Origin of the sequence: Crossiella sp. SN42 (assembly GCF_023897065.1) — a bacterium.
GTDB lineage: Bacteria > Actinomycetota > Actinomycetes > Mycobacteriales > Pseudonocardiaceae > Crossiella.
This window is the reverse complement of sequence record NZ_JAMHIV010000025.1, coordinates 113265-167244: the sequence shown is the minus strand read 5'-3', so window position 1 is coordinate 167244 and position 53980 is coordinate 113265. Positions and strand designations below refer to the sequence as shown.

Below are 53980 nucleotides of genomic sequence, written 5' to 3'. Positions count from 1 at the left end.
CACAGTCAGTTGTACTGCTCGCGGTTGATCAAATCGTCCCAGAACTCGCGCAGTTCGGCGTAGCGTTCGGCGACCTCTTCGGCGTCGCCCGCCTCCAGGGCCGCGATCACCGCTTGGACGTCCTGGGCCGAGGTGTCGGCGAGCAGGGTGTCGTCGTCGATGAGCTGGACCAGGCCGCCGTAGTCGAGCTCGACCACCGAGCGGGGGTGGAAGTGGGCCAGCCAGCGGCCGGTGTCGCGCAGCACCCTGGCCGGGCTCTCCTCACCGAGGGCGTTGTGCACCACGGTGAAGGCGTGCGAGACGCGGCTGCGGGCGTCGGTCATGCTGACCCGCCAGCAGCACATCCGCTCCGGGTCGTCCGGGGCGGCCAGCACCAGGTGCCGCGCCTCCGGCTCGACCATGGCGAACCAGGGCAGCGGCACGCTCCAGGTGGCCGAGATGACGTGGGCGGCGCCGCCGGGCATCTCGGCCAGGGCGGCGGCCGCGCGGGCCTTCACCACGTCGGCAGGCTGCTGGAGCGCGGCGTCCAGCAGGGGCAGGGTGGCGGTGCCGACGAAGCCGACCAGGCCGGCCGCGCTGCGCGCCTTGATGTCCAAGGGGCACACCAGGGGGCCGGGGCCGATCTCCGCGCCCTCGGCCAGCGGCACCTCGGCCGGGTCCAGGACGAGCACGTCCAGCGGTTGCGCGCCGACCGTGTCAGCAGGTAGGAGCCGGGGCGGGGCGGCCAACTGTGATCGAAGCCACAGTTCGCGTTCCCGGTCACCGACGGCACCACGCGCCGTCCCGCCGACCCCAAGAGCCTGCTCCACTTGGGCGCGTAACGGCTGATCCAGCACGGACAGTGGTTCGTACACCCGCAGGTAGGCGACGAACGGACGTGGCACGCCGGAATCGTGCCACGCGGCCAGAGCAGTGCCGCACCCCGGTCGGCGGAGGTGGTGTGACGCACGCCTGGGCAGGCGTGGCCACGTCGCGATCGGGGGCACTGACACGGTACTGTGGCGGCCAGGAAAATACCGTTGAGACGAGCGGGGCCGCCGTTCCCCCGGCCGCCCCCGTCCCTGTGCGAGGGGGTCGAGCCATGGGGCGCGGCCGTGCGAAGGCCAAGCAGGCGAAGGTGGCCCGGGAGCTCAAGTACAGCACCCGGTCCACGGACTTCGACGCCTTGCAGCGCGAGCTGTCGGGTGGCAAGTCCGATGGCGATCGGTCCGATGAGGACCGCGTCGACGACTCGTACGACGACGGATACGACGACCGGCGTTGAATGACGCGCACTAGGCGGTGGCTGATCTTTCGGCCACCGCCTAGTGCGCGCCTTCATGCGTTGGGCGCGTTTCCGGCGTCCCGAGTGGGCTCCCCGCAGGCGGGTGATTGGCGTGCCCGGCTACGGTTCCGGACCGCGCCGGTGATCTTCGAGCGGTTCGGGCCTGCCGCGCCGAATGGCCCGGACCCGCCAACGGGTCAACAATCAGCGCATGGGTGATCTGTTGCTCCGGCGCTGGTGGCTGGTGGTCGTGCGCGGCGTGGCCGCGATCCTCTTCGGTGTGCTCAGCCTGGTCTGGCCGGGCCTGACCCTGCTCGTGCTGGTGGTGCTGTTCGCGGTGTACGCGCTGCTGGACGGCATCGCGGCGATCGCGGGCGCGGCGGCGGACAAGCTCGCGCCGCCCGCGGACCGCTGGCTGGTCGGCCTGCTCGGCGCCTTCGGCGTGCTGGCCGGTCTGGTGGCCCTGCTGATGCCCGGCATCACCGCGCTGGTGCTGCTGTTCCTGATCGGCGCCTGGGCCGTGGTCACCGGCGTGCTGGAGATCATGACCGGCTGGCAGCTGCGCAAGGTGATCACCGGCGAGTGGCTGCTGTTCGTCAGCGGCGCGCTGTCGGTGGTGCTGGGCGGCCTGCTGTTCGCCTTCCCCGGTGAGGGCGCGGTGGCGCTGGTCGTGACCATCGCGATGTTCGCGATCCTGTGGGGGATCGTGCTGGTGCTGCTGGGCATCCGGCTGCGCAAGCTGGGCCGGGACCTGGCTTCGACCTAGCTCAGCCCAGGTAGCGGAGCTGCCTCGCCTTCTCGGTGGCCGCGGCCTGGTGGGCGGTGGTGATCTCGGTGCGGTGCGCGGTCTCCGGGATGCCGACCTCCCACCAGGCGCCCGCCTCGGTCCAGGAGGACGGGTGGGTGCGGATGACCACCACGGCGGGGCGGTGTTCGGTGCGCGCGGTCTGCTTGGCCTGGCGGTAGGCCTCGGCCAGGGCGGTGAGGCTGTCCACCGCGGTGACCGCGCAGCCCAGGCTGGCCGCGTGCGCGGCGAAGTCGACCCTGGGCTTGCCGCCGGTGCCGGAGCGGCAGTGCTCGTACATGTTGTTGAAGCCGGCGCCACCCTGGCCCTGTTGCAGGCGGTTGATCACCGCGTAGCCGTCGTTGTCGCAGACCACCGCGACGAAGCCATGGCCGGCGAAGGCGGCGGAGAACAGCTCGGCGTTGAGCATCAGGTAGGAGCCGTCGCCGAGCAGGGTGGTGACCACGCCCTCGGGGTGGCTGGCCGACCTCGCCATGGCCGCGCCCCAGGCGCCGGATAGCTCGTAGCCCATGCAGGAGAAGCCGTACTCCACGTCCATGGTCTGCGCGCCCTTGGCCCGCCAGCCGCCGATCAGCTCGCCGGGCAGGCCACCGGAGGCGGTCATCACGTAGTCGTGCTTGCCGGACTCCTCGTTGACCACGCCCACCACCTGGGCGTAGGTGGGCAGATCGGCCGGGGTGGTGCGCAGGGACTCGATGTGCGCGTCCCAGCGGGCGCGTTCGGTTTCCGCGGTGGCGGTCCAGCCGGCCGGGGCCTGCCAGGAGCCCAGGGCCTGGCCGAGCTCGCGGATGCCTTCCTGGGCGTCGGCGACCAACTCCTGGGCGGCGTGCTTGACCGCGTCGAAGCGGGCGGTGTTGAGGCTGATGATGCGGACGGTCGGCGCGAACACGGTCCAGGAGGCGGTGGTGAAGTCCTGCAGGCGGGTGCCGATGGCCAGCACCACGTCGGCCTGCCCGGCCAGGGTGTTGGCCGAGGTGGAGCCGGTGACGCCGAGCGGGCCGGCGTGCAGCCGGTGCTCGTGCGGGACCAGGGTGCGGCCGGCGGTGGTCTCGGTGACCGGGATGCCGTGCTGCTGGGCGAAGTGGAGCACCTTGCTGCCCGCGCCGGAGTAGCGCACGCCGCCGCCGAGCACGATCAGCGGGCGTTGCGCCGAGCGGAGGGTCTCCGCGGCGGCGGCCAGCTGGCGGGTGTCCGGGCGGGGGCGGGGCACGGTGTGCAGCACCGGTTCGAACAGCGCGGCCGGGAACTCGTAGGACTCGGCCTGGATGTCCTGCGGCAGGGCCAGGGTGACCGGGCCGCAGTCGGCCGGGTCGGTGAGCACCCGGGCCACCTGCGGCAGGGTGGACATCAGCTGCTCGGGGCGGGTGATCCGGTCGAAGTAGCGGCTGACCGCGCGGAAGGCGTCGTTGACCGTGCCGGTCGGGTCGCCGAAGTGCTCGACCTGCTGGAGCACCGGGTCGGGGGCGCGGCCGGCGAAGGTGTCGCCGGGCAGCAGGAGCAGCGGCAGCCGGTTGGCGTGCGCCACCCCGGCCGCGGTGACCATGTTCAGCGCGCCGGGCCCGACCGAGCTGGTGGCCACCATGACCTGGCGGCGGTGGGTGGCCTTGGCGTAGCCGACCGCGGCCAGCGCCATGCCCTGCTCGTTCTGCCCGCGCCAGACCGGCAGCTCGTCCCGGTGCTCCTCAAGGGCGTTGCCCAGGCCGAGCACGTTGCCGTGGCCGAAGATGGCGAACACGCCGGGGAACAGCGGGGCCTGCTCGCCGGTGAGCAGCTCGGTCCGCTGGGCGATCAGCCAGCGCACCAGGGCCTGGGCGGTGGTCAGCTTCACGGTGGACACCACGGTGCTCCTCAGCGGTCGGTGCGGCCTGCGGCGGTGGTCACCGGGCAGCGCGGGTCGGTCTGCTGATCGGCCCAGGAGTCCCGGATCCAGGTGTGCGCCGGGTCGTCGCAGAAGGCCATCGAACGCTCCTCGGCCGGTCCGGCCAGCACGTTCAAGTAGTACATGGGATAGCCGGGCGCGGCCACGCACGGGCCGTGGTATCCGCGCGGCACCAGGAAGACGTCGCCGTCCCGGACGGTCACGTCCTCCTCGATCTCACCGTCGGAGGTGTAGGTGCGGTGGAAGCCGAAGCCCTCGCGGGAGGGGGTGACCTGGTCGCGGGCGGCGATCCGGAAGTAGTAGATCTCCTCGTTGACCACCTCGCACTCGGTGGCCTCGTCGTGCTTGTGCGGCGGGTAGGAGGACCAGTTGCCGTCCGGGGTGATCAGCTCGCAGGCGTTGAGCTTGTCCGCGTGCTCCCAGACGCCTGGCACGCCGAAGTTGTTGACCTGCCTGGTCGCGTTGCCCGCGCCCCTGGTCTCGGCAGGCACGTCCTCGGCCGGGCCGTACTTCGGGGTGAGGCGGCGGGCGCAGCGGGCCATCGGCAGCGCGAGCTCCGCACCGTGCGCGGAGGTCAGCGTGACGGTGGCATCCCTTGGCACGTAAGCGAAATCGGTGACGCGGGTGAACACCGAGTCGCGGCCGGTGAGCTCGAAGCGCTCGCCGTCCACCTCCACCACGCAGCCGCCGGAGAGCGGCAGCACGAACGCCTCGAACTCGCCGGTCTCCACCACTCTCGGCGTGTTCGGGTGCAGCACCAGCACGCGCAGCCCGGTGTAGGTCCAGCCCGCCTCGGCCGGGGTCAGCCGGACCGCGTCCTCGCCGTCGCTGATGGTGCCCAGTGGCCGGTGCAGGTTCACGCCGGGATCTCCTTCAGCAGTTGGGCGGCCTTGCCGACCGCGGTGGCCACGTCGCCGTCCGGCGGGTAGAGCAGGGTGCGGCCGACGACCAGGCCGCGCACCGCGGGGTGCCGCAGCGGCGGACCCCACTTCTCCAGGTCGGCGTCCGGGTTCCCGGACGGCACGCCGCCGAGCAGCAGGATGGGCAGGGTGGTGGCGTCCAGCACGGCCAGGTCGCGGACCGCGGGCAGCTTGAGCCAGGTGTGCGCGGAGGTGGTGCCCAGCGCCGAGGCCACGGTGACCGCGCGGGCCAGCGACAGCGTGTCCTGGCGCAGCACCAGCTTGTCCTGCTCGTCACGGGCATACGGCAGCGGTTCGACCATGGCCATCAGGCCGTGCCCGGCCAGCTCGGACACCGCCCGCGCGCAGGACTCCAGGGTGGGGATGGTGCCGGGGTCCTCGTCCACCAGGCGCAGCAGCATCTTGCCGCCGTCCAGCCGGTTGTCCACAATGGACTGCGCGTCATAGCCGGTGAAGCGGTCGTCGATCTCCCAGTCCGCGCCGGCCAGGCCGCCGCGGTTCATCGAGCCGATGACCACCCGGTCGTGCAAGCCGTCCAGCAGCAGCAGTTCCTCGATGATGTCCGGACTGCCCAGCACGCCGTCCACCGCGGGATCGGCCAGCGCGGTGAGCAGCCGGTCCAGCAGCTGCCGCCGGTTGGCCATGGCCAGCGGGTCGCCGCCGACGCCGAGCGCGCCGCGGGCCGGGTGGTCCGCGGCGACCAGGAACAGCGTCTCGCCCTGGAAGGGGTCGGCGCGGACCCGGCGCTCGGCGTAGGCCCTGCCGACCGCCTCGGGATCCCTTGCCCTGGTGCGCAACAACTCGGCCCAGCGGGAATCGGTGATCACACTCGCTCCAGCAGTTCGTCGATCTCGGCCGGGGTGGGCATGGCGTCCGCGCAGGCCAGCCGCGCGGCCACCAGCGCACCGGCGGCGTTGGCGTACTCGGCGATGCGCACCGGCGGCCAGCCCGCGAGCAGGCCGTGCGCCAGCGCGCCGCCGAAGGCATCGCCCGCGCCCAGGCCGCACACGACCTCGACCGGACACGGCGGCACGGTCCAGGAACCTTCTTGAGTGGCAACGAGAACGCCCTCAGCGCCCTTCTTCACCACGGCCAGGGACAGGCCGCGGTCGAGCAGCCGGGCGGCGGCCTCCTCCGGGTCGGCGGTGCCCACCGCGACCTCGACCTCGGTGCGGTTGCCGACCGCGACCGTGACGTGGTCCAGCAGCCGGCCGATCTCCCGCCGCGCACTGTCCACATCGGACCAGAACATCGGGCGGTAGTCCAGGTCCAGCACGGTGTGCGTGCGACGGCCCCTGCGCGCCAGCATCGCGCGCTGGGTCGAGCGGGCCGGTTCGGCGCTCACCCCGGTGCCGGTGACCCACAGCAGCGGGACCTGCTCGACCAGCTCCCACGGCACGTCGGACTCGGTGAGGGTGAGGTCGGGCGCGGTGGGCAGCCGGTAGAACAGCAGCGGCGGGTCCGCGGGCGGGTCCAGCGCGCAGAACACCACCGGGGTGAGCAGATCCGCGGCCGTGCCAACGTGGTCCGGAGACACGCCGAAGCCGGTGAGGGCCTGCCGGACGTAGTCGCCGAAGCCGTCCGGGCCGACCTTGGTGAGCACCGCGCTGCGGCGGCCCAGCCGGGCCGCCGCCACCGCGACGTTGGTGGCCGTGCCGCCGAGGGACTTGGCGAAGGTCTGGACCTGCGCCAGCGGCACGCCGGACTGCTCGGGGTACAGGTCCACGCCCACCCGGCCGACGGTGAGGATCTCCAGCGAGGTCACGACCCGGCACCCCGCAGCTCGTGCTCCAGCGCCTCCAGCTCGGCGCCACCGGCCATCTGCCTGGTCAGCTCGGCCAGGCTGATCTCCGCCTTGTCGAAGCTGCCCAGGCTGCGGCCCCGCTTGAGCAGCAGGAACCGGTCGGCCACCGGGTAGGCGTGGTGCGGGTTGTGCGTGATCAGCACGACCCCGAGCCCCCGGTCCCTGGCCTGGGCGACGTAGCGCAGCACCACCCCGGCCTGCTTCACGCCGAGCGCGGCGGTCGGCTCGTCCAGGATCAACACCTTGGCGCCGAAGTGCACCGCGCGGGCGATGGCCACGCACTGCCGCTCGCCGCCGGAGAGGGTGCCCACCGGCTGTTCCACATCGCGCAGGTCGATGCCCATGTCCGCCAGCGCTTTCCGGGTGGTCTCCCGGGCGGCGCGGCGGTCCAGGCGGCGCAGCGGGCCCCAGCCGGTGGTGGGCTCGGAGCCGAGGAAGAAGTTGCGCCACACCGACATCAGCGGCACCACGGACAGGTCCTGGAACACGGTGGCGATGCCCCGGTCCAGTGCCTCCCTCGGCGAGGCCAGCCTGGTGGGCACGCCGTCGAGCAGGAACTCGCCCTCGTCGTGCTGGTGCGCGCCGGCCAGGATCTTGATCAGCGTGGACTTGCCGGCGCCGTTGTCGCCCAGCACGCAGGTGACCTCGCCGGCGCCGACCACGGTGGAGACGTCCTGCAACGCGATCACGCTGCCGAACCGCTTGCCGACCCCGCGTACCTCCAGCAGTGGTGTGCTCATTTCCGCACCCTCTCCGCGCGCCGCCGGAACGTGTTGTTGACCAGCACCGCGGCCAGCAGCATCACGCCGAGGAACAGCTGGAACCAGTCGCTGTCCCAGCGGGCGAAGACGATGCCCTGCCGGGCCATGCCGAAGATCAGCGCGCCGATCGCGGCCCCGATGGCCGAGCCGAAGCCGCCGGTGAGCAGGCAGCCGCCGATCACCGCGGCGATGATGAACTGGAACTCCAGGCCGATGCCCTGGTTGGCCTGCACGGTGGTGAAGCGCAGGATGTTGATCGTGCCCACCAGCCAGGCGGCGAACGCGGTGGTCATGAACAGCAGGATCTTGGTGCGCATGACCGGCACGCCCACCGCGCGGGCGCTGGGCGCGGCCCCGCCCACGGCGAAGATCCAGTTGCCGAAGCGGGTGCGCATGAGCAGCCAGCTGGCCACCGCGGCCGCGCCGATCCACCACACGATGGAGATCTGGAACGAGGTGCCGCCGATGTCCACAGTGGACGCGAACACGAATCCCGCTGACTCGTAGCCGTCCGCGGCGCGCATGCCGGAGACCTGCACGCTGCCGGTGACCAGGCGGGTGACGCCGAGGTTGAGCCCTTGCAGGGCGAGGAAGGTGCCCAGGGTGACGATGAAGCTGGGCAGGCCGGTGCGCATCACCAGCCATCCGTTGAGCGCGCCCACCGCCAGCGCGAACACCAGCGAGGCCAGCACGGCCAGCCAGGTGTTCCAGCCGAGCTTGGTGGCCAGGATCGCGGTGACCAGCGCGGTGGAGGCGGTCAGCACGCCCGCGGAGAGGTCGAACTCGCCGCCGATCATGAGCAGCGCCACCGCGACCGCCATGATGCCCAGCGTGGCCGAGTCGTCCAGCCAGGTGGCCACCCCGAGCGGGGTGAGGAACTGGTCGGTGAGCACGGAGAAGAACAGCAGCACCACCACGGCGCCGAGCACCGAGCCCAGCTCGGGCCTGGCCACCAACCGGTCCGCGAGGCCTTTGCGGCCAACGCGTTCGTCCAGCGTCGCGGTCGTCACCTGGTCCCCCTCTCCGCGTACTTGCCGACAGTGTCCACAGTGGACTTGTCCACCAGGTTGGGTCCGGTGAGCACGGGCCTGCCGCCGCCCACCACGTTCGCGTTGTCCCGGTACAGCTTGAGGAAGGACACCGGCAGGTAGCCCTGCAGGTACTGCTGCTGGTCCACCGCGAAGAGCACCTGACCTGCCTTGATCGCGGCCACCACGTCCGCGTTGAGGTCGAAGGTGGACACCTGCGCCTTGCTGCCCGACTCGCTGATCGCGCTCACCGTGTTGCCCGCGACCTGCGAGTTCAGCGTGAGCACCGCGTCGATGGCCGGGTCGGACTGGAGCGCGCCCTTGATCCGGGCCTGCGCGTCGGTGGGGTTGCTGATGTCCACCTGGAGGTTCGACGCCTCGCCGAAGCCCTGTTTCGCGCCCTCGCAGCGCTGGTTGAGGCCGATGTTGCCGGCCTCGTGGATCACGCAGAGCAGCTTGCGCTTGCCCTCGGTCTTCAGGCGCTTGCCCGCCGCCTCACCGGCGACCGCCTCGTTCTGGCCGATGTGCGTGATGGCCCCGAACTCGGCACTGCGCGCCTCGCCGGAATTGACGGTGACCACCGGGATGCCCGCGCGCACCGCCCTGGACACCGACTCGCGCAGCGCGTCCGGGTTGGCCATGGACACCACCAGGCCGCCGACCCGCTGGGCCACCGCGTTGTCCACCAGCTTGGCCTGTCCGGCCGGGTCGCCGTCGGAGTTGTACTCCACGGTGACGCCCAGTTCCTTGCCCGCGGCCTCGGCGCCGTTCTTCACCACGTTCCAGAACGAGTCGCCGGGGGTGCCGTGCGAGATGACCGCGATCCGCAGCGGGCCCGCGGACACGTCGCCGACCGGACCGCCGGTCGGATCGGGCCCGCTGGCCTTCGGTCCGGTGCAGGCCGACAGCAGCAGCGCACTGGCCGCCACCGCCAGCCCGGCCCGGGTCAACCTGGTGCTTCGGGACATCGTCGTCCTTCCGAAGGATCAGTTGAACAGGGGGCGAAGGTGGTCAAGACTGCGCGCGGTGTCCTGCTTCGGCCGCGCGGCCGCGTCGGCGTCGCCCTCGGCCAACGCGGTGTCCTGCTCCAGGACGTACCAGCCCTGGTAGCCCGCATCGCGCAGGAAGCGCACGATGCCAACGATGTCCACGTCGCCGTCCCCGAGCGGCACGTACAGCCCCTGGCCGACCGCGGTGGCGTACGGCAGCTCGCCGTCCCGCACCCGTGCCGCGATGTCCGCCCGGACGTCCTTGAGGTGCAGGTGGCCGATCCGGTCCGCGTGCTCGCGGGCCAGCTCGACCGGGTCGGCGCCGCCGATCAGCAGGTGCCCGGTGTCCAGGCACAGCTCCAGGTCGGAGTCGGCCAGGAACCGCGCCACCTCGGGCCCGCGCTCCACGTGCGTGCCCACGTGCGGGTGCAGCACGGTGCGCAGGCCGTGCCGGGCGGCGATGTCCCTGATCCGGCCGGAAACCCTGATCAGGGTGGCCCATTCGGCGTCGGTGAGCGCGGGGCGCTCGTCGTAGCCGTCCAGGCCGGTGGCCGCGGCCAGCACCAGCACCTCGGCGCCGGTGGCCGCCAGCAGCGCGGCCGTCCGCTCCGCTTCGTCCACTGTGGACTGTTCGACGGTCTCGTCGTGCAGGACCACGGCGAGGAAGCCGCCGATCATGCTCAGGCCGTGGCCACCGAGCAGCTCGCGCAGCTTGGCCGGGTCGGTGGGCAGGTACTCCGGCGGCCCGAGCTCGGTGGCGGTCAGGCCCAGCTCGGCCATCTCGCCGAGCACGGTGTCCGCCTCGATCAGGTGGCCCCAGCCGGGGACCTCGCAGACGCCCCAGGAGATCGGCGCGCCGGCCAGCTTCGGCGCGCTCACGCGGTCACCGCCGCGGGCTCCAGGCGCACCGGCTGACCGGAGCGGCGGGACTGCTCGCAGGCCAGCGCGAGCTCAAGGCTGACCAGGCTTTCCCTGGCCGGCGACGGGTTTTCCGCGTTGCCCGCGACCACCTCGGTGAACACCGCCATCTCGTTGAGGTAGGCGCGGTGGAAGCGCTCGGTGAAGCCGGGGTAGGCGTCCGCGGCGGCCCGGGGGCCGTCCGGTTCCAGCGAGGTCAGCGGGGTGCGCGGGTCCAGGCCGACGGCCAGGGAGTCCTTGCTGCCGAGCACCTCGATCCGGTGGTCGTAGCCGAGCGCGTCCTGGCGGCCACCGGCCAGCACGGCGTGCGCGCCACTGGCGAAGCGCAGCGTGACCACGGCGTTGTCCACGTCGTCGGCCTGCGCGAAGGCCTCGTGCACCAGCACCGAGCCGGAGGCGTAGACCTCCACCACCGGCTCGCCGAGCAGCCAGGGCACCGCGTCCAGGTCGTGGATGAGCAGGTCGCGGAAGATGCCACCGGAGGCGGGCAGGTAGCCGAAGTCCGGCGGCTGCGCGTCGTGGCCGATGGCCCTGGCCAGGTACACGGTGCCCAGCTCACCGGAGCGGATGCGGCGGTGCAACTCGACCACGGCCGGGTCGAACCGGCGCTGGAAGCCGACCAGCACCTCCACCCCGGATGCCTCCACCTCGGCGACCAGCGCGCGCATGGTGTCCAGGTCGCCCGCGATCGGCTTCTCGCACAGGGTGGGCACCCCGGCGGCGACCGCCCGGCGCAGCATCTCCGGGTGGGTGTCGGTGGGGGTGGCCAGCAGCACCCCGTCGGCCGCGGTCAGCAGCTCGTCCAGGGTGTCCACCGCCCTGGCCCGCTCGCCCAGCGCGGCGGCCGAGGCCGCGGCCCGGCCGGGCACCGGGTCGAAGAGCACGACCTGATCGAGGGAGGGCAAGGTGGCGAGGTTCGTGGCGTGCATGGTGCCGATCCGCCCGACTCCCGCTACTCCGATCCGCATCCGGGGATCTCCGTCCTGGTCAACGCGGTTGTGCGTTAGAGCGCTCTATTGGTTGGAGCGCGCTAATGCTGTAGCGTCCGCCTCGCGGTGTCAAGGGTCACAGCCAGTTGGAGGAGCAGGATGGGCCGTCCGACCATGGAGGACGTGGCGGCGCGGGCCGGGGTCTCCCGCGCGCTGGTCTCGCTGGTGATGCGCGGTTCGCCCAAGGTCTCCGCGCAGCGGCGGGCCGCGGTGCTCAAGGCCGCCGAGGAGTTGGGCTACTCACCGCACGCGATGGCCCGTTCGCTGGCCAGCCGCACCTCCACCGTGCTCGGCGTGATGGTCTCCGACCTGCACAACCCGTTCTTCGCCGAGGTGGTGGACGGGGTGGACGCGGCCGCCCGGGCCGAGGGGTTCGACCTGATCATCAACACCGGCGGCCGCAGCCCCGCCCGCGAGCGCGGCGCGCTGACCAGCCTGTTGTCCTTCCGGCCAGCCGGACTGGTGCTGCTCGGACCCGTGGTGAGCGCGAGCGCGATCGGCGCGGCGGCCGAGCAGGTGCCGGTGACCCTGGTGTCCCGGTCCGCCCGTCTGTCCACTGTGGACACGGTGAATGACGACGGCGAGGTGGGCTCGCTGCTCGCGGTCGATCACCTGGTCTCGTTGGGGCACAGCCGGATCGTGCACCTCGACGGTGGCGGCGGCTCGCAGTCCGCGCTGCGCAGGCGGGGTTATGAGCTGGCCATGCGGCGGCACGGGCTGACCGCCGAGGTGGTGCCCAGCGAGTACACCGACGCGGCCGGGGCCAAGTCGGTGCGCGAGTTCCTCAGCTCCCGCAACGGGAAACCGCTGCCCACCGCGATCGTGGCGGCCAACGACTACAACGCCATCGGCGCGATCTCCGCGCTGGAGGAGGCCGGGCTGCGGGTGCCGCAGGAGGTCTCGGTGGTCGGCTACGACAACAGCGCGCTCGCCTCGCTCCGGCACGTCTGTCTGACCACCGTCGACCAACCGCGGATCGAGATGGGGCGGCTGGCCGCCGAGGCCCTGCTGGAGCGGGTCCGGCACGGCCGCACCAGCCCGGTCCGCCACCTGCTGCACCCGTCCCTGGTGATCCGCTCGACCACCGCCGCTCCCCCAGGAGGTTCCTGACATGTCCCAGCTCGTCCCGCACTGGATCGACGGCGCCCGCGCTGAGGGCGTCTCCGGCCGCCGAGGCGAGGTGTTCGACCCGGCCACCGGTCAGGTCGCGCGCGAGGTCGTGCTGGCCGATCAGTCCGATGTGGACACCGCGGTGGCCTCGGCGGTCAAGGCGGCCGCGCAGTGGGGCGAGTCCTCGCTGGCCCAGCGGTCCAGGGTGCTGTTCGGCTTCCGCGAGCTGGTGCACCGGCACCGGGACGAGCTGGCCGCGATCATCACCGCCGAGCACGGCAAGGTGCTCGCCGACGCCGCCGGTGAGGTGCAGCGCGGGCTGGAGGTGGCCGAGTTCGCCTGCGGCATCCCGCAGCTGCTCAAGGGCGAGCACTCCGAGCAGGTCAGCCGGGGGGTGGACGCCTACTCGACCCGGCACCCGCTGGGCGTGGTCGCGGGCATCACGCCGTTCAACTTCCCGGTGATGGTGCCGATGTGGATGTTCCCGATGGCGGTGGCCTGCGGCAACGCCTTCGTGCTCAAGCCCTCCGAGCGGGACCCGTCCGCGGCGGTGCGGCTGGCCGAGCTGTTCACCGAGGCCGGGCTGCCCGACGGCGTGCTGAACGTGCTGCAGGGCGACGCCACCGCGGTGAACGCGCTGCTGGACCACAAAGACGTGGCGGCGGTGTCCTTCGTCGGCTCCACGCCGATCGCCCGGCACGTGTACTCGCGCGGCACGGCCAGCGGCAAGCGGGTGCAGGCGCTGGGCGGGGCGAAGAACCACATGGTGGTACTGCCGGACGCGGACCTGGACGTGGCCGCGGACGCCGCGATCAACGCCGGGTTCGGCTCGGCCGGTGAGCGGTGCATGGCGATCTCGGTGGTGGTCGCGGTCGGTGACGTGGGCGACCGGTTGGTGCCCGCGATCGCCGAGCGGATGGCCGGGCTCGTGACCGGACCTGGCACGGACCCGAGGTCGCAGATGGGGCCGTTGGTCACCGGGGTGCACCGGGATCGAGTCAAGTCCTATGTGGACAGTGGTGTGGCGCAGGGCGCGGAGCTGGTGGTGGACGGGCGCGGCTTCGCGCCGGCGGGTCACGAGGGCGGTTTCTGGCTGGCGCCAACGCTGTTCGACCAGGTCGGCACGGAGATGTCGATCTACACCGACGAGATCTTCGGACCGGTGCTGTGCGTGGTGCGGGTGCCCACCTTCGAGGCGGCGGTGGAACTGGTCAACGCCAACCCCTACGGCAACGGCACCGCGGTGTTCACCGCGGACGGCCTGGCCGCGCGGGAGTACCAGCGACGGGTGCAGGTCGGCATGGTCGGCATCAACGTGCCGATCCCGGTGCCGATGGCGTACTACAGCTTCGGTGGCTGGAAGGACTCGCTCTTCGGCGACACGCACGTGCACGGTGCGGACGGGGTGAAGTTCTACACCCGGCTCAAGGCGGTCACCGCGCGGTGGCCGCGGGAGTCCGGGATCGACCTGGGCTTTCCGACCGGTTGAGGCTCGGGTCGGCCTGTTTCCCCTTGCGCGCCAGGGGAAACAGGTCAGTGCCTCACTTGCCGGGCTTGAGCTTCTTGCAGTATTCGAGCTTGTCGGAGTACGAGAGCAGCTTCGGTTCCTTCGGCCCCGACGGCGGCACGATGTCCGCACCGGGCGTCAGTGGCCCCGGCCTGCCCGGCCACACCGTGGGGCACTCCTCGGGGAAGCAGTTGGCCGGAAGCATCGACCGCCCGCCCGGCAGCGCCACCGGCTCGCTGCCATCCGCGGTTCGCCGGCACACCACCATCCCCTCGGGCGCGGCCTTCTCGACCACCTGGCTTGCGGGCGGCACGCGGTCCTCGTTGAAGCCGCCGGCGATCGCGGTGGTGCCGAGGCCCGCCACCATCACCCCCGCGATCGCGCCGGTGACCATCAGCGTCCGGCTGCGGCGCAGGCTCCGCTTGGCCGTGGCCAGCACGGCCTGTGTATCGATCTTCATCGACGGTTCCTCTCCTAGTGCCCTGGCCAGCAGTTCGCGGGCCTCGGCGCGGTCCAGATCGGACAGTTCGTGGTGGCTCATCGCCCTTCCTCCAGCACGAGATAGCCGGATAACGACTTTCGGAGTGCGGCCAGCCCTTTGGCCGACTGACTCTTCACGGTCCCCTCGGTGCACCCGAGAAGACGAGCCACCTCCTGGACCGGGAGGTCCTCCCAGAACCGCAGCACCACCACCGCGCGCTGGCGTTTCGGCAGGGCGGCCAGCGCCCTGCGCACGTCAACCGCGACCTCGGCGCCCGTCTGGGCAGTGGGCAGGTCCGGCGGTTCCGCGGTGGACTTCTCCCGCCGCCAGAACCGCCGGGACTCGTCGATCGCGGTGCGCACCAGCACCTGCCGCGCGTACGGCTCGATGGCACCGTGCGCCTCAAGCCTGCGCCACGCCTTGTACAGCTTGATCAGCGTGCTCTGCACCAGGTCCTCGGCGCGGTGCCAGTCACCGCACAGCAGGAACGCGGTGCGGCGCAGTCCGGCACCTCGGGTGCGGACGAACTCGACGAACTCGGCGTTGTGATCCGCCAAGGTGACCTCCTCCCGGTCCACTCTCCAGTACGAGGTGGACCGGGAGGAAGGTTGCCTCGATCGGCGCGACTGTGTCTCTCTTCGGGGAGGGACTAGACGCCGATCGACTCGCGATCAGGCTGTTCCCGCTGGTCGTGGGAGGAGCGACGGCGCCTGCGCAGCAGCGCGCCCACCAGCGGAGCGAACAGGATCGCGGCCACCACCAGGTAGACGGTGATGGAGAAGGGGGTGTTGACCAGCCCGGTGACGTCGCCGTCGCTGAGCTGGAGGGCCCGGCGCATCTGCAGTTCGGCGGCCGGGCCGAGGATGACGCCGAGCACCGCGGGCAGCACCGGCAGGCCGTAGCGGCGCATGGCGAAGCCGAGCAGGCCGATGATGAACAGCACCACCAGGTCCAGCACGTCGCCGCTGACCGCGTAGGCGCCGACGCTGGCGAAGAACAGGATGCCCGCGTACAGGTACGGCCGCGGGATCCGGAGCAGCTTGGCCCAGACCGGGGCCAGCGGCAGGTTCAGGATCAACAGCAGCACGCTGCCCACGAACAGGCTCGCGATCAGCGCCCAGACCAGCGTGGACTCCCGCTGGAACAGCAGCGGGCCCGGCTGGATGCCGTACTGCTGGAAGGCGGCCAGCATCACGGCCGCGGTGGCCGTGGTGGGCAGGCCGAGGGTGAGCATCGAGGTCAGCGTGCCCGCGGCGGAGGCGCTCGCGGTGGACTCCGGACCGGCCACGCCCTCGATCGCGCCCTTGCCCCACTCCGACTTGTGCTTGGACAGCCGCTTCTCCGCCGCGTAGGACAGGAAGGTGGGGATCTCCGCGCCACCGGCCGGGATCGCGCCGAACGGGAAGCCGATCAGCGGCCCGCGCAGCCACGGCTTCCAGGACCGGCGCAGGTCCGCCTTGCCCAGCCAGGGCCGTCCGACCGGGATCGGCTGGGCCGGCTTGCTGCGCAGGTGCGCGGCCACCCACAGCGACTCGCCGATGGCGAACAGGCCGACCGCGACCACCACCACCTCGATGCCGTCGTTGAGGTGGAGCAGCCCGAAGGTGAGCCGCTGCTGGCCGGTCATCTGGTCCAGCCCGACCAGGCCGATGGACAGCCCGATCAGCAGCGAGGCGAAGCCGCGGATCCGGGACTTGCCCAGGATCGAGGTGACCGCGATGAAGGCCAGCACCATCACCGCGAAGTAGTCCGGCGCGCCGATGTCCACCGCCAGGCTGGCCACGATCGGCGCGAGCAGCACCAGCAGCACGGTGCCGGCGATGCCGCCGACGAAGTGGCCGATCGCCGCGGCGGCCAGCGCCTGCGAGCCACGACCGTTGCGCGCCATCGGGTTTCCCTCGATCGCGGTCACCACGGCCGCGGTCTCCCCCGGCGTGTTGAGCAGGATCGAGGTGGTGGAGCCGCCGTACATGCCGCCGTAGTAGATGCCGGCGAACATGATGAACGCGCCGATCGGGTCCAGGCCGTAGGTGATCGGCAGCAGCAGCGCCACCGCCATCGCCGGGCCGATGCCGGGCAGCACGCCGATGGCGGTGCCCAGCAGCACGCCGATCACCGCGTACAGCAGGTTCATCGGGGTCAGCGCGGTGCCGAAGCCCTCGATCAGATGTGCCAGCGCGTCCATGTCAGAGCACCCCAGTCAGCGGGCCGCCCGGCAGCGAGACGCCGAGCAGGGTGTTGAACACCAGGTAGGTCAGGATGGACAGACCGGCCGCGACCAGCGGGTCGCGCACGAAGTTCCGGCTGCCGAGCGCGTAGGCCGCGCCCCAGAACAGCACCATCCCGGACAGCGGGAAGCCGACCAGGTTGATCAGCACCACGTTGGCCAGGAAGGCCGCCGCCAGCTGCGCCACCACCCGCCAGTCCGCGGGCGCGTCCAGGTCGACGTCCTCACCGGCCTCGGCCTCGCCCCGCCCGCCCCGCAGCACGTCCCTGGCCAGCAGCGCGGCCACCAGGATCAGGCCGCCGCCGACCAGGTAGGGCACCAGCTCGGGGCCGACCGGGCCGCGCTGGGCGAAGTTGGCCGGGATGCGGATCGCGTCGGCCACCACCAGCACGCCGAGGGCGAGCAGCAGCAGGCAGATGCCGAGCTCGGAGCGCTCCTTCAGCCAGGCCAGCGCCGGGCGGGCCTTCGTCTGCTCACTCATGCCAGTCCCAGCTCCTTCAGCACGTCGGCCACCCGCTTGCTCTCCGCGGCCAGGAACTCGCCGAACTTCTCACCGGGGGAGAAGGCGTCGGTCCAGCCGTTGCGCCGGACCGCCTCCTGCCACTGCGGCGAGTCGTGCAGCTTCTGGAACAGCTCCACCAGCCGCGCACGCTCCACATCGGAGAGTCCGGGCGGGGCCACGATGCCGCGCCAGTTGGTGAAGTTCACCGGCACCCCGGCCTCGGTCAGCGTGGGCGCGTCGATGTCCTTGACCCGGTTCGCGCTGGTCACCGCCAGCACCCGCAGCTCACCGGCCTTGATCTGGTCCACGTACTCGCTGATGCCGGACACGCCGAAGTGGATCTTGCCGCCGAGCACCGAGGCGAGCAGCTCACCGCCGCCGTCGTAGGGGATGTAGCTGACCCGCTTGGGTTCCAGGCCGACCGCCTTGGCCATCAGCATCGGGGCCAGGTGGTCGGGGCCGCCGGGGTTGGAGCCGCCGCCGACGGTGACCGCGCCGGGGTTGGCCTTCCAGGCGGCGACCAGGTCGGCCAGGGTGCGGTACGGCGAGTCCTTGCCGACCACCACGATGTCCGGTTCCTCGGTGAGCTTGGCGATCGGCGTGGTCTCGGCCAGCGAGCTGGGCGCCTTGTTGGTGAACACGCTGCCCACCACGCCCAGGCCCATGGACATCACCAGCCGCTGGTTGCCCGCCTCGGCCACGGTCCGGCCGAGACCGACCGTGCCACCGGCACCGGGCAGGTTGAACACCTCGACGTTGCGGGTCAGCTCGACCTCGTCCATCGCCTTGGCCGCGGTGCGCGCGGTCACGTCGTAGCCGCCGCCCGGCGCGTTCGGCACCAGGATGCGCAACCCGCGCATCGGACCGGTGGTCTCGGCGCCGGCGCCGGAGGTGAACAGTGGCGGCACGACCAGCGTCGCGACCACCGCGGCCAGCACCGCCAGCCAGTTCTGGATCCGCATCGATCCTCGTCTCCTCGTCTCGCCGTGAGCTAAGCCATAGTGACCACTTACGCTGAAAACCGTGTTCTTGCGTCCGCAGCGTTCGTTGTGGTCGTTGTGTTCACGCGATGGGGGCACGAGGAGGTGCTGGACGTGGGTGTGCGTGGGTCGCTGGCGCGGCAGCTCTTCGTGCTGCAGTTCCTCATCGTGCTGGCGCTGCTGGGCGCGGTGACCACGCTCTCGCTGGGCCAGACCACCGCGAACTTCCGGGAGGACCAGGGCCGCCGGATGCTGATGCTGGCCGAGCAGCTGGCCGCCACCGGCGCGGTGCAGGACGCGCTGGGCGACCCCCGGCGCTACTACCGGCTGGCCACCCCCGCCGAGACCGCGCGCAGCCTGAACGGGAACAGCTCGATCGCCATCGCCACCCCTGACCTGCGGATTCGCACCGCCACCGATCCGAGGCTGGTGGGCACGACGCTGACCGTCGGCCGGCCGGAGGTGGCCAGGGGCCGCAGCTGGGAGGGCGTGCTCGGCGAGGAGGTGGTGGCCCAGGTGCCGGTGCTCTCCAGCGCCGAGGGCATGGAGGGCCGGGTGATCGGCGTGGTCAGCGCCGGGCAGCGGGAGCCGGGGCTGTGGGCCTCGCTGGTCAGCTCGCCCCGCGACCTGCTGATCCACCTGGGCCTGGGCACCGGCATCGGGGTGCTCGGCTCGCTGCTGGCCGCCTGGTGGGTGAAGCGGCAGACGCTGGGGCTGGAGCCGAGGGAGATCACCGGGCTGGTCGAGCACCGGGAGGCGATGCTGCACGGCATCCGGGAGGGCGTGGTCGGCCTGGACCAGCAGCACCGGATCACCCTGATGAACACCTCGGCCCGCGAACTGCTCGCGCTGGACGATCCGGTGGGCGCGCAGGTGGACGAGCTGGAGGTGAACGAGCGGCTGCGGGACGTGCTGACCGGGCGGGCCAGTGGGGAGAACCAGGTGGTGCTGCGCAGCGGGCGGGTGCTGGTGATGAACCGGATGCCGATCGTCATGCACGGCCAGCCGATCGGCGCTGTGGTGACCCTGCGGGACCGGACCGAACTCGTTGCGCTGCAACAGGAGCTGGACGTCAACCGGCACACCACGGACACCCTGCGGGCACAGGCGCACGAGTTCCGCAACGAGCTGCACACCATCGCCGGGCTGATCGAGCTGGGCGAGTACGACGAGGTGGTCCGCTATGTCACGCGGGCGAACCGGGCGCACGAGGAGTGGAGCTCGGCGGTGACCGCGCGGATCGCCGACCCGGCGCTGGCCGCGCTGCTGATCGCCAAGGCCAGCCTGGCCGCGGAGCGCGCGGTGGGCATCCGGCTCTCTGATGAGTCCACTGTGGACAGAGTGGATGACGCGCTGTCCCAGGACCTGGTGACGGTGGTGGGCAACCTGGTGGACAACGCGCTGGACGCGCTGCCGGCCGGCGCGGGGCAGTGGATCGAGGTGCACATCGTCGGCTCGACGGAAGAGGTGCTGGTGCGGGTGCGGGACTCCGGGCCGGGCATCGCGCCCGAGCTGGCCGAGGAGGTCTTCGAGCACGGGTTCACCACCAAGGTGGCCACCCAGGGCGGGCAGCGCGGCATCGGGCTGGCGCTGACCAGGCAGGTGTGCGTGCGCCGGGGCGGTTCGGTCTCGGTGCGCAACGAGGGCGGCGCGGTGTTCACCGCCCGGCTGGGCCGAGTGCCGGCCGCGGTCGGCGCCCGCCCGCCGGAGGTGGCCGAGTGATCAGGGTGCTGGTGGTCGACGACGACTTCATGGTGGCCAAGGTGCACAGCGGCTACGTCGCGCGCACCCCCGGCTTCGAGGTGGTCGGGGTGGCGCACACCGCGGCCGAGGCCATCCGCTCGGTGCGCGAGCTGCGGCCGGACCTGGTGCTGCTGGACATCTACCTGCCCGACGCCGACGGCGTGCACGTGCTGCGCGAGCTGCGCGCGGGGGCCGCTGGCGAGGCGGCCGGGGACACCGACGTGATCGTGGTGACCGCGGCCAGGGACGTGGAGACGGTGCGCGCGGCGGTGCGCGGCGGGGTGCTGCACTACCTGATCAAGCCGTTCGAGTACGCGGCCCTGCGCGACCAGCTGGCGCACTTCGCCGAGGTCCGCCAGCGGCTGACCGGCGCGGTGGACCAGGCCGTGGTGGACCAGGTCTTCGGCGCCAGGCCGACCGCGGCCCCGACCATGCCCAAGGGCCTGACCCCGCAGACCGCGAAGCTGGTGGAGGAGGTGCTGCGGGCGGCCGACGGCGATGTCTCGGCCACCGAGTGCGCGACCGGGACCAACCTGTCCAGGGTCAGCGCCCGGCGCTACCTGGAGCACTTCGTCAGCGCGGGCCGGGCCGAGGTGCGGCTGCGCTACGGCAGCACCGGCCGCCCGGAACGGCGCTACCGCTGGGTCAACTGACCGAGCATGGCCAGGTTCGTGGTCAGCTCGGCGATCTCCGCGCCGGAGAGGATCGGCCAGGCCGGGCTGTCCGTGACCACCGCGCTGACCTGCCCGCCGCGCTTGTCGATCACCAGCACCTCGCGTTCGGCCACCGCCGCGTCGGCCTTCCTCGGCCAGGAGAACCTGGTGAACTCCGGCGGCCGCAGCGTCTCCGCCCGGCAGCCGTCGGCGGTGTCACAGCTGATCGGGTGCCCGGTCGGCGGCCGCACCACGATCACCAGCGAGCCGCTGCGGCCCTGCGAGTCGGTGATCTTGACCCCCATCCGGATGATGTCGCCGACCACCTGGAACGCCCCGGGCGTGCCCTGGCTGTCGGAGACCGCGGTGTAGCCCTTGGGCAGCCATTGCAGCTTGCCCAGCAGACCGGTGTAGAACTCGGCGTCGCGCACGGTCATCGGCGGGAACAGCGGGGCCGGGCTGGTGGACACCGAGGACGGCGGCGTGGTGATCGCGGCGGGTTCGGCCTCCGGCGCCGGCAGCAGCGCGACCGTGCCGGTGCCGAGCAGCGCGAGCACCCCGGTCAGCACCAGCGCGACCCCGAACCGTCGCCTGCGCACCACCCTGCGCCCGTCCCGGACGACATCCGCACAGCTCACGGTAGGCGGCGGCGCCTCGGCGGCCAGCACCGACCGCAACTCACTCGCGCGTAGCTCACCGCTGGGCAACCCCGACCTCCTTCCGCACTCACCGCTACTACGGCACAGCGGTGCGGAAGGTTGTCAGAGTTACCTGGTCGAGTGACGAAGGCTGCTGTGAACTCCCCTAAAAACGGGGGTGGTCGCCGCGCAGGATCGCGCGGTCCTCGGGCTTCTCGCCGGGTTCGGTGCTCTTGCGGACCTCGCCGAGCACCCAGGCCGGCACGTGCCGGGCGGTGAGCACGGCCAGGGCGCGGTCGACCTCCTCGGGCGCGACCACGGCGACCATGCCGACGCCCATGTTGAAGGTCTTCTCCATCTCCGGCTTCTCCACCCGGCCGCGCTGGGCGATCAGCGCGAACACCGGCGCCGGGGTCCAGGAGCCGCGGTCCAGCTCGGCGATCAGGCCCTTGGGGATGACCCGGCCCAGGTTGCCGGCCAGGCCGCCGCCGGTGACGTGCGCGAAGGTGCGCACATCGGCCTCGGCGGCCAGCGCGAGGCAGTCCTTGGCGTAGATCCGGGTCGGTTCCAGCATCTCCTCGCCGAGGGTGCGGCCGAACTCCTCGACGTGGCCCTCCAGCGGCATCCGGCCGATCTCCAGCAGCACGTGCCTGGCCAGCGAGTAGCCGTTGGAGTGCAGGCCGGAGGAGCCCATGCCGATCAGCACGTCACCCGGCCGGACCCGCTCGGGGCCGAGCAGCTTGTCCGCCTCGACCACGCCGACGCCGGTGGCGGACATGTCGTAGTGGCCCGGGTCCATCAGGCCGGGGTGCTCGGCGGTCTCCCCGCCCAGCAGCGCGCAGCCGGCCTGCGCGCAGCCCTCGGCGATGCCCTTGACCAGCGCGGCGATCCGCTCCGGCACCACCTTGCCGACCGCGATGTAGTCCTGCAGGAACAGCGGTTCCGCGCCGCAGACCACCAGGTCGTCCACCACCATGGCGACCAGGTCGATGCCCACGGTGTCGTGCTTGTCCAGGGCCTGGGCCACCGCGAGCTTGGTGCCGACGCCGTCGGTGGAGGAGGCCAGCACCGGCTCCTGCCAGCGGTCCAGCTTGAGCTTGAACAGGCCGGCGAACCCGCCGATGCCGCCGAGCACCTCGGGCCGGGTGGCCTTCGCCGCCCACGGCTTGAGCTGCTCCACAGCTTCGTCACCTGCGGCGATGTCCACTCCAGCGGCCGCGTAAGTGGCCTTCCCGCTTTCGGCGTGCGCGGTCACGGTCTGTCCAGCTCCATCCGATGAAAGGTCTCTAGCGAGTTCAGGGACGACGCAAGGCGTCTTCGGCACCGTACCCGCTGGGCAGCACCGGCTCCGCCGGACCGGCCACACCCTTCTCGATGTTCTCCAGCAGGTGCTTGCCGATCATGAGGTCGTCCGGCAGCGCGATCGGGTACTCACCGTCGAAGCAGGCCGAGCAGAGCCGGGTCTTGGGCTGCTCGGTGGCCGCGACCAGCGACTCCAGCGAGACGTAGCCGAGGGAGTCGGCGCCGATGGAGCGGCGCACGCCGTCCAGGTCCAGGCCGTTGGCGATCAGCTCGGCGCGGGAGGCGAAGTCGATGCCGTAGAAGCAGGGCCAGCGCACCGGCGGCGAGGCGATCCGCACGTGCACCTCGACCGCGCCGGCCTCGCGCAGCATCCGGACCAGCGCGCGCTGGGTGTTGCCGCGCACGATCGAGTCGTCCACCACGACCAGCCGCTTGCCGCGGATGACATCGCGCAGCGGGTTCAGCTTGAGCCGGATGCCCAGCTGGCGGATGGTCTGCGAGGGCTGGATGAAGGTGCGGCCGACGTAGGCGTTCTTGACCAGGCCGGAGCCGTAGGGAATGCCGCTGGCCTGGGCGTAGCCGATGGCGGCCGGGGTGCCGGACTCCGGCACCGGGATGACCAGGTCGGCCTCCACCGGGTGCTCGGCGGCCAGCTTGCGGCCGATCTCCACCCTGGCCGCGTGCACGCCGCGGCCGGCGATGGAGGTGTCCGGGCGGGCCAGGTAGACGTACTCGAACACGCAGCCCTTGGGCTCCGGGTTGGCGAAACGGGAGGAGCGCAGGCCGTTCTCGTCGATGGCGATCAGCTCGCCGGGCTCGACCTCGCGCACGAAGGAGGCGCCGGTGATGTCCAGCGCGGAGGTCTCGCTGGCGACCACCCAGCCGCGCTCCAGCCTGCCGAGCACCAGCGGGTGCACGCCCTGCGGGTCACGGGCCGCGTAGAGAGTGGACTCGTCCGAGAAGACCAGGCAGAACGCGCCGCGCAGGGTCGGCAGCAGCTCCAACGCGGCCTGCTCGAAGCCGGTGTCCGCGGCGGCCGAGGCGAGCAGCCCGCAGACCAGGTCGGAGTCGGTGGTGGCGCCCGCGGTGGCCACCCCGGCCTCCTTGGCCCGGCTCAGCAGCTCGGCGGTGTTCACCAGGTTGCCGTTGTGGCCGAGGGCCAGCGGGCTGCCGGCAGCCGTGTTGCGGAAGGTCGGCTGGGCGTTCTCCCAGGTGGTGGAGCCGGTGGTGGAGTAGCGGCAGTGCCCGACCGCGACGTGGCCGCGCAGCGAGGACAGCACCTGCTCGTCGAAGACCTGGCTGACCAGCCCGAGGTCCTTGAACACCACCACCTGGTGGCCGTCACCGACGGAGATGCCCGCCGCTTCCTGGCCCCGGTGCTGGAGGGCGTACAAGCCGTAGAAGGTGAGCTTGGCCACCTCCTCGCCGGGAGCCCAGACACCGAATACACCGCACTCTTCACGAGGGGTGTCGTCGTGGCCGCGATCGGTCTGGCTGGGGTCGATGACCACCGAGAACTCCCTCGGGACGGGATCAGACTCGTCCCTAGTGTAAGTGCCTCGGAGTAGTGCTCCTGACCCTTCTGGCCGGTGACGAGGCTCTCGTTCGGGCCAACTCCGGCCCCCCTCCGCGCGTCTGCTGAACAAAAGCGGAACCCAAAGAGGCGGAGGTGGGTGCCAGTGCTGGCAGCGCTCAGCGGCAGGCTGGACCGGGATCTGAACCTGGCCGAGCGGTTGTTCTCCCGGCCGGAGGTGCTGGCCTACGCGGTCGGCGCGGGGCTGGTGCTCGGCCTGATCGGGCTGGTGCTGGGCCGGTTGTTCGGCTGGCGGGCGCTGTTCACCGGGCTTTCCTTCGGCTCGCTCGGCGGCGTGCTCGCGGTGACCTTGGTGCGCCTGGGCAGGCAGGGCAGCACCGCGGACTCGCTGGGGCAGGCCTGGGCGCAGTGCATCCAGAACGAGTTCTCGCTGGCCGGGTCCTGGCAGCGGCTGAACTTCGTGCTGCTGATGCCGTTCGCCTTCTTCGGCGCGCTCGCGGTGCGCCGGTTCCTGCCGGTGGCGCTGCTCAGCGTGGCGCTGGCGGTGGGCATCGAGCTGTACCAGGGGATGACCGGGCTGGGCGCCTGCGAGACCCAGGACATGATCAACAACGGGCTGGGCGGCGCGCTGGCCGCGGCGCTGGGCTGGGTGCTGTCGGGTCGGCGGGGTGGCGGCAGGCTCCGGAACGCCACCCCGCCGGGCTCAGCGGGTCAGCAGGCGACCTTGATGTCCACCGTGCGCTGATGGTCGATCTGCCGGGACCACTTTCCGGCCAGGCCCATCATCTCGACCTTGTAGTAAAGCTCGACTTTGTAGACACCGGCGGCGCACTTGAATGATTTCCCGGTCGCCTCGACCTCGGCGCCGACGGACTCCATGGTGGACATGTCGGCATTCGACTTGGCGGCATCCGGCGCGGTCAGGCTGTAACGGGCCTCGGCGGTACGGCATTTCGACGGCGGTTTGCCCCAGAACCACCCGCCGTAGCTCCACTCGCAGCTGCCCTTGACCACCACCTTGATCTCGCCCTGGGCGGCCGGACTCAGGCAGATCTTGTGCTTGTACCCGGCGTCGGCGTTGCGGTCGGAGAACTCCTCGCTACAGGACTCCGCGGCGGCCGGGGCCGCGTGCGAAACGCTGCCGAAAAGCAGCAGGGCGATGGCGGAAACGAGGACAAGGACAACCGGGCGGCGATAACCGATCATGCCTTCAATACTGCATATGCTGCCCTGAACAGGCGATAACCGAAACGGGGGTGCCGAATCGGGTGAATGGTTACCGTCTGACGGTTTCCGGCAGTCCGAGCAGGCAGAGCAGGCTGATCAACCCGGCCACCGACATGTAGGTGGCGACCAGCCAGGAGCCGCCGCCTGCCGCGGTGACCAGGGTGTTGGCGATCAGCGGGGACAGGCCGCCGCCGAGCACCGCGCCGATCTGGTAGCCGAAGCCGACGCCGGTGTAGCGCAGCTCCGGGCCGAACAGCTCGGCGAAGTAGGCCAGCATCGGTCCGAAGATGGCCGCGGAGCCGCCGAAGGCGAGCATGATGCCCAGCACCGCGAGCGCCGGGCTGGCCGAGTCGACCAGCGCGAACAGCGGGAAGCCCCACAGCGTGCAGAAGATCGCGCCCGCGATCAGCACCGGCTTGCGGCCGATCCGGTCGGTGAGGTGGCAGAAGAAGAGGATGCCGACCGCCTGCACCACGCTGCCCGCCATCGTGCCGTAGAGCAGCGTGGACCGGTTCAGGCCGACCACCTGGCTGCCGTAGGAGAGCAGGAAGGCGACCACGATGAAGATGAACGCGTTGAAGCCCAGGTTGACGCCCGCGGTGAGCAGCACCAGCCGCTTGTGCTCGCGCAGCACGGTGACCAGCGGCGCGCGCTCGGTGCGCTTGGCCGTGGCGACCCGCTCGAACTCCGGCGTCTCGGCGATGTTGCGCCGGGCGTACAGGCCGACCAGCACCACCGTGATGCCGGCCAGGAACGGGATCCGCCAGCCCCAGTCGTAGAGCTCGGCGTCGGGCAGCAGCAGGACCAGCGCGAACGCGCCGTTGGCCAGGAAGGAGCCCAGCGGCGAGCCGATGGTGACCAGGCTGCCGTACAGGCCGCGCCTGCCCTCCGGCGCGTGCTCGACCGCGAGCAGGGTGGCGCCGGCGGCCTCGCCGCCGACGGAGAGCCCGTGCACCATCCGCAGCGCCAGCAACAGCAGCGGCGCGGCCAGCCCGACCGCGGCGTAGGTGGGCAGCAGGCCCATCAGCGCGGTGGACACGCCCATCAGGGACAGGCTGATCACCAGCATCCGGCGGCGGCCGATCCGGTCACCGAAGTGACCGAAGATGATCGAGCCGATCGGCCGCAGCAGGAAGCCGACCGCGAAGGTGGAGAAGGCCAGCAGGGTGCCCGTCCACGGCTCGCTCTGCGGGAAGAACAACCGGCCGAACACCAGCGCGGAGGCGGTGCCGTAGATCAGGAAGTCGTAGAGCTCCAGCGAGCTGCCCACGCCGGAAGCGACGGCCAGCCTGCCGAAGGAAGGCCGTTCCCGCTGCGCTGTGTCCGCCATGCCGAGCACTCTGCCGGAGCGCTCGGGTCGCGAACAAGACGGAATCAGCGGGGTTGCACGCCGGTGAGCAAGGTCGGGTCCCCTTCGGCCCCCGGCAGCTCGGTGCGGCCCCACAGGCCGAGGTGGAGCGCGGTGGCCCGGCCGGTGGTGCTGGCCCTGGCGGCAGGCAGGTCGGCGGGGTCGCGGACCACCTCGGGGGCCTCGCCCGGTTGCAGCCAGACCAGCCAGCGCTCCGGGCCGTCGGCGCAGGTGACCAGCACCGCGCCGGTGGCGGCCGGACTGGCCGCGGCGGTGTAGCGGCTGGCCAGCAGGGTGCCCAGCACCTCGTCGATACCGTCCACGGCCAGCGCGCGGTCGGTGGGCACCAGGGTGCGCAGCGCGGCCTGGGCGTCCCAGCGGCGCAGGTTCAGCTCGTGCGCGACCCTGCGGTGCCAGAACCAGGCCAGGCTGGGCGCCGCCGGGCTGAATGTCCACAGTGGACGGTTGGCCGGGCAGGCGGCGAGCAGCCGCAGGCAGTCGGCCAGCTCCCGGTCGAACCAGGCCAGCGGATCGCCGACGGGGTCCGGTCCGGGCACCGGGCGGGCCCGTTCGATGCCGCCGGTGCGCAGCTGGCCGCCGACCACCTGGAGGAAGCGGGCGGTGTGCAGCACCAGCTCGCGGAACCGCCAGCCGGGGCAGGAGGGCACCGGCAGCTCGGGGTCGGCGGCCGCGGCGGCCAGCCGGAACGCGGCCGCCTGCTCGGTCGCGACGGCCAGCCACCAGGGGGTGTCCTGCGGTCCTGCCATCTCGTCTCCAGGGGAACCGGGGTCGGGTGTCTGCCGTCACAGACGTGCCGAGGAGTGCTGGAGGTTCCATGACCGAGGACATCCGGGTCGAACCGGACCTGCTGCGCGGGGCCGCGCGCGAGTTCTACGCCGGCGCCGACGCCGCCGCCGACGGCGCGGTCCTGCTGGACTGCCTGCGGCTGGACCCGGCCCTGCTCGGCGAGGTGGACGGCGCTGCCGAGTTCGCCGCCGCGCTGGCCCGCTTCGGCGCGGCGCACGGCGAGGACCTGCGTCAGGGCTCGGCCTGGTTCGCCGACGCGGCGCAGGCGCTGACCAGCAACGCCGATGGCTACGCCGAGGGCGAGACCGAGGCGAGGCGGCTGCTCGGCGGTTCCCGGTGACCGATCCGGAGGCGCTGTACCAGCGGATGACCAGCGGCGAGCCCACCCGCCTCACCGAGGCGGCGGACCCGCTGACCGGCGCGGTCAGCGCGGTGGAGCGGGCAGGCGAGTCGGTGCGGCACAGCCGCCGGGCAGCGGGATCGTGGTCAGGCGACGCGGGCGCGGCCTTCACCGAGCGGGCCGGGCTGAGCGGCACGGCCGCGGCGGCCGCGGCGGGCCGGATGCGCTCGGCGGTGGCCATCGTGCACTCCGCCGCGCGGGCCCAGCGGACCATGCGCGCCGGGGCGGAGCGGGCGATCGGCGTGTGGCGCGGGCGACCGGCCGGGGCTTCGCCTGAGGTGGAGCGGGAGCTGGCCGCGACCGTGGTGCGCGCGCTGGAGACGGTGCGCGCGCCCTACACCGAGGTGCTGCGCTCGCTGGCGGGCGCGCTGGACCGGCTGGCGCCGGGTTTCCGCACGGTGGCCGGGCACACCCAGGAGTGGCAGGCGCTGCCCGCGCACGGCCTCGCGGTGCCGCCGGTGGGCTCGGACCCCCGGCAGGTGGCCGCCTGGTGGGCCGGACTGTCCACTGTGGAGCGAGAACGGCTGCTGCTCACCCACTACGACCAGCTCGGCCGGTTACGGGGGTTGCCCGCGCCGGTGCTGGACGCGGCGAACCGGCGGCGGATCACCGAGGACGGCGTGCGATTCCGGGGCGCGCTGACCGAGGCCGACCGCCGGCTCGCCGCACGTGCCCGCGAGCTGGGCCTGGACCCCGCGGACACGGAGAACCTGCGCAACGCCAACGATCCCGCGCTGTCCCGGCTGCTGGACGAGCGGGCCGAGGCCCAGCGCCAGGTGCGCAACACCGAACTGGCCGCGGCCCGGCTCACCGAGGCCGAACGGCTGGCCGCCGAACGCGGTCTCCGGCACGACGAGGTGCTGGTCATGGCCTGGGAGCCGGACGGCCCACGCGGCCAGGGCGGACTCGCGGTCGCCTTCGGAAACCCGGACAAGGCAACGGATGTGGCCGTCTGCGTGCCCGGCACCGGCTCCGGACTCGGCGGGTTCAGCCTCGCCCAGGCGGCGAACCTGCGGGTGCAGATGGACGCGGCCAGCCCCGGCGGCAACGCGACCATCCAGTGGCTGGGCTACGACGCGCCGGACGCGATCACCAACGCCCAGGTGAGCAGGCCGGACCAGGCGATCGAGGGCGGCGCGCGGCTGGTCGCGGACGTGGACGGCTACCGCGCGGCGGCCGAGCAGCGGCAGCACCTCACCGTGGTCGGGCACAGCTACGGCAGCACGGTGGCCGGGTACGCCGGAATGCAGGGACTGGCCGCGGACGAGCTGGCCTTCGTCGGCTCCCCCGGCGTCGGCGCGGGCAGCGCGGCCGAGCTGCCCGGCCGGGTGTGGGCCGGGATGACCGAGCACGACCCGGTGGTGCGGGCCACCGACGGCAGCTGGTTCACCGCCGACGGCGGCAACCACGGTCCCTACGACGACCGCTTCGGCGCGCGTGGCTTCGGCGCGGCGGAGGACGCCGGGATGCGGGACGCGCACTCGGCCTACTTCGACCAGGGCTCGGAGTCGCTGCGCAACCTGGGCCACATCGCCACCGGCCAGCCGCAGCTGGTGACCGGGGCCGGCGAGCGGCTCGGCGGTGAGCTGGGCGAGGCGAGCGGGGACCTGTGGGACGGCGGCGGACGGGCCATCGGCAGCGCCCTGGCCGGGGACTGGGACGGGGCGCGGGACGCGGCGGCGGACACCGGACGGGAGCTGCTGAACGATCTCGGGGATGCGGCGGCGACCGGGGCGGGGCGGCTGGTGGAGTCGGGGCGGGACTTGTTCGCAGGGCTGGGGCGGTTGTTCTGAAGCGGGGGCGGGACCTGTCGCCGGGCCGGGGCAGCTGTTCTGAGGCGGGGCGGGTCCTGTCCGCGGGGCTGGGGCGGCTGTTCCGGACGGCGGGCTAGACGCGCAGCAGCGGCAGCCAGTCCGCGATCTCCTCCGCGCGGTTGCCGGAGGCGGTCAGGCTGCCCGCGTCCAGCGCCGCGGCCCAGTCGCGCCGGCCCAGCGCGAGCTCCAGCCAGGTCCGGGGGTCGGTCTCCACCACGTTCGGCGGGGTGCCCCTGGTGTGCCTCGGCCCGGCCACGCACTGCACCGCGGCGAACGGCGGCACCCGCAGCTCCACGCTGCGGCCCGGCGCCAGCCCTTCCAGGGTGCGCAAACTCAGCCGGACCGCGGCCGCCAGGGCGGCGCGATCGGGCTGGTCACCGCCGTCCAGCCAGGGCAGGACCTCGGTCACCGCGGCGCGCAGTTCATGCGGGTCAACGGCTCTGCGTAGAGGCACGCCGAAGGCTAACCCGAACCTCCGACGATCGGATTGTTCCCCTGGACACGCGCCAGCCGACTGCCGCAGAGTGAATGCGCATTAGTAATACTTTTGCCGATAGGAGGGTCATGGCGCTCCGCAGTCACGCCTGGTTCGGCGGCACCGGCAAGAACGGCTTCATCGCGCGGCACAGCCTGCGCGGGCTCGGCTACGGCGGGCAGCACTTCGACGGCCGCCCGGTGGTCGGCATCTGCAACACCTTCTCCGAGCTGACCCCGTGCAACGCGCACCTGCGGCTGCTCGCCGAGGCGGTCAAGCGCGGCGTGCACCAGGCCGGTGGCTTCCCGCTGGAGTTCCCGGCGATGAGCCTCGGCGAGCCGCTGATGCGGCCCAGCACCATGCTCTACCGCAACCTGGCCGCGATGGAGATCGAGGAGCTGATCAGGGCCAACCCGGTGGACGCGGTGGTGCTGCTGACCGGCTGCGACAAGACCACCCCCGCCGCGCTGATGGGCGCGGCCAGCGCCGGGGTGCCGGCGATCGTGCTCACCGGCGGCCCGATGCTCAACGGCAACTACCGGGGGCGCGAGGTCGGCTCCGGCACCGACATCTGGCGGATGACCGAGGAGCTGCGCGCGGGCACGATCACCGAGGCCGAGTTCACCGAGTTCGAGACCTGCCTGAACCGCTCGGTCGGGCACTGCATGACCATGGGCACCGCCTCCACCATGGCCTGTGTCACCGAAGCGCTCGGCATGCAGCTGCCCGGGGCCTCCGGACTGCCCGCGGTGGACGCGCGGCGGGGCACGCTGGCCGAGCAGACCGGGATCAGGGCGGTCGCGCTGGCCACAGACGGCCCGCGACCCGCGGAGATCATGACCAGGAAGGCCTTCGAGAACGCGATCCTGGTCAACGCGGCCATCGGCGGGTCCACCAACGCGGTGCTGCACCTGCTGGCCATCGCCGGCCGCCTCGGCGTGCCGCTGGACCTGGAGGACTTCGACCGGATCGGCGCCCGGCTGCCGCTGCTGGTGGACCTGATGCCTTCGGGGCGGTTCCTGATGGAGCAGTTCGCCTACGCGGGCGGGCTGCCCGCGCTGATCGAGCGGATCCGCGCGCACCTGCACGCCGACGTGGTCACGGTGACCGGTCAGGGCCTGGTGGCCAACTGCGCGGGCGCGGTGGTGCACGACGAGGAGGTGATCCGGCCGCTGGACAACCCGGTGCAGCCCGCGGGCAGCGGGACCGCGGTGCTGCGCGGCAATCTGGCGCCCGGCGGGGCGGTGGTGAAGCAGTCCGCGGCCGAGCCGAGGTTGTTGTCGCACACCGGTCCCGCGCTGGTCTTCGACTCGGTGGAGGACTACCACGCGGTGATCGGCGACCCCGACCTGCCGGTCACCGCGGACACCGTGCTGGTGGTGCGCAACACCGGTCCGGTGGGCTACCCGGGCATGCCGGAGGTGGGCAACCTGGCGCTGCCGCAGAAGCTGCTGGACGCCGGAATCCGTGACCTGGTGCGGATTTCCGACGCCAGGATGAGCGGCACCGCCTTCGGCGCCTGCGTGCTGCACGTGGCCCCGGAGGCCGCGGTCGGCGGGCCGCTGGCGCTGGTCCGCGACGGCGACCTGATCACCGTGGACACCCCGGGCCGCCGCCTGCACCTGCACGTCTCCGACGAGGAGCTGGCGCGGCGCAGGGCCGACTGGCGGCCGCCGGTGAACGGTCCGGACCGGGGTTGGGTGCGGCTGTACCGGGAGCACGTGCAGCAGGCCGATCGAGGGGTGGACCTGGACTTCCTGGTCGGCGCGACGGACTCGAGCCCGCCGCGCGCGGCCTTCTGAGAGGAGATTCTTGTTGTACCGATGGGAAACCATGGCCGCGCTGGCCGGGCAACGGGTGTTCGGCATCGTGCGCGCCGGGGACGCGGCGACGGCCCTGGCCACCGCCGAGGCGATGATCGACGCCGGGCTGCGCACCCTGGAGATCGCGCTCACCACCCCCGGCGGGCTGCGCGTGATCGAGCAGCTGGCGGGCAGGCCGGGCATCACCCTGGGCGCGGGCACCGTGCTGGACGAGGCGAGCGCCCGGTTGGCCACCCTGGCCGGGGCCAGCTTCCTGGTCTCACCCAGCCTGCACCCCGAGGTCATCCGCACCGCGCACCGCTACGGCGCGGCCGCGCTGCCCGGGGTGGCCAGCCCGACCGAGATCGTCACCGCCCTGGAACACGGGGCGGACGCGGTGAAGTTGTTCCCCGCCAGGGGTTTTGGCCCGCGCTGGCTGGCCGACGTGCGTGCCGCGCTGCCGCAGGCGCCGGTGCTGCCGACCGGTGGGGTCGCGCTGGCGGAGGTGCCGGACTGGGTGGCCGCGGGCGCGGTGGCCTGCGGCGTCGGCTCGGCGCTGACCGAGGGCGGCCCGGAACAGGCGGCCGCGCGGGTGCGGAACCTGGTGGCCACGCTCGATGGAGACCGCGGGTGACCCAGCGCGGCCTGCACGGTCAGCTGCTGGAGACGCTCGGCCAGGCCATCACCTCCGGCGCCATCCCCGGCGGCCACGTGCTGCGGATCGAGGAGCTGGCCGCGCGGCACGGGGTGTCCCGGACGGTGGCGCGGGAGGCGGTGCGGGTGCTGGAGGCGATGCGGCTGGTGCACAGCAGGCCCAAGGTCGGCACCACGGTGCGGCCGGGCACCGAGTGGAACCTGTTCGACCCGCAGGTGGTGCGCTGGCGGCTGGCCGGCACCCGGCGCGGGGCGCAGCTGCGCGAGCTCAGCGAGGTGCGCGCGGCGGTGGAACCCGCGGCGGGCGCGCTGGCCGCGCGGACGGCCACCGAGGAACAGCGCGCGGAGCTGCTGGAGCTGGCGGCCGAGCTGTCCCGGCTGGCGGGTCTGGGCGAGGTGGACCGGTTCGTGGAGGTGGACGTGGCCTTCCACCGGCTGGTGCTGACCGCCTCCGGGAACGAGATGTTCGCCCACCTCGGTGACTTCACCGCCGAGGCGCTGCGCGGCCGCAACCGGCTGCACCTGATGCCCGCGGTGCCGGACGCGGTGGCCACCAGGCGGCACGTGGAGGTGGCGCGGGCGATCGCGGAGGCCAAGCCGGAACGGGCGGAGAAGTTGTTGCGCCAGATCGTGGCGAGCGCGGCGGCGGAGGTCGAGTCGCTGCTGGCGCGGAAGTAGCTTCGTGGCCTTGCGATCTTCCCCGTACCCCAAGGCCACGAAGCCAACTGTGTTCCACAAACACCGCCGGTGGTGGGTTGGAAGGAGATCCGAAAACCACCCACCGACGAGTCAAACCTAGCGCGCACGCACACTCCGTGCACGGATGGCACGCCGACTGCACTCCATTGGGGAAGATGATCACCCAGTAGCGGCTGTGGTGATCACAAATTTGCCAGGTTGTTCTCTAGACAATCATCGGTCAAATCGGTCAGGGACCTCGAATCGGGGACCGGGGCCACGCTCGAAACGACCGTCCGGCCGGTCGCCGCCGCCGTACTTGGCGAACTCGTGCCCGTGGCGGTGACCGCCGGGGCCGCCCGCGAAGCCGACCACGCCGCCGCCGACCACCGCGCCGAGCAGGGCGACCGCGACGAGCTGGACGGACTTGCGCTTGGCGAAGCCGCGCAGGCGCTTGGGGCGGGGCGCGGGTGGCGGGCCGGTGGGAGCGGCGGCGGGCTGGGCGGCGGTGGGCTGGCCACCGGGGACGGCGGCGGTGTGCTCGGCCGCAGGCTGGCCCGGAGCAGCCGCGGCGGGCTGCGGCGGGGCTTCGCCGCCGGGCTGGGCGGGGGCTTCCGCGCCGTGCCGCGCTTCCGGCTGGGGCGTGGGCTGCGGTGCTTCGCCCGGCGGGGTGGGCTGGGCCGTGGCCTGCGGTGCGGGGGCTACCGGTTGGGTGGGGGCTTCCGGGGTGGCCGGTTCCTCGGGAGAACCGGCCGCCCTCTTCTCGTTCTCCTCGGACATGTGCGCTCCTCGGTCGGTGTCAGCCACCCGGTTCTGGGTGGCTGACACCGAGGATGCGCGTGCCTGCTGTGCGCAGGCTGTGAGCAACCTGTCGAAAACCAATCGGTCAGCGGCCTCGCCATTTCCGCAGCTCACGCTGGGCGCGGTGCAGGTTCGGCGGGTTCACCGCGGGGTTTCCGTAGGACTCGATCCTGGAGTTGAGCGGGCCGGTGAAGTCCGGTTTGTCGATCTGGCCGAACTCGGTGACCTCGGAGATGCCGACCGTGGCGCTGTACGGGGCCACGTGGTCGATCTTCACGCAGCCCGCCCTGCCGTTGGTGACCGTGACGTTCCAGTGGGTGAACCGGGCCCCGTACAACGGCCCGGCGTTGGCGCTGCCGCCGTGGTTGCCGTCGTTGAACACACTGACCTCGGTGCGCACGTTGGCAAAGGGCAGGCCGCGGTGGGTGTCGAAGGTGCCTGCCTCCATCACGCCCTTGGACCAGACGTTGCCGCAGGAGAGGCCCTCGACGTTGATGCCGTGGTGGCCGGAGCCGGGGGTGGGCGGCTCGGTGAACTTGCCGATGCGGAAGTTCTCCACCAGGTTGTCGTGCGCCTGTTCCCGGCAGGCGTAGGAGTGGTGCTGGCCCCGCCCGGCCACGCTGGTCCTGGACAGGGTGACGCCCTTGGTCGCGACCAGTAGGAAGCCGTTGTCGCTGTCCACCACGGCCACGTCGTCGGCCCAGCAGTCCCAGGCGCACTGGAAGGCCAGGCCGTTGTAGCCCTTGTCCAGCAGGTGCTTGGGCCGGACCGTCTTGACCATGCGGATGGTCAGGCCCTCCACGCCGGCGCCGGTGATCGGCGGGGCGAAGGTGGTCAGCCGGGGCTTCCAGGCCAGCCGGGCGTCCACCGGCAGCGGCTGTTCCAGGGTGACCTGGTTGCCGCGCACCTTGGTGATCCGCACCGGCCACTGGAACGGGCGGTAGGAGAGCAGCTTGTCCTTGTTCGACCACACGTACTCGGCGGTGCCGGGGCCGTCGCCGCACATGTGCCGGAGCAGCCCGTACTCAGCGTCGTCGTCGATCTGCACCAGCACCCGCTGGCCGGCGTGCAGCGCCTTGCTGTCAGCCACGGTGAGGGTGAACCCGCCGCGGGAGGCGGGTGCGGTGACCGTGGTCAGGGTGCGGATGCCCTCGCCCTCGTTGCCCAGCCAGCCTTCCAGCGGCCACTTCTTGGCCTTGATCGCCTCCACCAGCGGCCGGTGCCGGTCCCGGTGGCTGACCCAGACGAGGCCCCCTGCCCAGCTCCAGGCCGAGTTCTCGCTGCCGTAGCGGCTGCGGTTGATGCCGACGATCTCCTCCAGCGACCGGGTGGCGTACAGCGTGGTCCGCCCGCTGCCCTCGCCGCGCAGCACCACGTTGTCGTAGCCGAGCTGGATGATGTTCTCGATCCGGTAGGTGCCGGCGGGCAGCAGCACCGCGCCGCCGCCCCGCCTGCCCACGTCCACGATGGCCGCGTTGATCGCGGCGCTGGCGTCGGCCGAGCCGTCCCGCACCGCGCCGTAGCGCAGCACGTTGGCCCGGACCGGCAGGTTCGGCCACCGCTCACCGGTGCGGTACCCGGCGAAGGAGACGTCCGGGATCTGCGGGTGGTTGTGCGGGTTGCGGACGTACTCCTGCCACAGCTCAGCCCTCGGCGCCCTTCCCTCACCGGTCTCCGCCGCGGCCTGCGCCGAGCCCGCTCCGCTGGTCAGGGCGCAGGCTGCGGCTGCGGCGCCACCGGCGAGGAACGTTCTGCGTTCGATCGTCATCGATCGTCTCCATCTCCCAAACGCGGGCGGCGGTTTGGTTGACGCGCGCAGCTTTACCCGCCGGAGGGCGGGTGGGCAAGTGCGGATTTTCGTTCGTAAGGACCCTTGCCAATGCGGACGTTGACCAGCGAGAGTTGCCCAGGAAAGCCCCATCCAGCCGCCGCCACGTGGTTGCCGGGAGCGCCCCATGACCAGACGTCGTCCCGCGTGGCTGGCGGCAGCCGTCAGCCTCGCCCTCGTCCTACCCGCCCTGCCCGGCCTCGCCACGCCGGAAGCGGCCGCCGGACCGGCCTACCAGCTCGGCGCCACCCCCTCGGCCCCGAGCCGCGCCGCGCAGACCACCACCATCCCGGACTGGCGGTTGCAGTCCTCGGCGGTGGCCACCGGCAGCGGCGCGGCCATCTCCGCGCCCGGCTTCAACGACAGCTCCTGGTACGCGGTGCCCAAGCGGTCCACCGTGCTGGCCGGTCTGATCGCCAACAACAAGTACGGCGACGTCAACTACGGCAACAACCTGCAGAAGGCCAACCGCAACGACTTCCTGGTGCCCTGGTGGTACCGGCGCGCGTTCACCGCGGACCCGGCCCCCGGCACGCACACCTTCCTCAAGCTCAACGGCGGGGTGATCTCCCGCGGCGAGGTCTGGCTCAACGGCACCAAGATCGCGGGCACGGACACCGTGGTCGGCGCCTACCCGACGTACGAGTTCGACGTGACCTCGTTGCTCCGCAAGGGTGACAACGCGCTGGCCATCCGCGCCAGCGCGGCGGACCAGGACCGTGACCTGATCATCCACTTCATCGACTGGGCGCAGCTGCCGCCCGACCGCAACCAGGGCATCTTCCGCGATGTCCAGCTCACCGCCAACGGCGCGGTCTCCCTGCGCGACCTGCGGGTGGACACCGACCTGCCGCTGCCCAGCCTCAACCACGCCGACGTCACGGTGAAGGTCAACGCGCGCAACAACACCGGCGCGCCGGTGACCACCGAGATCAGCGGCACCGCGGGCAACGTGGGCTTCCGGCAGAGCGTCACGCTGGCGGCCAAGGAGACCAAGACGGTCAGCTTCACCCCTGGCAACACCGTGGGCCTGCGCTTCCTCAACCCGCAGGTGTGGTGGCCGTTCCAGATGGGCGGCCAGCCGATGTACGAGGCGGCGCTGTCCGCATCCGTGCACGGCGCGGTGGCCGACACCGCGAAGACCAGCTTCGGCGTGCGCGAGGTCAGCTCCCGGCTGAACAAGGGCGGCCGCGAGTTCTCGGTCAACGGCAAGCCGTTCCTGGTCCGCGGCGGCGGCTGGGCCTCGGACCTGTTCCTGCGCACCGACCTGAAGTACCTGCAGGACCAGGTGAACCTGGTGCGCGGCATGGGCATGAACACCATCCGGCTGGAGGGCAAGCCGGAGAACGACGAGTTCTACGACATGGCCGACCGGGCGGGCATCATGCTGATCACCGGCTGGGAGTGCTGCTCCAAGTGGGAGAAGTACAGCTCCTTCACCGCCGAGGACAACCGGGTCGCCGGCGAGTCGGCCGAGGACGAGGCCAAGCGGATCCGCAACCACCCCAGCCTGCTCGCGTTCATGATCGGCAGTGACGCGGCCCCCGGCGCGGGGCTGGAGAAGATCTACCTGGACGCGCTGAACCGGGCCGAGTGGAAGCTGCCGGTGATCTCCTCGGCCAAGGCGATCAGCTCGCCGCAGTTGGGCAGCCCCGGCATGAAGATGGACGGGCCGTACTGGTGGGAGCCGCCGAACTACTGGTACAACGAGCAGCTCGGCGGGGCCTACGGCTTCGCCTCCGAGATCGGGCCCGGGCCGACCATCCCGGAAATGGACGAGCTGAAGAAGTTCCTGCCGCAGGGCGACATCAACAAGCTCACCGACTACAACGCGACCCAGTACCACCTGTCCCGCTCGGACACCTTCAACAAGCTCACCTTCTGGGGCACCGCGCTGGACAACCGCTACGGCAAACCGGCGAACCCGGCTGACGTGGTGAAGAAGGCCCAGCTGGCCAACTACGAGACCAACCGCGCCCAGTTCGAGGCGTTCGGGCGCGACTGGTCGGATGCGAACAAGCCGGCCACCGGCGTCATCTACTGGATGCTGAACAACGCCTGGCCGACCATGTACTGGCACCTCTACGACTACTACCTGGCCACCGCGGGCTCCTACTTCGGCGCCAAGACCGCGCTGCGGCCGCTGCACGTGCAGTACTCCTACGACGACAAGTCCCTTGCCGTGGTCAACACCGGCCTCAACGACGTGCCGGGGCTGTCGGTGCAGGTGACCGTGTTCAACCTGGACGGCACGGTCAAGGCGGAGGAGACCCGGCCGGTCACGGCCAAGGGCAACGCCTCGGTGCGCGCGGGCAACCTGCCGCAGCCGAGCGGCCTGTCCAGCACCTACTTCACCCGGCTGCTGCTCAAGGACGGCAGCGGCAAGGTGCTGGACCGCAACGTGTACTGGCTGTCCACCAAGGCCGACGGGCTGAACTACGGCGCCTCCACCTGGTACCACACGCCGCAGTCCAGCTACGCCGACCTCAAGGGCCTGAACAACCTGGCCGCGGCGACCGTGAAGTCCACCGCGAAGTCCACTGTGGACGGTGCGAACACGAAGACCACGGTCACGCTCACCAACAACTCCACCGGCAAGCAGGTCGGGTTCTTCCTGCGCGCGAACATCCGCAAGGGCGCGGGCGGACCCGAGGTGCTGCCGACCGACTGGAGCGACAACTACGTCACGCTCTGGCCCGGCGAGACGCTGACCCTCACCGCGACGTACCGCACCGCCGACCTGGGCGGGGCGACCCCGAGCGTGGAGATCAACGGGCACAACGTGGCCAAGCAGGTGCTCTCCGCGCCGATCCGCTAGCCGGCACCGAACCCCGAGGGTAGTCAGGAATTTACTTCGGAAGGAGCCTTGCCGAAAAGGGGCAACCAACGGCAGAGTGCCGGACATGCGCCTGCCGCCACTGGTTCTCGGGATCGCCCTCGCCCTGTGCGCCTCGCTGACCCCGGCCGTGGCCGACCCACTGCCGGATCCGAGACTGACCGTGTCCGGACCAGGCACAACGACCGTGCCGGACTGGCGGATGCAGACCTCGGCCAAGGCCGGCCTGGACGGGTCGGCGATCTCCAGCCCCCGGCACGGCGACCGCGGCTGGCTGACCGTGCCCGCGCGCTCCACCGTGATGGCGGGGCTGATCGCGAACCGGCGCTACCCGGACCTGAACTACTCCACCAACCTGCGGGACGCGGTCAACCCGGCCGACTTCGCGGTGCCCTGGTGGTACCGGCGGGAGTTCCTGGCCTTCCCGCAGCCGGGCAGGCACACCGTGCTGCGACTCAACGGCGGGGTGATCTCGCGCGGGGAGCTGTGGCTCAACGGGGTGCGGCTGGGCGAGACCGCGGGCGCGTACCCGCGCGGCGAGTTCGACCTGACCCCGCTGCTGCGTCCCGGCCGCAACGCGCTGGCCATCAAGGCCATGCCCGCGGACCCGTTCCGCGACTTCACGGTGAGCTTCCTGGACTGGAGCCCGCCCGCGCCGGACAACAACATGGGTATCTGGCGTGATATCAGCCTGGTGACCTCGGGCGCGGTGTCCGTGGCCGATCCCCGGGTGGTCACCGCGCTGGAACCGGATCTCAGCGTGGCCCGGCTGACCGTGAAGACGGCCGTGCGCAACCACTCCGGCCAGCCACAACGCACCACGGTGACCGCGTCAGTCGGCAACGAGCGACTGCGGCAGCAGGTCGAGCTGGCGCCGGGTGAGACCAGGACGGTGACCTTCCCGGAGCTGCGGGTCGACCGGCCGCGGGTGTGGTGGCCCGCGCAGTTCGGCGAGCAGCCGCTGTACCGGCTGACCGTCTCGGCCGGGGACTCCGCCGCGAGCAGCGAGTTCGGCATCCGGGACGTGCGCTCCGAGCTGACCCCGCAGGGCCACCGCAAGTTCTTCGTCAACTTCACGCCGTTCCTGGTGCGCGGCGGCGGCTGGGCCTCGGACCTGTTCCTGCGCGCGCAGCCGGGGCGGCTGGCCGAGGAGCTGCGGCACGTGCGCGACCTCGGGGTGAACACGCTGCGGCTGGAGGGCAAGCAGGAGGACCACGAGCTGCTCGCGCTGGCCGACCGGCTGGGCATCATGCTGCTGCCGGGCTGGGAGTGCTGCACCAAGTGGGAGAAGTACTCGACCTGGACCGAGGAGGACTACCGGATCGCGGGCGCCTCCACCGCGGCCGAGGCGGCCCGGCTGGCCAACCACCCCAGCGTGCTGGGCTTCTTCATCGGCAGTGACAACGCGGCCACCGCCAGGGTCGAGCAGACCTACCTGGACGCGCTGCGGGCCGCCGACTTCACCGCGCCGATCCTGCCCTCGGCCGCGGCCAAGAGCACGCCCCAGCTGGGCAAGTCCGGGATGAAGATGGACGGGCCGTACTGGTGGATCCCGCCGAACTACTGGTACCAGGACAAGCTCGGCGGCGCGGCCGGGTTCGCCTCCGAGGTGGGCTCGGGGCCGATGATCCCGGAGCTGGCCAGCCTGCGGAAGTTCCTCACCGAGCAGGAGATCGAGGACCTCTGGCGAGCACCGACGAAGCCGCACTACCACCTGGCCAAGAAGGAGGTCTTCGCCACGCTGAGCCTGTTCGCGGACGCGCTGGCCAAGCGGTACGGCCAGCCGAAGGACCTGGCCGACTTCCTGCGCAAGGCCCAGCTGGCCAACTACGAGGGCAACCGGGCCCAGTTCGAGGCCTACGGCCGGGACTTCGCCGATCCGGCCAACCCGGCCACCGGCGTCATCTACTGGATGATCAACAACGCCTGGCCCACGCTGTACTGGCACCTGTGGGACCACAACCTGGACGCCGCCGGGTCCTACTTCGGTGCGAAGAAGGCGCTGCGGCCGCTGCACGCGCAGTACTCCTACGACGACCGCTCGGTGGTGCTGGCCAACACCGGGCTCGCCGACGCCCCCGGCCTGACCGTGCGGGCCACCGCGTTCAGCCTGGACGGCCGGGTGCTGACCGACCACTCGGTGCGGGCGACCGCGGCGGCCAACACCTCGGCCAGGGTGCTGACCCTGCCGGAGGTCGGCGTCCAGGGCACCTACCTGGTGCGACTGCTGGTGGCACGCGACGGCGCAGAGCTCGACCGGAATGTCTACTGGCTCTCCGGCACGGCGGACGTGGTGGACTTCACCAAGTCCACCTGGTGGCACACCCCGGTCACCGGTTCGGCCGACCTGACCGGGCTCCAGGACCTGCCGGAGAGCCGGGTCAGCCACACCGCGCGCCGGGTGCCCGGCGGGGTGGAGGTGCGGCTGCGCAACGACTCCGGCACCGTTGCCCTGGCGGTCAAAGCCCAGCTCGACGGGGTGCGCACGCCGGTCCGGTGGTCGGACAACTACGTGACGCTGTGGCCGGGTGAGTCGATGACGCTGCGCGCGGAGTACGACGGGGCCGCCGGTCTGCCGGGCGTTCGGTTGGCTGGGTTCAATCTGGGCCGCTGAACGTGTCCGAGCGGGCGATCGCGCGGATGGACGCCTAACCTCGGTTGAGTGGCCGATCACGAGCTAGCCGTCACCGGTGGACCCGGTCCGATCGAGGACTACGCCCTGCTGTCCGATCTGCGCACCGCGGCACTGGTGAGCAAGACCGGGTCGGTGGACTGGTTGTGCCTGCCCCGGTTCGACTCACCGTCCTGTTTCGCCAGGTTGCTCGGCGACGAGCAGTCCGGGCACTGGCAGATCTCGCCGACCGGGCCGGTGGAACACGTGCACCGGCAGTACCGGGACACCTCGCTGGTGCTGGAGACCGAGTTCCACACCGCGGACGGCGTGGTGCGGCTGGTCGACTCGATGCCGCCGCACGAGAAGAACATGGAGGACGAGCCCGCGCTGGTCCGGGTGCTGGAGGGCGTCTCCGGCGAGGTGGAGGTCCGGCTGCGCTGGGTGATCCGGTTCGCCTACGGGGACTCGGTGCCCTGGGTGCGCCGGACCGAGGCGCACGGCACGGAGTGCATCATCGCGGTGGCCGGCCCGCACACCGTGGTGCTGCGCGGCGACCGGCTGCCCTACCGGGTGGCGGGTGAGCGCGCGCACGAGGCGGTGTTCACCATCGCCGCCGGGCAGCGGCTGGCCTGGATCATGCAGTGGTCCGCCTCCTACGAGTCGGTGGCCGAACCGCTGGACCCGCTGCAGGAGACCCAGGACAGTGAGGACTTCTGGCGGGACTGGGCGGCCAACATCCGCTACGACGGCCCGCACGCCGAGGCGGTGCGCCGCTCGCTGGCCACGCTCAAGGCGCTGACCTTCGCGCCCACCGGCGGCATGGTGGCCGCGCCGACCACCTCGCTGCCGGAGACCCTGGGCGGGGAGCGGAACTGGGACTACCGCTACTGCTGGCTGCGCGACGCCACCTTCACCCTGTTGGCGCTGGACAACTTCGGCTGCTCCGGCGAGGCGGTGGCCTGGCGGAACTGGCTGCTGCGCGCGGTGGCGGGCGACCCGGCGGACGTGCAGATCATGTACGGCATCGACGGCGAGCGGCACCTGATCGAGTGGGAGGCCGACTGGCTGCCCGGCTACCAGGGCGCGAAGCCGGTGCGCATCGGCAACGCCGCGTTCCGGCAGCTCCAGCTGGACGTCTACGGCGAGGTCATGGACGCGCTGCACCTGTCGCGGGAGCGCGGGCTGGGCGAGAGCGCGGAGTCCTGGGCCTTGCAGCGCGGCATGATGCGGCACCTGGAAACCCTGTGGCAGCAACCGGACTCCGGGCTGTGGGAGGTGCGCGGGCCGGACCGGCACTTCACCCATTCCCGGGTGATGGTGTGGGTGGCCTTCGACCGGGCGGTGCGCGCGGTGGAGCAGCACGACCTGCCGGGGCCGGTGGCCCGCTGGCGGGAGCTGCGCGACCAGGTGCACGCCGAGGTGCTGGACAAGGGCTGGAACGCCGAGCTGAACTCCTTCACCCAGTTCTACGGCGGCACCGAGCTGGACGCGGCCACCCTGCTGATCCCCGCGGTGGGCTTCCTGCCCGGCGACGACGAGCGGGTGCGCGGCACGGTGCGCGCGATCGAGCGGGAGCTGAAGAACGGCGACCTGGTCGACCGGTACAGCACCGACGCCGGGAAGTCCGATGTGGACGGTCTGCACGGGCGCGAGGGCTCGTTCCTGGCCTGCTCGTTCTGGTTCGTGGACGCGCTGGCGCTGTCCGGGCGGCGCAACGAGGCGGCCTCCATGTTCGACCGGCTGGTCGCGCTGACCAACGACGTCGGCCTGCTGGCCGAGGAGTACGACGCCGCGCACGGCCGGTTCACCGGCAACTTCCCGCAGGCGTTCAGCCACCTCGCGCTGGTCAACAGCGCCGCGGTGCTCTACGGCGGCCGGACCCGCGAGGCCCGCGACCGCACCGACGGCTTTGACGGGGTGCGCGGATGAAGGCCGCGGTCGGCGTGCCGGGCAAGCCCGAGCTCATCGCCCTGCGCGAACTGCCGGATCCCGTTGCGGGGCCGGGCGAACTGCTGGTCGCCGGGCTGGCCGTGGGGGTCTGCGGCACCGACCGGGAGGTGGTCAACCAGGGCTACGGCGCGCTGCCGCCGGACCGCGAGGAGATGGTGCTCTTCCACGAGTCGCTGGGCCGGGTGCTGACCGCGCCGGAGGGAAGTGGCTTCAGCCCGGGGGACCTGGTGGTCGGCATCGTCCGGCGGCCCGACCCGGAACCGTGCGGGGCCTGCGCGGACGGGCAGTGGGACTTCTGCCGCAACGGCGAGTACACCGAGCGCGGCATCCAGGCCCTGGACGGCTACGGCGCGCAGCTGTGGACGGTGGAGACCGGGTTCGCGGTCCGGCTGGACCCGGCGCTGGGCGAGCTGGGCGTGCTCACCGAGCCGACCTCGGTGGTGGCCAAGGTGTGGGACCAGATCGAGCGGATCGGGCAGCGCGGCTACTTCCGGCCGCGCACCGTGCTGGTCACCGGGGCCGGGCCGATCGGGCTGCTGGCCGCGCTGCTCGGCGTGCAGCGCGGGCTGGACGTGCACGTGGTGGACCGGACCCGCACCGGACCCAAGCCGGAGCTGGTGTTCGGCATGGGTGCCTGGTTCCACGGCGACCTGGCCGAGATCAGCTTCGAGCCGGACATCGTGATCGAGTGCACCGGCGCGCCCGAGGTGGTCTTCGAGGTGCTGCGCCGCACCTCGCGCAACTCCATCACCGTGCTCACCGGCCTCTCCGGCGACGAGGGCGAGCTGCCGCTGCCCGGCGGCGAGATCAACAACGGCATGGTGCTGCGCAACGGGGTCGTGGTGGGCAGCGTGAACGGCAACCTGCGGCACTACCGGCGAGCCGCGGCCGCGCTGGCCGACACCGACCGGAGCTGGCTGGGCGGCCTGATCACCCGGCGGGTGCCGCTGGCGGACTGGACCGCCGCGCTGACCCCGGAGAAGGACGACGTGAAGGTTGTGATCGACCTCCAGGACTGAGCCGCTACTGGAGGCTCAGCCTCCTCGGCTCGCCGCAGTTCTCGGCGGACACCCGGAGGCAGCCCTGCACCTCCACCGGCTCGCCCGGCCGCCACGGGGCCTGCCGGACGAACCTGGTCACCCCGGCCGCGCAGCTCGCCTCCGGGGACCTCACCCGTCCTTGGGCGGCCGAGCCGAACTGGATCCACAGGTCGCCGGGAACCGTGCAGGCCAGCCCCCAGAAGGAGCCGTGCGCGAACAGCTTCGGCGCGCCGGAGGCGTAGGAGATGGCCACGTTGACCCGGCCGTAGACCCTGGTCTTCGGCTGCTCCTTGGAGTCGGCGTGGTCCACGGTCACCGGGACCTGGTTGGTCAGCCAGAAGTGGTCCGCGATGAACACCTGGGTGGTGGCGCAGTGCTCGGTGCCGGCCGCCGCGTTGTCCTTGACGCAGAAGCTGACCCGCAGCGGCGCGTCCGCCACCCAGGTCACCGTCTCGTCGACCGGACTCACGTCGCCGCAGGCCAGGTAGTCCGTGCCGGACCAGGCGCTGACATCCGCGGAGGAGAAGCGGACCTTGGTGACCACCGGGTCGGCCGGCTCGCAGTTGGCGTGCAGCTCGCCCTGCACGTGCGCCTTGCCGTTGCGCAGATCAGCCCTGGTCAGCCTGGCGGTGCCGCGGAAGACCGCGGTGGCGGTCTGGGTGGAGACGTCCGCGGTCAGCTCGGGCAGGGCTGGTCGCGCGTCGGCGGTTCCGGTCGAGGTGGTGAAGATCAGCAGGGCCAAGCCAACCGCAAGCCTTGACGCGCGCATATGTCCGATTTTACCGGATCCGGGTGGCGCCGGGTGCCTGGTCCCGGCGCCACCCGGCTCTTTCAGCCTCCGGTCTGCTGGGCGATCCAGTCCCGATAGGCGGTCACCGCGGTGTACACCGAGGGCGCGGTGGCACAGGTGGTGCTCGTGCTGCCCGCCCGGCTCGCCGCGCCGACGAGCTGCCAGGCCCCGCCGATCGAGCGCAGTTGTGGGCCGCCGGAGTCGCCGTAGCAGGCGCCGGAGTTGCCGTTCGGGTTGCCAGTGCACAACTCCGAACCGTCGATGCCGAGGCAGCGCCTTGCCTCGACCACGCTGGTGTCCAGCTGCTGCAACACCTTCGGCGTGCCGCCGCAGCCCGGCCTGGCGCAGGTCTGGCCCCAGCCGAGCAGCCGGGTGGCGCTACCCACCGGCGCCTCGGCGATGCCGATCGGCCGCTGGCTGACCGGCCGGTCGAGCTGCACCACCGCGATGTCGTAGTACGCGGTGGGTCCCCACCTCGGGTGCGCGACGATCTTGCGCACCCCGGTGAGGGTGCCGCCGCTGCCCGCGTCCCGGCTGCCGATCCGCACCTTGACCTGGCTGGGCCGCTCGTCCTTGACGCAGTGCGCCGCGGTGACCAGCCAGTCCGGTTTGACCAGCGAGGCGCCGCAGAAGTGCGCGCCGTAGCTGGTCTGCAGCGAGGCCATGAACGGGTAGTCCTGGTCCGCCGGGACGCCGCCGACCAGCAGCGGGGTCAGCAGGGCCGCGCTGAGCAGCTGGGTCAGCATCACCTCACACCCCGGAGACCTGGCGGATCCAGTCCCGGACCGCGGGCACGCTGCTGTACTGCTGGGTGCTGCGGCCGTCCGCGGTGGAGGCCACGCCGACCTGGAGGCCGTTGAACATCTGCGGGCCGCCGGAGTCGCCGGACCAGGCGTTGCCGGTGATCCTGGTGGTGCACAGGGCCTGGCCGCCGTAGTAGTCGCGGCAGATTGAACTCTGGCGGACGTCGGCGACCTTGAGCTGGGTGGCCGGCGGCGCGCTCTGGCTGGTCATGCCCCAGCCGTAGATCTGGTTGGTGCTGCCGGTGGCCGGGTTCGCGTCGGCCAGCTTGCTGTACTCGCTGGTCTGCACCGGGCTGGCCAGCCGCAGCAGGGACTGGTCGGCGCGGGTGTGAGAGGTGTAGCTGGCCACCGTGGCCAGCGTGCCCTGGGCGCGGTAGACGTTGCCGACGCGGACGGTGAGGCCGCTGCCCACGCAGTGCTTCGCGGTGAGCACCCAGGTCGGCGCGATGATGGTGCCGGAGCAGGTGAAGGAGCCGTTGCGGTACACCGCGGCCGCCCACGGCGCGGAGGTGACGAACTTGCCGCCGATGATGAACGGGTCCGCGCCGGCCGGGGCGGCGGCGGCCGTCGGGGCGGTGACCACGGCGGCGGCCAGGGCGAGGGTGATCGGGAGCAGGCGGAGCAGGCGCATGGGCACTCCTTGGCGTTGCAGGGAACCCTGACGCTAGGAAGGTGTTGCCCAGGCACGAAACGGGGAAATCCCGGTCACCGCCCCCGCTCGGCTGCGGGGTCCGGAAGGCGGAGCGCCAGCTCGGTCCGGGAGCGGACGTCCAGCTTGCGGTAGATCCTGGTCAGCGCGCCCTCCACGGTCTTGCCGCTGACGTTGAGCCGGGCCGCGACCTCCCGGTTGGTGGCGCCACCGGCGACCAGACGGGCGATCCGGTGCTCCAGTCCGGTCAGCGCGCCGCAGGCCTCCTGCTCGCTGTCCTCGCCCAGCACCGCCACCGCCCTGGCCGCCCACGGATGCGCGGCCGCGGCCACAAAGGTGCGGTGCGCCAGCCGCAGCGTCTCCCGCGCGGCGGCCCGGCGACGGCGGCGGCGGGCCGCGATGCCCAGCCACAGCAGGCTGCGGCCCTGCTGCACCGGCTGGCCCAGCTCGGCCTGTTCCGCACAGGCCGACTCCAGCGCGCGCACCGCCTGCTCGGTCTGCTGGGCCAGCAGCAGCCGGATGCCGTCGGCCCGCGCCAGCGTGGCCAGCACCCCCCGGCGGCCCAGCCGCTGCGCCGCCTCGGCCGCGGCCGCGAGCACCTCGGTGGCCTCGGCCTGCGCGCCGGTCACCGCCAGCGCCTCGGCCAGGTCCGCGCGCAGCCCGAACACCGCGGGGTCGGCCACCGCCATCTCGGTTTCCAGCAAAGCCGCCCGCCGCAACGGGTCCAGCGCCGCGGCCGGGTCACCGGCGGCCAGCAGGGCCAGCCCGTGCGCGTGCAGGTTGCGCAGCGCGAACGCCTTGTCGCCGTCGGCTTCCGCGGTGCCCAGCCCGGCCACGGCCAGCTCCACCGCGCGCGCCGGATCGCCGCCGACCGCCTCGGCCAGCGCGGCGGCGTAGCGGGCCGGGCCGAGGTCGGCGCCGGTGATCTCGGCCTGGCGCAAGGCTTCCGCGGCCCGCTGCCGGGCCTGCGCGCAGTGCCCGGCGGCCAGCAGCACCTCGGTGGCGCTCCAGGTCATCGCGACCAGCTCGCCGTGCTCACCGCGTTCCTCGGCTTGCTCGAACAGGTGCCGCAGCTCGGCCTCGGCCTCGGTGAGCCGGTCGGCGAAGAGCAGCAGCCGGGCCGCGGTCCAGCCCACCCCGCCGTGCAGCGCGACCGGCTCGGCCACCGGAACGGCCGCCGCGGCGAGGGTGTCCTCGGCGGCCGGATCACCCAGCGCCACCTGGCAGAGCGCCAGCGAGCAGCGCGCGTAGACCTCGGTGTGCGCGTCCCCGGCCGCGGTGGCCAGGCGCACCGCCCGGTCCAGCCCGGCGGCGGCCGCGGTGAAGTCGCCGCCGATGGCCGCGTGCACCGCGTGCCGCAGCCGCACCGGGGCCTCCAGCGCGGGCTCGCCCCTGGACTCGGCCAGCGCGCGGCGGAAGATCCGCTCGGTGGCCGGTCGGGTGTGCCTGGCCGCGTCCACCAGCGCCAGGCAGGCGGTGACCCGCTGTTTCCGGCTGCTGTGCGGGCAGGTCAGCACCGCGGTGGCCAGCGCGCGGGCCAGTTCGTGCGCGCCCGCGGTCACCGCGTCGGTGGCCGCGGTCAGCCTGCGGGCCACCGCGGCCTTCGGGTGCTTGACCGGGGTGCGGTCCGCGGCCAGCGCGCCCAGCTCGGCCGCGGCCGTGGGCAGTCCGCGCTGCCGGGCCGAGTTGGCCGCCGCGGCCAGCGTGCGGGCCAGGTCCTCATCCGGCGCGGGCCGGGCGGCCGCCAGGTGCCTGGCTTGCTCGACCGGGTCCGCGCTGACCGCGGCGAGCTGCTCGTGCGCCTGCCGCCGCAGCGCCGGATCCGCTTCCGCCACAACGAGATCGGCCAGCAGCGGCAGCCGGAAGGCGAGCACCCCGTCCTCGCCCTCGGCCAGCACCCCGGCGCGCAGCGCACTGTCCACAGTCGACTCCGGCTCGGGCGGCCCGCAGGCGTGCAGCAGGCTCGCGGTGGCCCGCCCGGCCAGCGCGATCCGCACCAGCACCGTCCGGTCGAGACGCTCGATCCGTTGGCGCAGCAGCGTTTTCGCCACCTCGGTCAGCTCACCGCCAGACCGGTCCAGCTCGGCCAGCAGCCGGGGGTGCCCGCCGGTGGCCCGGCACAGGGCGGCCGGATCTCCTTGCCCCCGCAGCAGATCCGCGGTCTCCGCCTCGGTCAGCGGCGGCAGCTCCAGCACCTCGGCCGGGTTGAGCCAGGTGGCCGCAGGCGGTGCGCCGGGCACGACCAGCTCAGTCGCGGCGAACCGGGCCGCCTGTCCGGCCCTGCGGGCGGCGAAGGCGAGCAGGTCGACGCTGTCCGGATCGGCCCACTGCACGTCGTCGAGCAGCAGCAGCACCGACCCGTCCGCGGCCAGAACCCGCAGCAGGGCCAGGAATCCCAGCCGCAGCGCGAGCCGGTCCGGCTGGCCGGGGTGGTCCCGGCGCACCGCCTGGCGCAGCGCGGCCCGCTGCGGTTCGGCCAGCAGCCGCCACGGCTGCGGCGGCAGCTCGTCGAGCAGGTCGGCGAGGGTGGTGAACGGCACCGCGGCATCGGCCGGGCCGGGCGCGGCGCGCAGGATCCGACCGGACTGGGCCATCCGGGTGGCCAGCTCGGCCAGCACGGTGGTCCGGCCAAAGCCCGAGGGGCCGTGCAACAGCACCGGCCCGGCGGCCAGCGCGGCCACCGCCCGGTGCAGGATCTCCGCTCTCCCCGGCACGACCAGCTCCTTCGGCACACATCAGTCCACAATGGACGGTCGCTGGCCGATCGAGCGATCGACCGGACGGGTTGCCCACGCAAGAATCGTTGCGTCCATTGGGTATTCGCGACTCCGCCAAGTGAGGGAAGAACCTGGTAACGATCGCCGAACGGGCTAGTCACAACCGATCGAAGCCGCTCTAATGGCGCGGAGTTATGGACGTGCATATGCGGGACCTTCGATACTTCGTCGCGGTGGCCGAGGAACTGAGTTTCAGCGCCGCCGCCGAACGGCTGCACGTGTCCCAGCCCGCGCTGAGCAAGCAGATCCGGCTGCTGGAACGCAGTCTGCGGTCGGCCTTGCTGCGCAGGGACCGGCGGACCGTGGCGCTCACCGCGGCCGGGGCCGCCCTGCTGCCCAGGGCCCAGCGACTACTCGCCGACTGGGGCGCCGCGCTCGGCGAGGTCGGCCGCGCCGCCGCCGGTGAGCGGATGGTGTTGCAGGTCGGCGTGCACAGCAACCTGGCGCCCGGCCTGTTCGAGCGGATCTCCGCGCGCTTCGCCGACCTGCTGCCCGGCTGGCGGATCGGCGTGCACCGCAGCGACTGGGACGACTCCTCGGCCGGCCTGCGCGAGGGCCAGGTCGACCTGGCGCTGGTCTGGTTGCCCGTGGCCGACCAGGACCGCTACGCCTACCGGGTGCTGCTGGCCGAACCGCGCTGGGTGGCCCTGCCCGCTGACCACCCACTGGCCGCCGAGGCCGAGGTGGCCTTCACCGACCTGCTCACCGAACCGTTCGTGGCCCTGCCCGAGTCGGCCGGACCGCAGCGGGACTTCTGGCTGGCCAGCGACGCCCGCCGGGACCGCCCGGCCGCGGTGTCCATCGTGGCGAACAACCTGGATGAGGTCTTCGCCGCGGTCGCCGCCGGGCACGGCGTGGCCCTGGTGGCCGGCAGCACCAGCGAGTCCAACACCAGGGCGGACGTGGTGTTCCGCCCGGTGCCCGGCATCCGGCCGGGCAGGCTGGCCGCGCTGTGGCGGCTGGGCGAGCAGCGCGGCGCGGTGAACGCCTTCGTCCGTGCCTGCCGCGAGGCCACCGAGTAACGCTCAGCCGGTGCGGACCGCCGAGATCAGCTCCTGCACCCGGTGCGCGATCCGCAGGTTGTCCGCCGCGCTGATGGACAGCCTGCCCCGCTCGCTGACCAGCAGGTACCGCCCGTCCTCGCTGTCGAACCAGGAGATCACCGAGGGGTCCCGCTCCATGTGCGTGGTGTAGCGCTCGGCCACGCTGACCGAGAACTGCCCGCCCTGGTGCCGGTGCCTGCTCAGGTAGTCCAGCGTGTAGGCCTCGTTGCGGTTCATGCCAGCGGCGACCAGCTGGTCCACGCTGTCGCCGAACGGGTCCAGCTTCTCCGGCCCGGTGGCCCGCTGCAGCCCGGCCAGCGGCGCGGACACCGGAGCCTGCCGCCCGGCCTGCCCCGGCGGCAGCACGCTCACGATCGCCTCGGCCAGCCCGGTGTCCCGCACCTCCCGCAGGTGCAGGCACCCGTCCTCGGTCTGCGCGGCCAGCGCCGCGCTCTCCCCGCGGGCCACCGCCACCGCGTGCAGCGGCTCCTCGGTGTACTGGATCAGCTCCACCGCCACCGTGTGCCGCGCCAGCAGCCCGAGCTGGTCCTCCAGCAACGGATCCAGCTCCCAGCGCGGCCCGCGCTCCCTGGCCAGCCGCCGCTGCCGCAGCCCCTCCAGCACCTGGTGCCGGAGCACGCCGCGCTCCTCCATGGTCACGCCGTGGCTGCGCAGCCGGAGCGGGTACGGCATCCGCTCCAGCCCCAGCTCCTGCCAGGCGAAGTCCAGCTCGACCGGGGTGAGCGTGGTGAGCACGCCGGTCATTCGCCGATCACCGGGGGTGCCACTCGCTTCCCGTCACCCCACACGTCCTCGGTCTCCTGCAGGTAGTCGGCCCGCTTGTGCTCCTTGTCCTCTTCCTTGCGCCCACCGGCCCCAGCCCCCATCGGCCCACCAGCGGCCCCAGCGGGCCCACCCCGGCCCGCGGCGCCGGCGGCCCCCGCGACGGCCGACCCGGCCCCCGCGGCCGCGGGCCCCTGCGCGCCGGCCATGCCACCAGCGGCGACACTGCCCCGCCCGGCACCCGTCCCGGAGCCAGGTGTGCCCCCGGAACTCCCGGTCAGCGCGCCGAGAATGCCCCCGGGCGCGATCCCACCCGGCGGCTTCCCACCGGTCGCGCCGCCAGTGGGCAGGTTCGGCGGCGGCACCGGCGTCCGGCTCGCGATCTTGGTCGGATCACCCGGCTTCGGCGGCTGCGGCGGCAACCGCTCCGGCAGCTTCCGGGGCGGCAGCTTGTCCTTGTCCGGCGGCGGAACCGGCGGCGGCAGCGGAGGCAACGGCGGCTTGGGCGGCACCGGCGGCTTGGCCTTCGGCGGCGGCGGCACCGGCGGCGGCAACGGCCGCACCGGCACCGGGATCGGCGTGACCACCGGCGGCTTCGGCGGCTGAACCGGCGGCGGCACCGGCGGCTGGATCACCCGCGGCGGATCCGGCGGGTGCGGCGGCGGATAGGGCGGCGGCGGGTACGGCGGAGGCGGCGTCGGCTTCGGCGGCCAGGGCTCCCCGGGCAGCCCGCCGATCGGCGGCGGCGGCGAGAACACCGGCGTGGTCGCGTCCACGTGCCGGGCACTCGCCTCGTTGTTCTGCATCACCCGGATCGCGTTCTGATGCGCGTTGTCCGCTTCCTGGCGCTTGGCCGGAATGTCCTGCACAGCCGACTTGACCAGCCCGACCAGCCCACCGGACTTGAACGCGTCCCGCATCATCTGGTTCTCGTCGAACTTGACCGGCTCCGGCATCCGGTTCTTGCTGTCCTCGGCGATCAACCCGAGGTCATTGGTCCGGTTCCCCATGTACTGACTGGTCTGAGCCGCATCGCCACCCCACTTGGCCAACTTGAGCGTGGCCTCCCGCGCGGCGTCCCCACCCAGCCCGGTCCACCCGTGCGCGGTTTCCTTGATCTTCCGGTCCATCTCCTCGGAAGACTTGGCCATCTCGTTGCCGAGCTCGGTCCACGCCAGGGCGACCGAGTAGACCTGACCAGGGTCGTTGTTGTTGGTGATCTGGTCGTAGAGCGCCTGGTGCTCAACCGCGGCCCAGTTGCCGCACTGAGTGAGCGCCCGGTCCTCACCCATCTTCAGGCCCTCGCGCAGCTGGCGCTCCTGCTCGGCGACGGCTTCCCGGTCGGCCTCCGTCCCGATGACCATCCGGCCGAGGGTGCCCTGCTCATCCGGATTGGTCTGCGACCGGGTCTGGCGATAATCGCCGTTCGGCGGCTGGGTCATGGCATCCCCCTGCTACTTCTTCGGCATTCTCGGCAGCACAAAACCGACCGCCTTCTCCGCGAGCGTGCACGGCGGCTGCTCCGTACCCGCGAAACGCAGGCTCACCTGCACGTACACCGTCTCGCGCTTGTTGACCTCGATGTTCACCGTGCAGAGCGTGCCGCTCTTCATCGGGTAGTAGTTGACTCGCCTGCCATCCACGACGACCTTGCGGATCCCAGCCTCGTCGGTGCCCGGCGGGGTCTTCAGCTGATCGATGCCGCTGATCGGGTCGATCGTGACCGCGCCACTCACCGGTGTCGGTGTGTCAGCCACGCTGTACTCACATTCCCGCTGCTTGCCCAGGCTGGCCGAGCGCCCAGCGGGAAGGCCGATCGTCGCGGCCTCGGCGTTCGTCATCAAGGTGCAGGTGTCCACCTGTGCCAGGGAGGCACCGGGGCCATCGCTGGCCGCAGCGCTCGAAGTGGCCGCAGCGCTGGTGGCCTGGGTCGGTGTGCCCGCCACCGAGCCGCCGGAACAACCGCCGAGAACGAGGGCGGCCAGCACTGCGCCACCAACGGCAATCTTGCTCTGAGTCACTTCTGATTCCTGAGGTTGGAGGCACTGCCGGAGTCCGCGCCCTTGGTGGCCTTGATGGCCTCGTCGAGGACGACCTGCGCCTTCTGCAGCTCCTGGATGTACAGGCCGATCTGTTCGCCGAACGAGCCCGGGGCACCATTGGCCCGCTTGCTCATCTTCTCCGCCATCTGCTGGCCCACCCAGTGATTGCCCAATGGCAGTGCCTGCTCGAGCCTGTTCGCCTCACGCTGCCACTTCAGGGCCCGCGCCTCCTGCTCGGTGAGCACCTTCTTGAGTTGCTCGCCGGCCGCCGGGTCCAGCTTCACCTTGCCCGCGCGGACGTCCTCGCGGAGCTGGTTCATGCCCTCGACCGACCTGTTCAGGCTGGTCAGGGCGGACATCGCCATTGCGGGTCCTGGTGGGGCGCTGTTCGGGTCGGTCACTGTGTTCCCCCTCCGTCACGCAGTGCGCGTCCACGGTCACCGTACCAACGACGCACGGCTCGCACGGGTGGTTCCGCGCAGGCAGGGAGTGTCTAGAGCAGGCCGTCGATGCTGGCCGGTGGGCCGGGCTTGGCGAAGAGCCAGCCCTGGCCGGAGTCGCAGCCGATGGCGCGCAGGCGTTCGGCCTGGGTGGTGGTTTCCACGCCTTCGGCGGTGACGGTGAGGCCGAGGGCGTGGGCCAGGGAGACCAGGGTGGCCACGATCTGCTGGTCGACCTCGTCGCCCGCGGCGGCGGCGCGCAGGCCCTCGACGAACGAGCCCGCGATCTTGAGCTCGTGCACGGGCAGGTGGCGGAGGTAGGCCAGGTTGGAGTAGCCGGTGCCG

General features: G+C 72.2%; 50 protein-coding genes (1 of these 50 running past the window's edge). 17 read left to right on the top strand and 33 right to left on the bottom strand.

Annotated features, from left to right (window positions below; genetic code table 11):
* Positions 1 to 5: 5 nt before the first annotated feature.
* Positions 6 to 884, bottom strand: coding sequence for a hypothetical protein (locus M8C13_RS28730; protein WP_252483845.1), 879 nt, complete (start codon positions 882 to 884; stop codon positions 6 to 8).
* A 197-nt stretch (positions 885 to 1081) separates the two neighbouring features.
* Between M8C13_RS28730 and M8C13_RS28725 the strand changes: the two genes are divergently transcribed.
* Together M8C13_RS28725 and M8C13_RS28720 are read left to right on the top strand one after the other, a co-directional pair.
* Positions 1082 to 1264 (top strand): DUF3073 domain-containing protein, encoded by a 183-nt coding sequence (locus M8C13_RS28725; protein WP_252483844.1) that lies wholly within the window; start codon positions 1082 to 1084, stop codon positions 1262 to 1264.
* Between the two features lie 211 nt (positions 1265 to 1475).
* Positions 1476 to 2030 (top strand): HdeD family acid-resistance protein, encoded by a 555-nt coding sequence (locus M8C13_RS28720; protein WP_252483843.1) that lies wholly within the window; start codon positions 1476 to 1478, stop codon positions 2028 to 2030.
* Between the two features lies 1 nt (position 2031).
* On the opposite strand, the gene iolD is transcribed toward M8C13_RS28720, so the two are convergent.
* The 9 genes from iolD to M8C13_RS28675 are packed head-to-tail and all read right to left on the bottom strand — an operon-like array spanning position 2032 to position 11336.
* Positions 2032 to 3897, bottom strand: coding sequence for a 3D-(3,5/4)-trihydroxycyclohexane-1,2-dione acylhydrolase (decyclizing) (gene iolD / locus M8C13_RS28715; protein ID WP_252483852.1), 1866 nt, complete (start codon positions 3895 to 3897; stop codon positions 2032 to 2034).
* 20 nt (positions 3898 to 3917) lie between these two features.
* Complete coding sequence (gene iolB, locus M8C13_RS28710) at positions 3918 to 4808, bottom strand: 5-deoxy-glucuronate isomerase (protein ID WP_252483842.1); 891 nt, start codon at positions 4806 to 4808, stop codon at positions 3918 to 3920.
* Complete coding sequence (locus tag M8C13_RS28705; RefSeq protein WP_252483841.1) at positions 4805 to 5695, bottom strand: aldolase; 891 nt, start codon at positions 5693 to 5695, stop codon at positions 4805 to 4807. Before M8C13_RS28705 ends, iolB begins: the two co-directional genes overlap by 4 nt.
* The gene (gene iolC, locus M8C13_RS28700; RefSeq protein ID WP_252483840.1) at positions 5692 to 6633 is read right to left on the bottom strand and encodes a 5-dehydro-2-deoxygluconokinase; all 942 of its coding nucleotides are present in this window, start codon (positions 6631 to 6633) and stop codon (positions 5692 to 5694) included. The genes M8C13_RS28705 and iolC overlap by 4 nt, the downstream gene beginning before the upstream one ends.
* The gene (locus tag M8C13_RS28695) at positions 6630 to 7412 is read right to left on the bottom strand and encodes an ATP-binding cassette domain-containing protein (protein ID WP_252483839.1); all 783 of its coding nucleotides are present in this window, start codon (positions 7410 to 7412) and stop codon (positions 6630 to 6632) included. The genes iolC and M8C13_RS28695 overlap by 4 nt, the downstream gene beginning before the upstream one ends.
* Positions 7409 to 8443: an ABC transporter permease gene (locus M8C13_RS28690; protein WP_252483838.1), complete on the bottom strand. Its 1035-nt coding sequence runs from the start codon at positions 8441 to 8443 to the stop codon at positions 7409 to 7411. The genes M8C13_RS28695 and M8C13_RS28690 overlap by 4 nt, the downstream gene beginning before the upstream one ends.
* Positions 8440 to 9429, bottom strand: a complete 990-nt coding sequence (locus M8C13_RS28685) for a sugar ABC transporter substrate-binding protein (protein ID WP_252483837.1) — start codon at positions 9427 to 9429, stop codon at positions 8440 to 8442. The genes M8C13_RS28690 and M8C13_RS28685 overlap by 4 nt, the downstream gene beginning before the upstream one ends.
* 18 nt (positions 9430 to 9447) lie before the next feature.
* Entirely contained in the window at positions 9448 to 10329 is an 882-nt protein-coding gene (locus M8C13_RS28680; RefSeq protein WP_252483836.1) for a TIM barrel protein, read from the bottom strand.
* Positions 10326 to 11336 (bottom strand): Gfo/Idh/MocA family oxidoreductase, encoded by a 1011-nt coding sequence (locus tag M8C13_RS28675; RefSeq protein ID WP_252483835.1) that lies wholly within the window; start codon positions 11334 to 11336, stop codon positions 10326 to 10328. The genes M8C13_RS28680 and M8C13_RS28675 overlap by 4 nt, the downstream gene beginning before the upstream one ends.
* A gap of 120 nt (positions 11337 to 11456) precedes the next feature.
* Between M8C13_RS28675 and M8C13_RS28670 the strand changes: the two genes are divergently transcribed.
* Both M8C13_RS28670 and M8C13_RS28665 read left to right on the top strand, forming a co-directional pair.
* The gene (locus M8C13_RS28670) at positions 11457 to 12467 is read left to right on the top strand and encodes a LacI family DNA-binding transcriptional regulator (RefSeq protein ID WP_252483834.1); all 1011 of its coding nucleotides are present in this window, start codon (positions 11457 to 11459) and stop codon (positions 12465 to 12467) included.
* A gap of 1 nt (position 12468) precedes the next feature.
* A complete protein-coding gene (locus M8C13_RS28665) occupies positions 12469 to 13956 on the top strand; it encodes a CoA-acylating methylmalonate-semialdehyde dehydrogenase (RefSeq protein WP_252483833.1) in 1488 nt (495 codons plus the stop codon).
* 52 nt (positions 13957 to 14008) lie between these two features.
* On the opposite strand, the gene M8C13_RS28660 is transcribed toward M8C13_RS28665, so the two are convergent.
* From M8C13_RS28660 to M8C13_RS28640, 5 genes are all read right to left on the bottom strand, one after another.
* A complete protein-coding gene (locus M8C13_RS28660; RefSeq protein ID WP_252483832.1) occupies positions 14009 to 14515 on the bottom strand; it encodes a hypothetical protein in 507 nt (168 codons plus the stop codon).
* Positions 14512 to 15012: a SigE family RNA polymerase sigma factor gene (locus M8C13_RS28655; protein WP_252483831.1), complete on the bottom strand. Its 501-nt coding sequence runs from the start codon at positions 15010 to 15012 to the stop codon at positions 14512 to 14514. Before M8C13_RS28655 ends, M8C13_RS28660 begins: the two co-directional genes overlap by 4 nt.
* 92 nt (positions 15013 to 15104) lie before the next feature.
* Positions 15105 to 16640 carry a tripartite tricarboxylate transporter permease gene (locus M8C13_RS28650; RefSeq protein ID WP_252483830.1) on the bottom strand — a complete coding sequence of 512 codons (1536 nt, stop codon included), beginning with the start codon at positions 16638 to 16640 and terminating at the stop codon, positions 15105 to 15107.
* 1 nt (position 16641) lies between these two features.
* On the bottom strand, positions 16642 to 17163 hold the full coding sequence (locus tag M8C13_RS28645; RefSeq protein WP_252483829.1) for a tripartite tricarboxylate transporter TctB family protein: 522 nt from the start codon (positions 17161 to 17163) through the stop codon (positions 16642 to 16644).
* On the bottom strand, positions 17160 to 18146 hold the full coding sequence (locus M8C13_RS28640) for a tripartite tricarboxylate transporter substrate binding protein (protein WP_252483828.1): 987 nt from the start codon (positions 18144 to 18146) through the stop codon (positions 17160 to 17162). Before M8C13_RS28640 ends, M8C13_RS28645 begins: the two co-directional genes overlap by 4 nt.
* A 132-nt stretch (positions 18147 to 18278) precedes the next feature.
* Here M8C13_RS28640 and M8C13_RS28635 point away from each other — a divergent pair, with 132 nt between their 5' ends.
* Together M8C13_RS28635 and M8C13_RS28630 are read left to right on the top strand one after the other, a co-directional pair.
* Complete coding sequence (locus M8C13_RS28635; RefSeq protein WP_252483851.1) at positions 18279 to 19886, top strand: ATP-binding protein; 1608 nt, start codon at positions 18279 to 18281, stop codon at positions 19884 to 19886.
* Positions 19883 to 20560 carry a response regulator gene (locus tag M8C13_RS28630; RefSeq protein ID WP_252483827.1) on the top strand — a complete coding sequence of 226 codons (678 nt, stop codon included), beginning with the start codon at positions 19883 to 19885 and terminating at the stop codon, positions 20558 to 20560. The genes M8C13_RS28635 and M8C13_RS28630 overlap by 4 nt, the downstream gene beginning before the upstream one ends.
* Here M8C13_RS28630 and M8C13_RS28625 read toward each other — a convergent pair.
* From M8C13_RS28625 to purF, 3 genes are all read right to left on the bottom strand, one after another.
* Entirely contained in the window at positions 20542 to 21267 is a 726-nt protein-coding gene (locus M8C13_RS28625) for a hypothetical protein (RefSeq protein WP_252483826.1), read from the bottom strand. The two genes, M8C13_RS28630 and M8C13_RS28625, sit on opposite strands and share 19 nt — an antisense overlap.
* Before the next feature lie 97 nt (positions 21268 to 21364).
* Complete coding sequence (gene purM, locus M8C13_RS28620; protein WP_252483825.1) at positions 21365 to 22453, bottom strand: phosphoribosylformylglycinamidine cyclo-ligase; 1089 nt, start codon at positions 22451 to 22453, stop codon at positions 21365 to 21367.
* A gap of 40 nt (positions 22454 to 22493) precedes the next feature.
* Positions 22494 to 24011: an amidophosphoribosyltransferase gene (gene purF / locus M8C13_RS28615; protein ID WP_252483824.1), complete on the bottom strand. Its 1518-nt coding sequence runs from the start codon at positions 24009 to 24011 to the stop codon at positions 22494 to 22496.
* A gap of 168 nt (positions 24012 to 24179) precedes the next feature.
* Between purF and M8C13_RS28610 the strand changes: the two genes are divergently transcribed.
* Positions 24180 to 24779, top strand: coding sequence for a VanZ family protein (locus M8C13_RS28610; RefSeq protein ID WP_252483823.1), 600 nt, complete (start codon positions 24180 to 24182; stop codon positions 24777 to 24779).
* Here the strand turns inward: M8C13_RS28610 and M8C13_RS28605 are convergent.
* From M8C13_RS28605 to M8C13_RS28595, 3 genes are all read right to left on the bottom strand, one after another.
* A complete protein-coding gene (locus M8C13_RS28605) occupies positions 24746 to 25240 on the bottom strand; it encodes a hypothetical protein (protein WP_252483822.1) in 495 nt (164 codons plus the stop codon). The genes M8C13_RS28610 and M8C13_RS28605 overlap by 34 nt on opposite strands.
* A gap of 70 nt (positions 25241 to 25310) precedes the next feature.
* Positions 25311 to 26591: an MFS transporter gene (locus tag M8C13_RS28600; protein ID WP_252483821.1), complete on the bottom strand. Its 1281-nt coding sequence runs from the start codon at positions 26589 to 26591 to the stop codon at positions 25311 to 25313.
* Positions 26592 to 26635: 44 nt separating this feature from the next.
* Positions 26636 to 27376 (bottom strand): maleylpyruvate isomerase N-terminal domain-containing protein, encoded by a 741-nt coding sequence (locus tag M8C13_RS28595; protein ID WP_252483820.1) that lies wholly within the window; start codon positions 27374 to 27376, stop codon positions 26636 to 26638.
* A 68-nt stretch (positions 27377 to 27444) separates the two neighbouring features.
* Between M8C13_RS28595 and M8C13_RS28590 the strand changes: the two genes are divergently transcribed.
* Together M8C13_RS28590 and M8C13_RS45560 are read left to right on the top strand one after the other, a co-directional pair.
* Complete coding sequence (locus M8C13_RS28590; RefSeq protein WP_252483819.1) at positions 27445 to 27756, top strand: hypothetical protein; 312 nt, start codon at positions 27445 to 27447, stop codon at positions 27754 to 27756.
* Entirely contained in the window at positions 27753 to 29609 is a 1857-nt protein-coding gene (locus tag M8C13_RS45560) for an alpha/beta hydrolase (protein ID WP_252483818.1), read from the top strand. Before M8C13_RS28590 ends, M8C13_RS45560 begins: the two co-directional genes overlap by 4 nt.
* Before the next feature lie 94 nt (positions 29610 to 29703).
* On the opposite strand, the gene M8C13_RS28580 is transcribed toward M8C13_RS45560, so the two are convergent.
* Positions 29704 to 30084, bottom strand: coding sequence for a sterol carrier family protein (locus tag M8C13_RS28580; RefSeq protein ID WP_252483817.1), 381 nt, complete (start codon positions 30082 to 30084; stop codon positions 29704 to 29706).
* A gap of 110 nt (positions 30085 to 30194) precedes the next feature.
* Between M8C13_RS28580 and M8C13_RS28575 the strand changes: the two genes are divergently transcribed.
* The 3 genes from M8C13_RS28575 to M8C13_RS28565 are packed head-to-tail and all read left to right on the top strand — an operon-like array spanning position 30195 to position 33239.
* Positions 30195 to 31907 (top strand): IlvD/Edd family dehydratase, encoded by a 1713-nt coding sequence (locus M8C13_RS28575; protein WP_252483816.1) that lies wholly within the window; start codon positions 30195 to 30197, stop codon positions 31905 to 31907.
* Positions 31908 to 31920: 13 nt separating this feature from the next.
* Entirely contained in the window at positions 31921 to 32541 is a 621-nt protein-coding gene (locus tag M8C13_RS28570; protein ID WP_252483815.1) for a bifunctional 4-hydroxy-2-oxoglutarate aldolase/2-dehydro-3-deoxy-phosphogluconate aldolase, read from the top strand.
* Positions 32538 to 33239, top strand: a complete 702-nt coding sequence (locus M8C13_RS28565) for a FadR/GntR family transcriptional regulator (protein ID WP_252483814.1) — start codon at positions 32538 to 32540, stop codon at positions 33237 to 33239. Before M8C13_RS28570 ends, M8C13_RS28565 begins: the two co-directional genes overlap by 4 nt.
* Positions 33240 to 33473: 234 nt before the next feature.
* Here the strand turns inward: M8C13_RS28565 and M8C13_RS28560 are convergent, their stop codons facing one another.
* A complete protein-coding gene (locus tag M8C13_RS28560; RefSeq protein ID WP_252483813.1) occupies positions 33474 to 34019 on the bottom strand; it encodes a hypothetical protein in 546 nt (181 codons plus the stop codon).
* A gap of 106 nt (positions 34020 to 34125) precedes the next feature.
* Positions 34126 to 35808 carry a glycoside hydrolase family 55 protein gene (locus M8C13_RS28555; protein WP_252483812.1) on the bottom strand — a complete coding sequence of 561 codons (1683 nt, stop codon included), beginning with the start codon at positions 35806 to 35808 and terminating at the stop codon, positions 34126 to 34128.
* 187 nt (positions 35809 to 35995) lie between these two features.
* Between M8C13_RS28555 and M8C13_RS28550 the strand changes: the two genes are divergently transcribed.
* From M8C13_RS28550 to M8C13_RS28535, 4 genes are all read left to right on the top strand, one after another.
* A complete protein-coding gene (locus M8C13_RS28550; protein ID WP_252483811.1) occupies positions 35996 to 38686 on the top strand; it encodes a sugar-binding domain-containing protein in 2691 nt (896 codons plus the stop codon).
* Positions 38687 to 38771: 85 nt separating this feature from the next.
* A complete protein-coding gene (locus tag M8C13_RS28545; protein ID WP_252483810.1) occupies positions 38772 to 41318 on the top strand; it encodes a sugar-binding domain-containing protein in 2547 nt (848 codons plus the stop codon).
* 48 nt (positions 41319 to 41366) lie between these two features.
* Positions 41367 to 43247 (top strand): glycoside hydrolase family 15 protein, encoded by a 1881-nt coding sequence (locus tag M8C13_RS28540; RefSeq protein ID WP_252483809.1) that lies wholly within the window; start codon positions 41367 to 41369, stop codon positions 43245 to 43247.
* Positions 43244 to 44287 (top strand): glucose 1-dehydrogenase, encoded by a 1044-nt coding sequence (locus M8C13_RS28535; protein ID WP_252483808.1) that lies wholly within the window; start codon positions 43244 to 43246, stop codon positions 44285 to 44287. The genes M8C13_RS28540 and M8C13_RS28535 overlap by 4 nt, the downstream gene beginning before the upstream one ends.
* A 4-nt stretch (positions 44288 to 44291) precedes the next feature.
* On the opposite strand, the gene M8C13_RS28530 is transcribed toward M8C13_RS28535, so the two are convergent.
* The 4 genes from M8C13_RS28530 to M8C13_RS28515 all read right to left on the bottom strand — a co-directional run bounded on the left by M8C13_RS28530 (position 44292) and on the right by M8C13_RS28515 (position 49264).
* Positions 44292 to 45050, bottom strand: coding sequence for a hypothetical protein (locus tag M8C13_RS28530; protein ID WP_252483807.1), 759 nt, complete (start codon positions 45048 to 45050; stop codon positions 44292 to 44294).
* Between the two features lie 89 nt (positions 45051 to 45139).
* Complete coding sequence (locus tag M8C13_RS28525; protein ID WP_252483806.1) at positions 45140 to 45844, bottom strand: trypsin-like serine protease; 705 nt, start codon at positions 45842 to 45844, stop codon at positions 45140 to 45142.
* A 4-nt stretch (positions 45845 to 45848) separates the two neighbouring features.
* Positions 45849 to 46532: a DUF1986 domain-containing protein gene (locus M8C13_RS28520; RefSeq protein ID WP_252483805.1), complete on the bottom strand. Its 684-nt coding sequence runs from the start codon at positions 46530 to 46532 to the stop codon at positions 45849 to 45851.
* A 74-nt stretch (positions 46533 to 46606) separates the two neighbouring features.
* Positions 46607 to 49264: an AAA family ATPase gene (locus tag M8C13_RS28515; protein ID WP_252483804.1), complete on the bottom strand. Its 2658-nt coding sequence runs from the start codon at positions 49262 to 49264 to the stop codon at positions 46607 to 46609.
* Positions 49265 to 49473: 209 nt separating this feature from the next.
* Between M8C13_RS28515 and M8C13_RS28510 the strand changes: the two genes are divergently transcribed.
* Positions 49474 to 50349 (top strand): LysR family transcriptional regulator, encoded by an 876-nt coding sequence (locus tag M8C13_RS28510; protein ID WP_252483803.1) that lies wholly within the window; start codon positions 49474 to 49476, stop codon positions 50347 to 50349.
* A 3-nt stretch (positions 50350 to 50352) separates the two neighbouring features.
* On the opposite strand, the gene M8C13_RS28505 is transcribed toward M8C13_RS28510, so the two are convergent.
* From M8C13_RS28505 to M8C13_RS28485, 5 genes are all read right to left on the bottom strand, one after another.
* Complete coding sequence (locus M8C13_RS28505) at positions 50353 to 51135, bottom strand: ESX secretion-associated protein EspG (RefSeq protein WP_252483802.1); 783 nt, start codon at positions 51133 to 51135, stop codon at positions 50353 to 50355.
* Positions 51132 to 52595 (bottom strand): PPE domain-containing protein, encoded by a 1464-nt coding sequence (locus M8C13_RS28500; protein WP_252483801.1) that lies wholly within the window; start codon positions 52593 to 52595, stop codon positions 51132 to 51134. The genes M8C13_RS28505 and M8C13_RS28500 overlap by 4 nt, the downstream gene beginning before the upstream one ends.
* Before the next feature lie 12 nt (positions 52596 to 52607).
* The gene (locus M8C13_RS28495; RefSeq protein WP_252483800.1) at positions 52608 to 53174 is read right to left on the bottom strand and encodes a DUF3558 family protein; all 567 of its coding nucleotides are present in this window, start codon (positions 53172 to 53174) and stop codon (positions 52608 to 52610) included.
* A complete protein-coding gene (locus M8C13_RS28490; protein ID WP_252483799.1) occupies positions 53171 to 53560 on the bottom strand; it encodes a hypothetical protein in 390 nt (129 codons plus the stop codon). The genes M8C13_RS28495 and M8C13_RS28490 overlap by 4 nt, the downstream gene beginning before the upstream one ends.
* Before the next feature lie 128 nt (positions 53561 to 53688).
* Positions 53689 to 53980, bottom strand: the end of a protein-coding gene (locus M8C13_RS28485; protein WP_252483798.1) for a bifunctional diguanylate cyclase/phosphodiesterase. The gene runs 1730 nt beyond the window's last position; 292 of the gene's 2022 nt are visible here — the last part of the coding sequence; its start codon lies beyond the right edge, outside the window; it ends in the stop codon at positions 53689 to 53691.

What these genes read in the sequence shown, in the direction of transcription:
- M8C13_RS28725 (WP_252483844.1), top strand. Translation starts at nt 1,082, where the DNA reads ATGGGGCGCGGCCGTGCGAAGGCCAAGCAGGCGAAGGTGGCCCGGGAG.
- M8C13_RS28720 (WP_252483843.1), top strand. Translation starts at nt 1,476, where the DNA reads ATGGGTGATCTGTTGCTCCGGCGCTGGTGGCTGGTGGTCGTGCGCGGC.
- M8C13_RS28695 (WP_252483839.1), bottom strand. Translation starts at nt 7,412, where the DNA reads ATGAGCACACCACTGCTGGAGGTACGCGGGGTCGGCAAGCGGTTCGGC.
- M8C13_RS28685 (WP_252483837.1), bottom strand. Translation starts at nt 9,429, where the DNA reads ATGTCCCGAAGCACCAGGTTGACCCGGGCCGGGCTGGCGGTGGCGGCC.
- M8C13_RS28675 (WP_252483835.1), bottom strand. Translation starts at nt 11,336, where the DNA reads ATGCGGATCGGAGTAGCGGGAGTCGGGCGGATCGGCACCATGCACGCC.
- M8C13_RS28670 (WP_252483834.1), top strand. Translation starts at nt 11,457, where the DNA reads ATGGGCCGTCCGACCATGGAGGACGTGGCGGCGCGGGCCGGGGTCTCC.
- M8C13_RS28665 (WP_252483833.1), top strand. Translation starts at nt 12,469, where the DNA reads ATGTCCCAGCTCGTCCCGCACTGGATCGACGGCGCCCGCGCTGAGGGC.
- M8C13_RS28660 (WP_252483832.1), bottom strand. Translation starts at nt 14,515, where the DNA reads ATGAGCCACCACGAACTGTCCGATCTGGACCGCGCCGAGGCCCGCGAA.
- M8C13_RS28650 (WP_252483830.1), bottom strand. Translation starts at nt 16,640, where the DNA reads ATGGACGCGCTGGCACATCTGATCGAGGGCTTCGGCACCGCGCTGACC.
- M8C13_RS28645 (WP_252483829.1), bottom strand. Translation starts at nt 17,163, where the DNA reads ATGAGTGAGCAGACGAAGGCCCGCCCGGCGCTGGCCTGGCTGAAGGAG.
- M8C13_RS28640 (WP_252483828.1), bottom strand. Translation starts at nt 18,146, where the DNA reads ATGCGGATCCAGAACTGGCTGGCGGTGCTGGCCGCGGTGGTCGCGACG.
- M8C13_RS28605 (WP_252483822.1), bottom strand. Translation starts at nt 25,240, where the DNA reads ATGATCGGTTATCGCCGCCCGGTTGTCCTTGTCCTCGTTTCCGCCATC.
- M8C13_RS28600 (WP_252483821.1), bottom strand. Translation starts at nt 26,591, where the DNA reads ATGGCGGACACAGCGCAGCGGGAACGGCCTTCCTTCGGCAGGCTGGCC.
- M8C13_RS28595 (WP_252483820.1), bottom strand. Translation starts at nt 27,376, where the DNA reads ATGGCAGGACCGCAGGACACCCCCTGGTGGCTGGCCGTCGCGACCGAG.
- M8C13_RS28590 (WP_252483819.1), top strand. Translation starts at nt 27,445, where the DNA reads ATGACCGAGGACATCCGGGTCGAACCGGACCTGCTGCGCGGGGCCGCG.
- M8C13_RS28575 (WP_252483816.1), top strand. Translation starts at nt 30,195, where the DNA reads ATGGCGCTCCGCAGTCACGCCTGGTTCGGCGGCACCGGCAAGAACGGC.
- M8C13_RS28560 (WP_252483813.1), bottom strand. Translation starts at nt 34,019, where the DNA reads ATGTCCGAGGAGAACGAGAAGAGGGCGGCCGGTTCTCCCGAGGAACCG.
- M8C13_RS28555 (WP_252483812.1), bottom strand. Translation starts at nt 35,808, where the DNA reads ATGACGATCGAACGCAGAACGTTCCTCGCCGGTGGCGCCGCAGCCGCA.
- M8C13_RS28550 (WP_252483811.1), top strand. Translation starts at nt 35,996, where the DNA reads ATGACCAGACGTCGTCCCGCGTGGCTGGCGGCAGCCGTCAGCCTCGCC.
- M8C13_RS28545 (WP_252483810.1), top strand. Translation starts at nt 38,772, where the DNA reads ATGCGCCTGCCGCCACTGGTTCTCGGGATCGCCCTCGCCCTGTGCGCC.
- M8C13_RS28535 (WP_252483808.1), top strand. Translation starts at nt 43,244, where the DNA reads ATGAAGGCCGCGGTCGGCGTGCCGGGCAAGCCCGAGCTCATCGCCCTG.
- M8C13_RS28525 (WP_252483806.1), bottom strand. Translation starts at nt 45,844, where the DNA reads ATGCTGACCCAGCTGCTCAGCGCGGCCCTGCTGACCCCGCTGCTGGTC.
- M8C13_RS28520 (WP_252483805.1), bottom strand. Translation starts at nt 46,532, where the DNA reads ATGCGCCTGCTCCGCCTGCTCCCGATCACCCTCGCCCTGGCCGCCGCC.
- M8C13_RS28510 (WP_252483803.1), top strand. Translation starts at nt 49,474, where the DNA reads ATGCGGGACCTTCGATACTTCGTCGCGGTGGCCGAGGAACTGAGTTTC.
- M8C13_RS28505 (WP_252483802.1), bottom strand. Translation starts at nt 51,135, where the DNA reads ATGACCGGCGTGCTCACCACGCTCACCCCGGTCGAGCTGGACTTCGCC.
- M8C13_RS28500 (WP_252483801.1), bottom strand. Translation starts at nt 52,595, where the DNA reads ATGACCCAGCCGCCGAACGGCGATTATCGCCAGACCCGGTCGCAGACC.
- M8C13_RS28490 (WP_252483799.1), bottom strand. Translation starts at nt 53,560, where the DNA reads ATGGCGATGTCCGCCCTGACCAGCCTGAACAGGTCGGTCGAGGGCATG.